The organism is Nostoc sp. KVJ20 (genome assembly GCF_001712795.1).
Classification (GTDB): Bacteria; Cyanobacteriota; Cyanobacteriia; order Cyanobacteriales; family Nostocaceae; genus Nostoc.
Genome location: NZ_KV757543.1, coordinates 1 through 52,737, shown reverse-complemented (window position 1 = coordinate 52,737; position 52,737 = coordinate 1). Strand labels below are relative to the sequence as shown.

General features: G+C 40.9%; 66 protein-coding genes, 25 tRNA genes and 1 pseudogene (1 of these 92 only partly in view). 56 read left to right on the top strand and 36 right to left on the bottom strand.

The window, feature by feature from the left end:
- The 11 genes from A4S05_RS01825 to A4S05_RS01775 all read right to left on the bottom strand — a co-directional run.
- Positions 1 to 438 carry the 5' portion of a hypothetical protein gene (locus A4S05_RS01825; RefSeq protein WP_069068107.1) on the bottom strand. It extends 66 nt beyond the left edge of the window, so the window shows 438 of its 504 coding nt (coding positions 1-438); the start codon lies at positions 436 to 438; the stop codon falls past the left edge of the window.
- Between the two features lie 40 nt (positions 439 to 478).
- Complete coding sequence (locus A4S05_RS01820) at positions 479 to 775, bottom strand: hypothetical protein (RefSeq protein WP_069068106.1); 297 nt, start codon at positions 773 to 775, stop codon at positions 479 to 481.
- Positions 741 to 1,250, bottom strand: a complete 510-nt coding sequence (locus A4S05_RS01815) for a hypothetical protein (RefSeq protein WP_069068105.1) — start codon at positions 1,248 to 1,250, stop codon at positions 741 to 743. Before A4S05_RS01815 ends, A4S05_RS01820 begins: the two co-directional genes overlap by 35 nt.
- Positions 1,251 to 1,261: 11 nt before the next feature.
- Positions 1,262 to 1,501, bottom strand: coding sequence for a hypothetical protein (locus A4S05_RS01810; protein ID WP_069068104.1), 240 nt, complete (start codon positions 1,499 to 1,501; stop codon positions 1,262 to 1,264).
- Between the two features lie 35 nt (positions 1,502 to 1,536).
- Positions 1,537 to 1,983: a hypothetical protein gene (locus A4S05_RS01805; RefSeq protein ID WP_069068103.1), complete on the bottom strand. Its 447-nt coding sequence runs from the start codon at positions 1,981 to 1,983 to the stop codon at positions 1,537 to 1,539.
- Positions 1,984 to 2,046: 63 nt separating this feature from the next.
- A complete protein-coding gene (locus tag A4S05_RS01800) occupies positions 2,047 to 2,277 on the bottom strand; it encodes a hypothetical protein (protein WP_069068102.1) in 231 nt (76 codons plus the stop codon).
- Positions 2,278 to 2,283: 6 nt separating this feature from the next.
- Positions 2,284 to 2,496 carry a hypothetical protein gene (locus tag A4S05_RS01795; RefSeq protein ID WP_069068101.1) on the bottom strand — a complete coding sequence of 71 codons (213 nt, stop codon included), beginning with the start codon at positions 2,494 to 2,496 and terminating at the stop codon, positions 2,284 to 2,286.
- Positions 2,497 to 2,574: 78 nt separating this feature from the next.
- Positions 2,575 to 2,955 (bottom strand): hypothetical protein, encoded by a 381-nt coding sequence (locus tag A4S05_RS01790; RefSeq protein WP_069068100.1) that lies wholly within the window; start codon positions 2,953 to 2,955, stop codon positions 2,575 to 2,577.
- Positions 2,956 to 3,135: 180 nt separating this feature from the next.
- Entirely contained in the window at positions 3,136 to 3,987 is an 852-nt protein-coding gene (locus A4S05_RS01785; protein WP_069068099.1) for an AcrVA2 family anti-CRISPR protein, read from the bottom strand.
- Complete coding sequence (locus tag A4S05_RS01780) at positions 3,984 to 4,934, bottom strand: HNH endonuclease (RefSeq protein ID WP_069068098.1); 951 nt, start codon at positions 4,932 to 4,934, stop codon at positions 3,984 to 3,986. Before A4S05_RS01780 ends, A4S05_RS01785 begins: the two co-directional genes overlap by 4 nt.
- 52 nt (positions 4,935 to 4,986) lie before the next feature.
- A complete protein-coding gene (locus A4S05_RS01775; protein WP_069068097.1) occupies positions 4,987 to 5,295 on the bottom strand; it encodes a hypothetical protein in 309 nt (102 codons plus the stop codon).
- A gap of 272 nt (positions 5,296 to 5,567) precedes the next feature.
- Between A4S05_RS01775 and A4S05_RS01770 the strand changes: the two genes are divergently transcribed.
- The 5 genes from A4S05_RS01770 to A4S05_RS01750 all read left to right on the top strand — a co-directional run bounded on the left by A4S05_RS01770 (position 5,568) and on the right by A4S05_RS01750 (position 8,671).
- The gene (locus A4S05_RS01770) at positions 5,568 to 6,608 is read left to right on the top strand and encodes an HNH endonuclease domain-containing protein (protein ID WP_069068096.1); all 1,041 of its coding nucleotides are present in this window, start codon (positions 5,568 to 5,570) and stop codon (positions 6,606 to 6,608) included.
- Positions 6,609 to 6,644: 36 nt separating this feature from the next.
- Positions 6,645 to 6,878, top strand: coding sequence for a hypothetical protein (locus A4S05_RS01765; RefSeq protein ID WP_069068095.1), 234 nt, complete (start codon positions 6,645 to 6,647; stop codon positions 6,876 to 6,878).
- Positions 6,871 to 7,125 (top strand): Nif11-like leader peptide family natural product precursor, encoded by a 255-nt coding sequence (locus tag A4S05_RS01760; RefSeq protein ID WP_069068094.1) that lies wholly within the window; start codon positions 6,871 to 6,873, stop codon positions 7,123 to 7,125. Before A4S05_RS01765 ends, A4S05_RS01760 begins: the two co-directional genes overlap by 8 nt.
- A gap of 120 nt (positions 7,126 to 7,245) precedes the next feature.
- The gene (locus tag A4S05_RS01755; protein WP_069068093.1) at positions 7,246 to 8,331 is read left to right on the top strand and encodes an AAA family ATPase; all 1,086 of its coding nucleotides are present in this window, start codon (positions 7,246 to 7,248) and stop codon (positions 8,329 to 8,331) included.
- Positions 8,332 to 8,335: 4 nt separating this feature from the next.
- Positions 8,336 to 8,671, top strand: a complete 336-nt coding sequence (locus A4S05_RS01750) for a hypothetical protein (RefSeq protein ID WP_069068092.1) — start codon at positions 8,336 to 8,338, stop codon at positions 8,669 to 8,671.
- Between the two features lie 106 nt (positions 8,672 to 8,777).
- Here the strand turns inward: A4S05_RS01750 and A4S05_RS01745 are convergent, their stop codons facing one another.
- Positions 8,778 to 9,257 (bottom strand): hypothetical protein, encoded by a 480-nt coding sequence (locus tag A4S05_RS01745; RefSeq protein WP_069068091.1) that lies wholly within the window; start codon positions 9,255 to 9,257, stop codon positions 8,778 to 8,780.
- 403 nt (positions 9,258 to 9,660) lie between these two features.
- Here A4S05_RS01745 and A4S05_RS01740 point away from each other — a divergent pair, with 403 nt between their 5' ends.
- Positions 9,661 to 10,272 carry a hypothetical protein gene (locus A4S05_RS01740; RefSeq protein WP_069068090.1) on the top strand — a complete coding sequence of 204 codons (612 nt, stop codon included), beginning with the start codon at positions 9,661 to 9,663 and terminating at the stop codon, positions 10,270 to 10,272.
- A 267-nt stretch (positions 10,273 to 10,539) separates the two neighbouring features.
- Positions 10,540 to 11,091: a hypothetical protein gene (locus A4S05_RS01735; RefSeq protein WP_069068089.1), complete on the top strand. Its 552-nt coding sequence runs from the start codon at positions 10,540 to 10,542 to the stop codon at positions 11,089 to 11,091.
- Here the strand turns inward: A4S05_RS01735 and A4S05_RS42915 are convergent.
- Positions 11,060 to 11,188, bottom strand: coding sequence for a hypothetical protein (locus A4S05_RS42915; protein WP_256090781.1), 129 nt, complete (start codon positions 11,186 to 11,188; stop codon positions 11,060 to 11,062). The two genes, A4S05_RS01735 and A4S05_RS42915, sit on opposite strands and share 32 nt — an antisense overlap.
- Positions 11,189 to 11,258: 70 nt before the next feature.
- On the opposite strand from A4S05_RS42915, the gene A4S05_RS01730 reads away from it, so the two are divergent.
- Complete coding sequence (locus tag A4S05_RS01730; RefSeq protein WP_069068123.1) at positions 11,259 to 12,143, top strand: pirin family protein; 885 nt, start codon at positions 11,259 to 11,261, stop codon at positions 12,141 to 12,143.
- Between the two features lie 161 nt (positions 12,144 to 12,304).
- Here A4S05_RS01730 and A4S05_RS01725 read toward each other — a convergent pair whose 3' ends face one another.
- From A4S05_RS01725 to A4S05_RS01690, 8 genes are all read right to left on the bottom strand, one after another.
- Complete coding sequence (locus tag A4S05_RS01725) at positions 12,305 to 13,075, bottom strand: endonuclease domain-containing protein (protein ID WP_069068088.1); 771 nt, start codon at positions 13,073 to 13,075, stop codon at positions 12,305 to 12,307.
- 95 nt (positions 13,076 to 13,170) lie between these two features.
- On the bottom strand, positions 13,171 to 13,878 hold the full coding sequence (locus tag A4S05_RS01720) for a hypothetical protein (RefSeq protein WP_069068087.1): 708 nt from the start codon (positions 13,876 to 13,878) through the stop codon (positions 13,171 to 13,173).
- A 92-nt stretch (positions 13,879 to 13,970) separates the two neighbouring features.
- On the bottom strand, positions 13,971 to 14,393 hold the full coding sequence (locus tag A4S05_RS01715; protein ID WP_069068086.1) for an EVE domain-containing protein: 423 nt from the start codon (positions 14,391 to 14,393) through the stop codon (positions 13,971 to 13,973).
- A gap of 68 nt (positions 14,394 to 14,461) precedes the next feature.
- A complete protein-coding gene (locus A4S05_RS01710; protein ID WP_069068085.1) occupies positions 14,462 to 14,812 on the bottom strand; it encodes a hypothetical protein in 351 nt (116 codons plus the stop codon).
- 60 nt (positions 14,813 to 14,872) lie between these two features.
- Positions 14,873 to 15,214 carry a hypothetical protein gene (locus A4S05_RS01705; protein ID WP_069068084.1) on the bottom strand — a complete coding sequence of 114 codons (342 nt, stop codon included), beginning with the start codon at positions 15,212 to 15,214 and terminating at the stop codon, positions 14,873 to 14,875.
- 207 nt (positions 15,215 to 15,421) lie between these two features.
- Positions 15,422 to 16,768, bottom strand: a complete 1,347-nt coding sequence (locus tag A4S05_RS01700) for a hypothetical protein (RefSeq protein WP_069068083.1) — start codon at positions 16,766 to 16,768, stop codon at positions 15,422 to 15,424.
- Positions 16,769 to 16,983: 215 nt separating this feature from the next.
- A complete protein-coding gene (locus tag A4S05_RS01695) occupies positions 16,984 to 17,472 on the bottom strand; it encodes a hypothetical protein (RefSeq protein ID WP_069068082.1) in 489 nt (162 codons plus the stop codon).
- Positions 17,473 to 17,596: 124 nt separating this feature from the next.
- On the bottom strand, positions 17,597 to 17,845 hold the full coding sequence (locus A4S05_RS01690; protein WP_069068081.1) for a helix-turn-helix domain-containing protein: 249 nt from the start codon (positions 17,843 to 17,845) through the stop codon (positions 17,597 to 17,599).
- A gap of 493 nt (positions 17,846 to 18,338) precedes the next feature.
- On the opposite strand from A4S05_RS01690, the gene A4S05_RS01685 reads away from it, so the two are divergent.
- Complete coding sequence (locus tag A4S05_RS01685) at positions 18,339 to 18,611, top strand: GlsB/YeaQ/YmgE family stress response membrane protein (protein ID WP_069068080.1); 273 nt, start codon at positions 18,339 to 18,341, stop codon at positions 18,609 to 18,611.
- A 266-nt stretch (positions 18,612 to 18,877) separates the two neighbouring features.
- On the opposite strand, the gene A4S05_RS01680 is transcribed toward A4S05_RS01685, so the two are convergent.
- Entirely contained in the window at positions 18,878 to 19,525 is a 648-nt protein-coding gene (locus A4S05_RS01680; protein WP_069068079.1) for a hypothetical protein, read from the bottom strand.
- Positions 19,526 to 19,762: 237 nt separating this feature from the next.
- Between A4S05_RS01680 and A4S05_RS01675 the strand changes: the two genes are divergently transcribed.
- Positions 19,763 to 20,113 carry a hypothetical protein gene (locus tag A4S05_RS01675; protein ID WP_069068078.1) on the top strand — a complete coding sequence of 117 codons (351 nt, stop codon included), beginning with the start codon at positions 19,763 to 19,765 and terminating at the stop codon, positions 20,111 to 20,113.
- A gap of 34 nt (positions 20,114 to 20,147) precedes the next feature.
- Here A4S05_RS01675 and A4S05_RS01670 read toward each other — a convergent pair whose 3' ends face one another.
- The gene (locus A4S05_RS01670; protein ID WP_069068077.1) at positions 20,148 to 20,552 is read right to left on the bottom strand and encodes a DUF4112 domain-containing protein; all 405 of its coding nucleotides are present in this window, start codon (positions 20,550 to 20,552) and stop codon (positions 20,148 to 20,150) included.
- A gap of 158 nt (positions 20,553 to 20,710) precedes the next feature.
- On the opposite strand from A4S05_RS01670, the gene A4S05_RS01665 reads away from it, so the two are divergent.
- Positions 20,711 to 21,115, top strand: coding sequence for a nuclease A inhibitor family protein (locus tag A4S05_RS01665; RefSeq protein WP_069068122.1), 405 nt, complete (start codon positions 20,711 to 20,713; stop codon positions 21,113 to 21,115).
- A 5-nt stretch (positions 21,116 to 21,120) separates the two neighbouring features.
- Here the strand turns inward: A4S05_RS01665 and A4S05_RS01660 are convergent, their stop codons facing one another.
- Positions 21,121 to 21,984 (bottom strand): DNA/RNA non-specific endonuclease, encoded by an 864-nt coding sequence (locus A4S05_RS01660; RefSeq protein WP_069068121.1) that lies wholly within the window; start codon positions 21,982 to 21,984, stop codon positions 21,121 to 21,123.
- A gap of 194 nt (positions 21,985 to 22,178) precedes the next feature.
- Here A4S05_RS01660 and A4S05_RS01655 point away from each other — a divergent pair, with 194 nt between their 5' ends.
- Positions 22,179 to 22,694: a hypothetical protein gene (locus A4S05_RS01655; protein ID WP_069068076.1), complete on the top strand. Its 516-nt coding sequence runs from the start codon at positions 22,179 to 22,181 to the stop codon at positions 22,692 to 22,694.
- A gap of 62 nt (positions 22,695 to 22,756) precedes the next feature.
- Complete coding sequence (locus A4S05_RS41275; protein WP_256090780.1) at positions 22,757 to 23,953, top strand: tyrosine-type recombinase/integrase; 1,197 nt, start codon at positions 22,757 to 22,759, stop codon at positions 23,951 to 23,953.
- 109 nt (positions 23,954 to 24,062) lie between these two features.
- On the opposite strand, the gene A4S05_RS01645 is transcribed toward A4S05_RS41275, so the two are convergent.
- Both A4S05_RS01645 and A4S05_RS01640 read right to left on the bottom strand, forming a co-directional pair.
- A complete protein-coding gene (locus A4S05_RS01645) occupies positions 24,063 to 24,425 on the bottom strand; it encodes a VHL beta domain-containing protein (RefSeq protein WP_069068075.1) in 363 nt (120 codons plus the stop codon).
- A gap of 937 nt (positions 24,426 to 25,362) precedes the next feature.
- Positions 25,363 to 25,542 (bottom strand): hypothetical protein, encoded by a 180-nt coding sequence (locus A4S05_RS01640; RefSeq protein ID WP_176726889.1) that lies wholly within the window; start codon positions 25,540 to 25,542, stop codon positions 25,363 to 25,365.
- 139 nt (positions 25,543 to 25,681) lie between these two features.
- Between A4S05_RS01640 and A4S05_RS01635 the strand changes: the two genes are divergently transcribed.
- From A4S05_RS01635 to A4S05_RS01500, 31 genes are all read left to right on the top strand, one after another.
- Positions 25,682 to 26,203 (top strand): GNAT family N-acetyltransferase, encoded by a 522-nt coding sequence (locus A4S05_RS01635; protein WP_069068074.1) that lies wholly within the window; start codon positions 25,682 to 25,684, stop codon positions 26,201 to 26,203.
- 296 nt (positions 26,204 to 26,499) lie between these two features.
- Entirely contained in the window at positions 26,500 to 26,928 is a 429-nt protein-coding gene (locus tag A4S05_RS01630; protein ID WP_069068119.1) for a COG3650 family protein, read from the top strand.
- 435 nt (positions 26,929 to 27,363) lie between these two features.
- Positions 27,364 to 27,885: an HNH endonuclease gene (locus tag A4S05_RS01625; RefSeq protein WP_069068073.1), complete on the top strand. Its 522-nt coding sequence runs from the start codon at positions 27,364 to 27,366 to the stop codon at positions 27,883 to 27,885.
- Positions 27,886 to 28,087: 202 nt separating this feature from the next.
- Positions 28,088 to 28,163 (top strand) — tRNA-Asp (locus tag A4S05_RS01620).
- Positions 28,164 to 28,246: 83 nt separating this feature from the next.
- A tRNA-Arg gene (locus tag A4S05_RS01615) sits at positions 28,247 to 28,320 on the top strand.
- 6 nt (positions 28,321 to 28,326) lie between these two features.
- Positions 28,327 to 28,400 (top strand) — tRNA-Cys (locus A4S05_RS01610).
- Between the two features lie 5 nt (positions 28,401 to 28,405).
- Positions 28,406 to 28,482, top strand: a tRNA-Ile gene (locus A4S05_RS01605).
- A gap of 3 nt (positions 28,483 to 28,485) precedes the next feature.
- A tRNA-Trp gene (locus tag A4S05_RS01600) sits at positions 28,486 to 28,556 on the top strand.
- 5 nt (positions 28,557 to 28,561) lie between these two features.
- A tRNA-Glu gene (locus A4S05_RS01595) sits at positions 28,562 to 28,635 on the top strand.
- 6 nt (positions 28,636 to 28,641) lie between these two features.
- Positions 28,642 to 28,723: transfer RNA gene (locus A4S05_RS41270), tRNA-Tyr, on the top strand.
- A gap of 4 nt (positions 28,724 to 28,727) precedes the next feature.
- Positions 28,728 to 28,812, top strand: a tRNA-Ser gene (locus A4S05_RS01590).
- Between the two features lie 6 nt (positions 28,813 to 28,818).
- Positions 28,819 to 28,892 (top strand) — tRNA-Arg (locus tag A4S05_RS01585).
- Positions 28,893 to 28,898: 6 nt separating this feature from the next.
- A tRNA-Phe gene (locus A4S05_RS01580) sits at positions 28,899 to 28,972 on the top strand.
- A 9-nt stretch (positions 28,973 to 28,981) separates the two neighbouring features.
- A tRNA-Asn gene (locus tag A4S05_RS01575) sits at positions 28,982 to 29,056 on the top strand.
- A gap of 5 nt (positions 29,057 to 29,061) precedes the next feature.
- Positions 29,062 to 29,135: transfer RNA gene (locus tag A4S05_RS01570), tRNA-Gln, on the top strand.
- A 9-nt stretch (positions 29,136 to 29,144) separates the two neighbouring features.
- Positions 29,145 to 29,222, top strand: a tRNA-Leu gene (locus A4S05_RS01565).
- 4 nt (positions 29,223 to 29,226) lie between these two features.
- Positions 29,227 to 29,301, top strand: a tRNA-Leu gene (locus A4S05_RS01560).
- Between the two features lie 4 nt (positions 29,302 to 29,305).
- Positions 29,306 to 29,379: transfer RNA gene (locus A4S05_RS01555), tRNA-Pro, on the top strand.
- Between the two features lie 5 nt (positions 29,380 to 29,384).
- A tRNA-Lys gene (locus A4S05_RS01550) sits at positions 29,385 to 29,460 on the top strand.
- A gap of 394 nt (positions 29,461 to 29,854) precedes the next feature.
- The gene (locus tag A4S05_RS42900) at positions 29,855 to 29,983 is read left to right on the top strand and encodes a hypothetical protein (protein ID WP_256090779.1); all 129 of its coding nucleotides are present in this window, start codon (positions 29,855 to 29,857) and stop codon (positions 29,981 to 29,983) included.
- 22 nt (positions 29,984 to 30,005) lie between these two features.
- Positions 30,006 to 30,078: transfer RNA gene (locus A4S05_RS01540), tRNA-Lys, on the top strand.
- Between the two features lie 50 nt (positions 30,079 to 30,128).
- A tRNA-Leu gene (locus tag A4S05_RS01535) sits at positions 30,129 to 30,202 on the top strand.
- 2 nt (positions 30,203 to 30,204) lie between these two features.
- Positions 30,205 to 30,282 (top strand) — tRNA-Met (locus A4S05_RS41265).
- 3 nt (positions 30,283 to 30,285) lie between these two features.
- Positions 30,286 to 30,359 (top strand) — tRNA-Thr (locus A4S05_RS01530).
- A gap of 7 nt (positions 30,360 to 30,366) precedes the next feature.
- A tRNA-Gly gene (locus A4S05_RS01525) sits at positions 30,367 to 30,437 on the top strand.
- Between the two features lie 5 nt (positions 30,438 to 30,442).
- Positions 30,443 to 30,518: transfer RNA gene (locus tag A4S05_RS01520), tRNA-Val, on the top strand.
- 6 nt (positions 30,519 to 30,524) lie between these two features.
- Positions 30,525 to 30,597, top strand: a tRNA-Arg gene (locus tag A4S05_RS01515).
- 5 nt (positions 30,598 to 30,602) lie between these two features.
- Positions 30,603 to 30,676 (top strand) — tRNA-Ala (locus tag A4S05_RS01510).
- 93 nt (positions 30,677 to 30,769) lie between these two features.
- Positions 30,770 to 30,852 (top strand) — tRNA-Ser (locus tag A4S05_RS41260).
- 373 nt (positions 30,853 to 31,225) lie between these two features.
- A complete protein-coding gene (locus tag A4S05_RS01505; RefSeq protein WP_069068071.1) occupies positions 31,226 to 31,993 on the top strand; it encodes a ParA family protein in 768 nt (255 codons plus the stop codon).
- Positions 31,990 to 32,952, top strand: coding sequence for a ParB/RepB/Spo0J family partition protein (locus A4S05_RS01500; RefSeq protein ID WP_069068070.1), 963 nt, complete (start codon positions 31,990 to 31,992; stop codon positions 32,950 to 32,952). Before A4S05_RS01505 ends, A4S05_RS01500 begins: the two co-directional genes overlap by 4 nt.
- 22 nt (positions 32,953 to 32,974) lie before the next feature.
- Here the strand turns inward: A4S05_RS01500 and A4S05_RS01495 are convergent, their stop codons facing one another.
- The 9 genes from A4S05_RS01495 to A4S05_RS01455 form a co-directional block, all read right to left on the bottom strand.
- Complete coding sequence (locus tag A4S05_RS01495; RefSeq protein ID WP_069068069.1) at positions 32,975 to 33,205, bottom strand: hypothetical protein; 231 nt, start codon at positions 33,203 to 33,205, stop codon at positions 32,975 to 32,977.
- 269 nt (positions 33,206 to 33,474) lie between these two features.
- Positions 33,475 to 34,263 carry a hypothetical protein gene (locus tag A4S05_RS01490; RefSeq protein WP_069068068.1) on the bottom strand — a complete coding sequence of 263 codons (789 nt, stop codon included), beginning with the start codon at positions 34,261 to 34,263 and terminating at the stop codon, positions 33,475 to 33,477.
- Between the two features lie 349 nt (positions 34,264 to 34,612).
- Entirely contained in the window at positions 34,613 to 35,791 is a 1,179-nt protein-coding gene (locus A4S05_RS01485; protein ID WP_069068067.1) for a glutathionylspermidine synthase family protein, read from the bottom strand.
- Positions 35,788 to 36,969 carry a hypothetical protein gene (locus A4S05_RS01480; RefSeq protein WP_069068066.1) on the bottom strand — a complete coding sequence of 394 codons (1,182 nt, stop codon included), beginning with the start codon at positions 36,967 to 36,969 and terminating at the stop codon, positions 35,788 to 35,790. The genes A4S05_RS01485 and A4S05_RS01480 overlap by 4 nt, the downstream gene beginning before the upstream one ends.
- Positions 36,970 to 37,587: 618 nt before the next feature.
- Complete coding sequence (locus A4S05_RS01475) at positions 37,588 to 41,436, bottom strand: plasmid replication protein, CyRepA1 family (RefSeq protein WP_069068065.1); 3,849 nt, start codon at positions 41,434 to 41,436, stop codon at positions 37,588 to 37,590.
- Positions 41,433 to 41,765, bottom strand: a complete 333-nt coding sequence (locus tag A4S05_RS01470; RefSeq protein WP_069068064.1) for a hypothetical protein — start codon at positions 41,763 to 41,765, stop codon at positions 41,433 to 41,435. Before A4S05_RS01470 ends, A4S05_RS01475 begins: the two co-directional genes overlap by 4 nt.
- A gap of 376 nt (positions 41,766 to 42,141) precedes the next feature.
- On the bottom strand, positions 42,142 to 42,450 hold the full coding sequence (locus tag A4S05_RS01465) for a hypothetical protein (protein WP_069068063.1): 309 nt from the start codon (positions 42,448 to 42,450) through the stop codon (positions 42,142 to 42,144).
- A complete protein-coding gene (locus A4S05_RS01460; protein ID WP_084226940.1) occupies positions 42,447 to 42,701 on the bottom strand; it encodes a hypothetical protein in 255 nt (84 codons plus the stop codon). The genes A4S05_RS01465 and A4S05_RS01460 overlap by 4 nt, the downstream gene beginning before the upstream one ends.
- On the bottom strand, positions 42,698 to 42,895 hold the full coding sequence (locus A4S05_RS01455) for a ribbon-helix-helix domain-containing protein (protein WP_084226939.1): 198 nt from the start codon (positions 42,893 to 42,895) through the stop codon (positions 42,698 to 42,700). Before A4S05_RS01455 ends, A4S05_RS01460 begins: the two co-directional genes overlap by 4 nt.
- Before the next feature lie 247 nt (positions 42,896 to 43,142).
- On the opposite strand from A4S05_RS01455, the gene A4S05_RS01450 reads away from it, so the two are divergent.
- From A4S05_RS01450 to A4S05_RS01410, 9 genes and pseudogenes are all read left to right on the top strand, one after another.
- The gene (locus A4S05_RS01450; protein WP_069068061.1) at positions 43,143 to 43,511 is read left to right on the top strand and encodes a hypothetical protein; all 369 of its coding nucleotides are present in this window, start codon (positions 43,143 to 43,145) and stop codon (positions 43,509 to 43,511) included.
- 3 nt (positions 43,512 to 43,514) lie between these two features.
- Complete coding sequence (locus A4S05_RS01445; RefSeq protein ID WP_069068060.1) at positions 43,515 to 44,195, top strand: hypothetical protein; 681 nt, start codon at positions 43,515 to 43,517, stop codon at positions 44,193 to 44,195.
- A 67-nt stretch (positions 44,196 to 44,262) separates the two neighbouring features.
- On the top strand, positions 44,263 to 44,499 hold the full coding sequence (locus tag A4S05_RS01440) for a hypothetical protein (protein WP_242064953.1): 237 nt from the start codon (positions 44,263 to 44,265) through the stop codon (positions 44,497 to 44,499).
- A 53-nt stretch (positions 44,500 to 44,552) separates the two neighbouring features.
- Positions 44,553 to 44,798 carry a hypothetical protein gene (locus A4S05_RS01435; RefSeq protein WP_069068059.1) on the top strand — a complete coding sequence of 82 codons (246 nt, stop codon included), beginning with the start codon at positions 44,553 to 44,555 and terminating at the stop codon, positions 44,796 to 44,798.
- Complete coding sequence (locus A4S05_RS01430) at positions 44,791 to 45,459, top strand: hypothetical protein (protein ID WP_069068058.1); 669 nt, start codon at positions 44,791 to 44,793, stop codon at positions 45,457 to 45,459. The genes A4S05_RS01435 and A4S05_RS01430 overlap by 8 nt, the downstream gene beginning before the upstream one ends.
- Positions 45,456 to 46,601: a hypothetical protein gene (locus A4S05_RS01425; RefSeq protein WP_069068057.1), complete on the top strand. Its 1,146-nt coding sequence runs from the start codon at positions 45,456 to 45,458 to the stop codon at positions 46,599 to 46,601. The genes A4S05_RS01430 and A4S05_RS01425 overlap by 4 nt, the downstream gene beginning before the upstream one ends.
- A 30-nt stretch (positions 46,602 to 46,631) precedes the next feature.
- Positions 46,632 to 47,942 (top strand): annotated as a pseudogene (locus A4S05_RS38455) (IS701 family transposase).
- A gap of 23 nt (positions 47,943 to 47,965) precedes the next feature.
- Positions 47,966 to 49,021, top strand: coding sequence for a hypothetical protein (locus A4S05_RS01415; protein WP_069068055.1), 1,056 nt, complete (start codon positions 47,966 to 47,968; stop codon positions 49,019 to 49,021).
- Positions 49,022 to 49,025: 4 nt separating this feature from the next.
- Positions 49,026 to 49,532, top strand: a complete 507-nt coding sequence (locus A4S05_RS01410) for a GIY-YIG nuclease family protein (protein ID WP_256090778.1) — start codon at positions 49,026 to 49,028, stop codon at positions 49,530 to 49,532.
- A gap of 37 nt (positions 49,533 to 49,569) precedes the next feature.
- Here the strand turns inward: A4S05_RS01410 and A4S05_RS41255 are convergent, their stop codons facing one another.
- Positions 49,570 to 49,731: a hypothetical protein gene (locus tag A4S05_RS41255; protein ID WP_176726887.1), complete on the bottom strand. Its 162-nt coding sequence runs from the start codon at positions 49,729 to 49,731 to the stop codon at positions 49,570 to 49,572.
- Positions 49,732 to 49,922: 191 nt separating this feature from the next.
- Here A4S05_RS41255 and A4S05_RS01405 point away from each other — a divergent pair, with 191 nt between their 5' ends.
- The 3 genes from A4S05_RS01405 to A4S05_RS41250 all read left to right on the top strand — a co-directional run bounded on the left by A4S05_RS01405 (position 49,923) and on the right by A4S05_RS41250 (position 52,551).
- Complete coding sequence (locus tag A4S05_RS01405; RefSeq protein ID WP_069068054.1) at positions 49,923 to 51,773, top strand: protelomerase family protein; 1,851 nt, start codon at positions 49,923 to 49,925, stop codon at positions 51,771 to 51,773.
- A 326-nt stretch (positions 51,774 to 52,099) separates the two neighbouring features.
- Entirely contained in the window at positions 52,100 to 52,330 is a 231-nt protein-coding gene (locus A4S05_RS38450; RefSeq protein WP_370684381.1) for a DUF1816 domain-containing protein, read from the top strand.
- Positions 52,331 to 52,395: 65 nt separating this feature from the next.
- Positions 52,396 to 52,551, top strand: coding sequence for a hypothetical protein (locus A4S05_RS41250; RefSeq protein WP_176726886.1), 156 nt, complete (start codon positions 52,396 to 52,398; stop codon positions 52,549 to 52,551).
- Positions 52,552 to 52,737: the final 186 nt, after the last annotated feature.

The following is a 52,737-nucleotide window of genomic DNA, read 5'->3' as shown; positions in this document are numbered from 1 at the left end:
GTGTTCATTCATATAGTCACTATCAAGGATTCCATAACTTCTAGTTTTTTCCGCCATTTCCATAACAAATTCTCTATTGAAGATTATCCCCAAATAAGTACTATCTTTAAACCTCTCTCCAATCCATGTAGGGTCAATTACTTCAAGAGAATCATTAGCTAACCAAGCATGAGATATTACTAAATCTACGTCTTCATCATAACCAAAACCCTCACAATAACTTAGTTTTGGGTATTTCCACAAAGCTTGAAAACAGTTCTTAAAGCATAATTTAGGCTCACCTTTAAATGGTGACTTTACCTTGGTTACAAAAGGTTTACCATAATCCAAAACTAGCCTTTGTGTACTTTTATAACGGTAGTTAGAACGGGTGTTAAGTTTATCAATCAAGTCTGCTTGTTCTTTTAATATTGCTAGCAGACGGTCTAGATTATTCATTATTACATTCTTTATTTAATATTAATTAAATTAATTTAAACTAAATATTAAACCACCAATACTTATGAACCCCTGTCAGTTTTGACCCAGCTACTGCGTGTTCATCAGCCCATGTTAGTGTACTACCATCCCCACACTCGTAACCATCCCCACCAAATTTACTTACCCCGTCTTCTACGACTTGCATCATCACTTTAATAATCATTTTCTCAGTTACAGAAATATTATAATGTTCTAGTAGCAGAGCTTTGATATCTTTAGTACAAACATGGTCAAAAAATCTAGGCTTTTCTTGAATAATACTAATAATTAAATTTTTTAATTCTTCTGCTTTCATTGTCTGAAAATCCCTGTTGTTCTAAATTCTTTAGTTTTTCTAACTTCCGATTTAGAAGTGCTGCATCACTTTCTGGTTCACCATCTTCATCTGACCTGCGCTCCTCTTCTAGCCATTCCAACAGTTCAGTTTTTGGACGAAATGACATTATAGGGCGCTTCTGGTTGTAATTTTCTTGAGCTTGGTAAAGTACATCACGATTAGCTTCATTCCATCGCTGCTGATTAGACTTAGCAGAAGACTTGGATTCAGAAAACTCTGGCATCACTTCAATTTTGAGATAGCCTCCTTGACTTTTGAATTGCCATCGGTTGTTGTAATGTTCAAAATGTTTTTTTGCCCCCCGTTCAGTTTTCCAGCGCTTGCACAAATGTAAATCTTTATTAGTCCAAGCATATTCAGTATCACAACTAAATGTATATAGCCAACCTAAAGGTTTATCTTCTTTGGTATAACAACGATATCCGTAGTACATATAAGGTTAAATCACAGACCTAAGCTTTTTTTCAGCCACTTTGATAAAAGTACTTCTCTCACAGCTAACTTAATTTCATCTGCTGTCTTATCAATTGGGTTATAGTCTGGTGGTAGTTTAAAAAACTCAGATGCCCAATAGCTGTTTTTGGTTTCTCGCTCGTACTTTTCTACTTCTTTGTAGGAACCAATGCAAATTTTCTCTTCTGTAAAGTACAGTCTGACTTTTCCCTCTTCATTTGGCTCAAACATAAAACTTAACCTCAATTGATTAAATAACTGAACTTTTAGCTTGTAGGTTCGTGTTCGCTGACATATTTTTTGATAATTTGCTCAATTTCTGATTCTATAGCATCCATGTGACCATCAACATCAGCATACCAGCCATATTGATTGAGTACTTTAATAGCAGCATTTACTGCTGAGGCCGCAGCTTTATCACGTCTACCTTCAGGTGATGCTATGTATGCCTTATATTCTTCTTCTTTTTGTTGTTTACGTTGTTCTGCTTTCTTTATGACAGCTTGAGCTTTTTCTGTGGTACATAAATAAGTTCCCTCGCCCAAAGCACCTACTTCTCTTCCATTTCGGTTGTAGCGAGTGCCATTTTTGAGAGTAATTGTACCACTAGATGAAATATGTGTAACTTCCTCAATTACGGCTTTAGTGCCACGCTTGTCATCGTAAAAAAATACTCCAATTTTATCCCCTGGTTTTAGTTCTAGTGTGTTCATTTTTATTCTACTAAATTGGATGAAGTGATTTAAAAATTAATCTATCGGTAAACTTATCACTTATTAATAATTAATATTGGCTTTTTTTTGAAGGTAGTATGCAAATTCTATTGCCTCGTCAATATCGTCAAATTCTTTCTCCCCAATGAAAGTTTTCCAGTCCAGCATAAAGTTAATGACTCCACCTTTAACGCCAGGATAGAAAGTTACACTTACCGAATGCTCTCCTTGGGTTTTGTTAAGTGGTTCAAGAAGCTTAAAAAGTTCATCTATTTTGGATTGTGCATTAGTCATTTCATGTTAAATATAGTTTTTAGATTCAGATTCATAGCCAGCAATAAATGCTGCTTGTAGTTCTTGACGTAAATCTTCTGGTATATCACCCCAATTTGATACGCCAAGAGTATATATTAAATCTTCTCTATCATCTTTGGTCAGAATCATAGCTCGATTGTTAGCCCTAGCTTCTGCTCCAAAATTCTGAGCATAATTTAAGAGTTTTTGTCTATCCATTGTCTTTTAACTTGATTCAAGTAATGTTGAGAAATTCAATATACTCATCAATTTCGCTGTAAATCGTAAGATTATTGTTCATGACGACATCAAACTTAATTCCAGTAGTGCTTCACTTCTAGTTAACAACTTGCCAGTATAGGGAGATAGCCAACAAACTCCCGGCTGTTGTGGGTTGTCTTCCTTACACCATCCGGCACTGAGTAATGTCTTCTCCTTGCGATCGCACTCTATAACCAGAGTGATAATTTCTCTCGCTTCTGTCAGCGTATCTACTCGCCGCAGGTTACTTTTATGATGGTTTCTTTGAAACGGAGTTGCCCCGCTTTTATCTTCAATTAACCACCCCGAACTTGTGTTACTCCGTCCGGGTATACCGTTGGAATAGTAAGTATTGCGGACATAAAACCTACCATCAGGAGTAAGATATTCACCTGCCTCGATACGTTGCAGTTTCATAATGGTTTTAATGGGGATAGTCAGAATGTGCGATCGCTTACTCTTAATATTCTACATAGTAAACTATGTATTTACAATCTCTGTGTTGAGTTCACTAACATCTGCAAATATATTTTTACGATGTCAGCGCAAGGCTTTCATTGCTCTTTGAATGCGATCGCTTTTGTGAGTCTGACATAATTATGATTCTTTCCCACCCATTACTAGAACTGGCTCAATCCAGACTAATTTTCTTTGCTGTCTGCCTTCCCCGTAAGCTTGATTACGTAAGAATCCGCGTCTCCAATGAACGCTCTTAGTACCATGTGTACCGCCACTGCTTTCACTAGTTTGCGTCTCTTCACGTTTGAGTCGATATCCAAGTCCAAGCCAAAGTGGTTGATAAAAATCTTGCGCTTGCGCTTTGCCAAAACCTTTATTCACCCTGACTAGTTCGCTTTCTTTGTCTACAAGTTCCGGGCGGCACTCCATTATCAAAATTAATCGCAATAAAATTGAGTGCAGATATTCATTAAATCCTTTGACTACCTTGGGGTCAATATCTTCAGAATCGGTATAAGTAAGTTTTTGTGCATCAAGTTTAAATCGACGGCAAAAGGAACTAGAACCATCGGTTGCTGCCCAATAAAGGATATTAGCTTCACTATCGTAATGCCAAAAAATAGCATCAACGCTCCTATTTTCAGGAGAAAGAATCACACCTTTGGGCAACATAAACATTCCCGTTTTCATTGCCCAGTTTAAACTGTCAATTTCAACAGTTAAAACCGATTGCATGAGTGCTTCGAGCAAGTCTTTGTTCACCCAATATGCCGGACATTTGGCAATACCTACTTTAAACAAGGTGTATAGGGTGATGTAAATCGATTCTGCGGGATTAGTTCTTAATTGGTGGAGTAGTTTTTGTTCCTCCTGAGAGTAATAAATATCTGCAACAAAACCGCAAATTTTCTCATAGCTTTCGTAACCATCCACAGGTAAGGTAGGACGAATAACAATTTGATTAAACCAACCTTTAGGTTTTTTGCTCATGCGCTGCGCTTTAAGAACTCCTGGCGATGCCATCTCATTGCATCAACTCTAGGATAATACTGTTGTTGGCTTGGTAAGATAATGCGATCGCCCCTAAATTCTCGCATCGGCTTGGCGTTGGGTGAATCTTCCCGCAGGTTGTCAGAGACGATGATAGTGTAATCGTCGTTGATGGTGAACCAGAAGCGGTCAAAAGCCCAGTGATGATTTTTGCACAGTGACAGCCCGTTATCAATGCGGTCGTCGTAGAACTGGGAGAATGGTTTGATGTGTGAGCCATCAACGATGTTCTGACTAAGTGAATCGAGTATTTGTAACCCGCAAAACGCGCAGCGTTGGTTGTAAGTTGAAACTACAATTTTGCGGAACGCCCCATCTCGGACAATTACAGCTTGCTCATCTTCTAATTCCTCTGGCTGATAGACCTTGCCACCACTGCGCTGCAACTGGTCTTGTAGTTCAGCAAAGGCGTTGACTTGTAATAATGACTCGATATCTTGTGTACGCTCGTTAAACCACGAATTAATGAGTGTGTGGGTTAGTACAGTGCGTTCGCTCTCGTTTTGCAGCAGTGACCAGAGTTCATCATCAAGGTAGGCGTACTCAACTGCCTGCCGAATAGCCCCAGGAGTAACAATTTTTGCTTTAGATGTAACCGTTAATTCAAATCCGAGATTGGGTTGGAAATGCCAAAAGCCATCGCTTCTAAGGTAAAAAAACGGTTGCCCAATATCTGGTTTGCGTACTGGTTCTAAGTGGCTCCAAAGTTTAAGAAATGTGGCGATGAGTTCAGCAGATAAAGGAACTTGATTTTGCCTAATCTCCCCTTGGCTGATCAGTTCGATAATTGATAGCAGCAAAATAGGTTTATTCGGTGCAACCCCACTAGAACGCGATACCCTGAGATTGGCAAACTTATTGACGTAGTAGGCGAGGTTTTTCGTCATTATTCAAATAACTGTATAGGTCGTTTGCCATCTGCCACAAATTCTTACTGATTTACTCAACTAGAGCTAGAGCAATTTTATTGTTTAAAATAACCGCTTTAGCAGTAGTTATTGGTGTATAAGGCATTACATCTTTGCAATAAAACAGTGGGTGGTCGGGATGCAAGTTATATGTCACTCGCTGGTAGCCTAATCCTATGAGCGATCGCACAGCCTCATTAGTCAGCTGCTCCCACTGTAAAAACTGCAAAATACCCACAACATAGGCGTGGACATTTTTGCGCCCTTGAGCGATCGCACGTTCTCGTCCCTTGCGCTCAACCTCAAACACCGCATTGGTTAGTTTGACACACCCCAGCATGAGTTAGCAGCGACCCGCTTTTTCCCCCTGACTTGAGTGAAAAGACGTGGTAATGCAGGTTGAAGTAAACCGCTACACGCTGTCCGTAATATGCGGCTGGGTGAATTGTGCTGAATGGATACCGATGAGTCATGATGAGCGTGCAGCTACAACCTGCATAGTTTACAACAAACCATTAGCTAACTAACACCGATAACCGTAATGCGACCGAGGTGTTTTTAGTCACTCGGAAGCTAGGCTGTAGCCGAAGGTAACGAGTATCTAAAAATACAATGAGCGAGTCAAAGTTTCTGGCGATTGACCCGAAGTTAGAGGATTACTGGCGGGCAATTATATTGTTTGGTAAAAACGTTGCGTGTTATAAATTTGCGTTGGCAAAGTCATTGTTAGAATTAGCACCGCAGGGTAAAACTACCATCACCTTAGAAGAGTTAGCAGAACCGTATTCACGTTATGTAGTTGAACACATACAGAGGTGTGATACGCAACATCAAAAAACTGACCGCCCGTATCCTTTTATTGAGGCGTGCCGACAGTTTAAGGCGGGTGCGATCGCACGGAACGAATTGCTTGAGATAACAAGGAACAAAGGATTTGATGTGGTGTTGGGTGCGTTCCACAATGTTGGTTCTGGACAAGTACCCGTAAGCTTTTACCACAAGCCCAGGAATCGCAAAGAGATTATTGTTAAGGATGAATTATTTAAGTTATTAGAAACTGAGCAATTTCATAACTTATTGCCGGAAGTAGATGCGAGGTGGCAACTTGTAGAAACTGCTTGGGATTTAGATATTTCACGCAATCTCCTAACTGTAAACTACGACTCAGCCCAACAGTTGCTATTTACATTTGGCGAAGGCAAGCGGCGGGTAGATATTACCTCATGCCGGGATGCCCTCAACGGCTACCAAAAAGGTAAGTGCTTTTACTCATTTGCAGATATTTCGATTGAGGCAGGTTCCAAAAACCTAACCGATGTAGACCATTTCTTTCCTCACTCTTTGAACGAATTTATACCAAACATCGATGGTGTATGGAATTTGGTGCTGTCATCTACAGAATGTAACCGAGGCGAAGGGGGAAAATTTGATAGGCTCCCTGACACCAAATATTTAGAACGCCTGCACAATCGCAACGAATTTTTGATTACCAGCAACCATCCTCTACGCGAAACGCTTATTCAACAAACGGGTAACACGGAAGAAAAACGGCACGATTTTTTGCAGTCCATATACAATACAGCACAAACACTTTCAGGAACTGGAAGCAATAATGGCTGGAAATCAAAGTTTGAATATCCAGTAACGTTCTAAAATAGCAGGTGCAACGTCTGGTTTCCAAAAAAAAATATGCGCGAATATCGCTGCACCCGTAATGCTCTCTATGCTCATGACTGCACTGGGCGCGATGACATTAGAGAACGACAGGGGCATTACATCTGGGCAATCAACGAAGAAGCTGCATGGCAAGAAATGGCACGGCGGTATCCAGAGGAAACCGCAGAGGGGTTTACTGTCCAGGAGTGGGAAGGGTTTGATGTTATTGTGGTAGAGGTTCGGCAAGAGGAGTCTAAAAATGAATGAGTCACTAAATGCTGCTCAAAGCGAACTACAAGTTATGGAGTTTTTGGCAGCAGCCCTCCAAGATAAAGTGTTATTAGACCAACTGATGGAAGCAATGGGTGCAAAAGATAACGCTGCAATCATAACTATGGCTGTTGAACATGGCTATAACTTCTCTCAAGAATCATTGCACCAGGGGCTAACGAAGATATTCCATTTGATGACACCAATCATGCAAGAGCAAAACTTAGCTGTGTCCGAAGAGTAGGTGATATTGAAATGGAAAGCAGCGTAGACAATAGGCATCGCCCCCCGCTTTTAATGGAAGCATTGGCTGAGGTTAGGGCTAGCAGCTTGTGCAATATGTTCATCTATATTTTAACTATTAATGATTAGCTCATTACGGCTACTAAATTTTAAAGCATTTGAGAATCAATTAGTTGAATTCAAATCGCTTACCCTACTCTCTGGTTATAATAGCACTGGGAAATCTTCTGTATTGCAAGCACTATCATTGCTGCATCAATCTTACCAGCAAAATTTACTACAAAACACAGGTTTATTGCTCAATGGGAACTTGGTAAATATTGGCACAGCAAAGGACGCTTTGTATGAAAATGCCACACAAGACTATGTAGGATTTGAGCTTAGTTTAAAAAACGGAACTAAAGGAATTTGGCACTTTAACTACAACTCCTTAGAGAGAGAAGCAAATTTTTTAGAGAGTGGATTCAACTCTGTTGATGCCGATATTTATCAGTCAAGCATTTTCAACGGGCAACTTTATCACCTTCAATCAGAACGTGCAAAAGTTGCATCAGGAATCTTAAATTACCAAGCGCGAGAACTTAAACAAATTGGGGCTGAAGGCGAATATACAGCACATTTTCTATATACATACGGTAGTCAACCAATCCCCATCGCCCAACTCAGTCACCCGCAAGCAAAATCAATAAATTTGATAGAACAAGTTGAAGCATGGATGGGAGAAATAAGTTCTGGTCTACGCATCCAAGTTAATGCACATCTAGATATAGATTGGGTTAACTTGAAATTTAGTGACCCTATTGGATACGGCATTACCTACGTTTTACCAATTATCGTGGCAATCCTTGCCTCCAGTCCGGGTGCGTTAATTCTGATTGAACACCCAGAAACCGGACTCCACTCCCAAGCACAAACAAAGCTGGGTAATTTGTTAGCATTGGCTGCTAATTGTGGCGTTCAAGTTGTGGTAGAAACTCATAGCGACCAGATTTTAAACGGTATTCGTCTTGCGGTGCATGGTGGTAAAATTGAGTCGGAAGATGTGCAATTACATTACTTTCAACGTCAAGAAAACCAAGGTCAAGCTTTTATTAAAGTTTTCTCACCACGCATTGATAAAGACGGCAGAATTGACCGATGGCCTGATGGGTTCTTTGATGAATGGGAAAACAGTTTAATGGTTTTGCTAGAACCTGCTAAAATATAACTTTATGAACGATTTTACACAAACCTTTTTACTTAGACAAGAAGCTCAAGCGAATTTAGATAATTTAGTTAGCAATTTACAAACAATACAAACTTTATTACAAGAAGGTCAAAGCCCAACAATAGAGAATATCATTAAAGAATCAATATATCTTATTGAAAAAATAATGCCAAATCTAGCATTTGATAATGCTTTAAAATTGACTTATTTAGTTAGATTTTTAGTGAATTGTCTATTGGATTTAGAAACAATCAGCAGTGATACAGATAAAATCAATCAGACTATTCAAGAAATTACTATTTGGCATGATACCGTTATCACAATATTCCAATCCAACTAATATATTTAATAAATAGAGATGCACATTAACGCCTAATATCAATAAACACGTAAATCTGTGTAGCGATGCCTACCCTCATCCGGCAGTTATACTATGTCATTATTTACTACACTTCCAACTCACGTAGCAATGCCTCATTTATCCTTTGTGCCTCTTCTCCACTAGTTTCTACCACATCAAAGGCTTCTTTGACTGCTGCTTGCACTCTAGGCGGTAGTGCTTCAAATTTATCGTTGTTGAGTATGGAAATGCGGCAACCAATGTAGGGCATAAAATCAACGAATGGCTGCATTCCCGATTTAATCAAAAGTTTTGATAACAAGGTAATGGGATGGTAGGGTTTATCGTTGTCTGAAGTGCTGTTAATTTCGGATGCAAAGTAACCACACAGCCAACTGAGACTATCAATGTCTTTTTTTAAAGCTGCAACCGTACCATCTAACACTTGCTGGTTGAGCTTAACAGGCAGATTGTCAAAAATTTGGTCTAATGATTCTGGGTGTCGCTTGTGGCAATAACGCACCGCAGATTCAACAAGTTTATCGATTTTGGTGGGTTGGGGTTGTCCAAATCCTTTGCCAGACATGATAGTTGCTGTATTGAATACAGGGATTTTAGCAGGATTTGGGGTTGTGAGGTGGCGATGTTTACTTTAAGGGGCTGCGCTTACGCTTTCCTCTAAGAAAAAGTTGAAGTTACACCGCCATGTTTCAAGGTTCTGGCAATTTGGCATAACTTATCTCTGAATTGCAGTTTAAATGAGATATCAACAGAACAGTCACAAATCGCCAGTTGTTGACCCAACGCTGTAGAAGAACTCAGCAGCCAACTCACAGCGCTCGGTCATCGCTTCGCCACAACTGGCTAGTAATGTACTAGAAAATAAATAGTAAATGTGCGATCGCTTTCGGGTTTATACAAAGTAAGTAACTCAAAGCCAAATATATACATACTACAGTAGTAGATTAGTTAGCTCCTGTAGAATTGCCATGTCAAACCCGTACAGTAATAAAAAAAAGATTCGAGGTTGGAAAAAACAGATTAGAAAAATTAACTATTGGAAGAATTACAATCTCACCCTAGATGTAACCAAATTACACAAGTCTCAACGAGATTATGTCAAGGTCACTATTGACCCCTGGTATCGCTTAGTAAGAAGAAATCCTCCCATTTGGTACAACCGATTAATACTAGAGGCTTTAATAGAGATTTATTTAAATTGGCATAAAACACTTCAGGAGTCGGGAGAGCCTTTTTACTTAAAAATATGGTTGTTTGAGCATCATTTTATTAACTCTCAAGTTGTAGCAGCAACTGGAGATTGGATTGTTGGATATAACAATACTTTTACAAAGAGCAACGAAAAGAGAGCGTTTCCATTTGAGAAATATAAAATTCACAACTTCAGTCTCGAAAATTTTCAGTGGGAACTCCACGTTGAAGAGAATTATTTTTATGAAAAGATTGACCAGCTAAGTGAAGCAGAAATTAACAAAATCAAACAAAAAGCTTACAGGTCAGGTTTTCTTCAGAATGGTGATAGGTACTTTGCTATTAAAACAGGAGATGTTTGGATTGGAACGTTACACACGCTATATTAGGGCAACCATCAAAACTGTTTATGGTAGACGCTCTGCGCCATCGCTTGACTACCTATTAAATTACTTTGGCTGCCACTTTACCTAATGCTGTCTGCAAACGAGTGGTAAATTCAACAGGAGCGATGTCTGCGTCAGGTTACTCCTGGGTTTTCCTCACTTGATTGGGGCGATCGCTCTTTTCCGTTTCTTAGAGGAAACCCTTAACACCTAAAATACTGCTATGGTCAATCACTACCAGATTCCCTTATAGGAAAAGTTAGATTGAATATGAATGAGACTTTAGCAGCCACACTAGGGGAATTACAAGCCCAAATTTATTGGTTACATGATGCTGAGGAGTTTGCCCAATTGGCATCAGCAGCAGCTACTATATATATGAAACTTGGTTATACTCAACAGCAGGCAGAAACGGCAGGTAATTTAATTAGTCAGGCTTATCAATTATCTGATGATGCTGTTTTAGCTCAGAAAGCAGGTAATTTTGACAAAGAAATGCAGTTTTATCATCAAGTTAAAGATAAATTAACACAAGTAGAAACTACATTAGTTTATCAAACCAGTATCGCCATACATCAAATGAAATGGTGGATGTATTTTCGTCATAAACAAAAATTACAAACTATTATTCACTTGTTTTTACAACATTTTAAAGCGGTGGGATGGATTAACCTACTTACTGCTATTAAATTGACATATTGTTTGATGGAAATAGGCAGAGTCCATAAATCACGTGATTTTAAAACCACCAAAGATAATGCTATAAAATACTGGACAGAATTATTGAAAATCAAACCGCCACAATACTCTTATCTTGGTTGAATTGCTGATTTTTAGGCTTGAGTGCGATTGGTAAACTACGCATCCTTAACTTTTCCTCTGTTGATGGAGAGAGCGATCGCATAAACAGATAACTCATAAAGGTTAGCTTTTTGCTGGTGGATCTACTTATAATGATTCCAGCATTCACCAATCACCCCCCATCACTTATGGCAATACTGCAATTGATTGAACCTGAAGTTAAAGATTTGGGTGGGTTTATTGCCCGTCGCAGTTTGCCATATTCTAATCGCCAAATGGTTGGGCCGTTTATCTTCTTTGATCATGTTGGCCCGTCTGTTTTGCCACCCAACAAAGGCATCGATGTCAGGCCACATCCGCATATCAATCTCGCCACCGTAACTTACTTGTTTAATGGTGCTTTGATGCACCGCGATAGTTTAGGCACTGTGCAGGAAATTCAACAGGGTGCTGTGAATTGGATGACGGCGGGAAAGGGGATTGTACATTCAGAACGATCGCCCGACATTGATCGTCAAAATGAAGCTACCATTCATGGCATTCAAACCTGGGTCGCCTTGCCTGTGGAATACGAAGAAACCGAGCCAAGCTTTGCTCACTATCCTGCCCAAACTCTTCCTATCTGGGAAAAGAATGGTGCCATCATCAAACTCATTGCAGGAGTTGCAGATGGCTACACCTCACCTGTCAAAGTTTTCTCGCCTATTCTTTACTTAGATGTGGTGCTGTCTGCCAATGCTCACTTTACTATCCCCACTGATTATTCAGAGAGAGCAGTATACAGCGTCACAGAAGGTTTAAGCATTAATGGGCAACCGCTAGAGCCATATCGCCTCGCTATCCTAGAACCAGTGGGTGAAATCAAGGTTTCTGCTGCTGCTGCTGCTCGGTGTATTGTTATTGGTGGTGAACCATTGGGTACACGCTACAAATGGTGGAATTTTGTTTCTAGCCGACAAGAGCGAATAGAGCAAGCAAAAGCCGATTGGCGAGACTGCCGCTTTGCTAACGTGCCAGATGAAACAGAGTTGATTCCACTACCAGAAGTAGTGACAGAGGCCAATCCCTTTTAGTATCAGTCATGAGGGTGGGCGTGGGCGATCGCTCTGCTACCAATTAAAGTACTTTTGCTGCCACTTTACCTAATGCTGTCTCAACACGGCTGGGAAATTCTGATGGGCGATGCCTGCGGTGCAAGAAGCCTATGCAGGTGTGAGTGTCAAAATTACCTATTTTAAAAAAGATTTAAAAATTCGGTAATGACTTCTAAAGGATGGTTATAACATTCATTTGCATTAAATCTAACAGTCCGAATCCCATCACGTAATAAAACTCTATCTCTCCTATAGTCTCTGGTTTTTTGTGATGCTTGCTGATGATGTTCTCCATCAACTTCCAAAATCATACACTTTTGTTTATAGAAAACTAAAAAATCTATTTCTATTCTTTCTTTTAATTGATTATTATCAATGTTAGAAATAGGTAAATCAGTTAAATCCATATAAGCCCGGCTGTTAGCAAAAAATAAAAGTCGTTGACTATGTAAGGCGTGTGCTATTCTGACTTCTGTTCTTGACCTAAAATTTAAGCCACCCCATTGATGCTGGGCATTAGTATCATCTTTTGAATATTTACTTTTAACGGAAGATATTTCAATTTTTATATTATTCAATATATCTTCTTTATAATGCTCATTAAAAAATAATGTCCACCAATGTTTTGAATTATGTCCATCACGTTGGTCAGCGTATGCTAAATGTAAATTAGGAGCTAATTCTTTATAAAATCCTGACTTACTTCTTATAGCTAACCAGTCATTAATACTTTTTCTAGTAAAGCTACTTTTTGAGTAAATTTTTAAAATATAATCAATTAAAGAAGAAGTTCGTAATTCTATAAAATAGGGTAAACTAGAACTTTTTAATACAATTGCGCTTTCATCAAGGTTCTGCTCGTCTCCTGATGGGTTAAATTTAGTCTTTACCTCTTGAGTTACAACATTCATATTTTTTACTATCATCTATTGCTTGTGTACTTTTCCCTTAAAAATGGGAGGAAGCTATGCCTATGACGAGCGAAGTGATGGCTAAATATTGAAAATCAAATATTACTTATTATTTCTATACATTGTTTTTGTAAATTTATTAACTCCAATGATTTTGATTCTAAACTTGTAAATATAACGCTTGGTTGATTAGTTATTGTTACCATAATAATCATTTGTTGTTCAGCATTTATTTTTCTCAAAATATGGTGAATCAAATCACTTTTGGATTTATTATATTTTTGAATTTCTGTTTTTTGTGCTAAAAGCAATGGATATGCAAATATACCTTTTATGAGATTTAACATATTTCCAGGATTATAACTATTTATAATGGAATTAATGCCATACTTATTAAAGCCAAGAGATAAATCTCTTTCTTGTTGATAAATGTCTTTGTATATACTAATTTTTGCAGCTTCTATTAAAGCTGTTTTAACATTATTCATATCATCAAGTAAATAATCACAAATTGCTAATCCTAAGTAAGTATAAAAAAGCCGCTCACCTTTTTCAAGACAAGTAGCTTTAGTAAAACCAATCCTGGCATTGTTAATCAGAACGGACTTTTGTTCATCAGAAGAGCTAGAATTACACGCATGAAAAAGTGTTTTCCAAGCAGCATTAAATTCTACCTGCGTCAAAAGGTCAAGTTTACTTTCAATAGATTCTATTAGCTTTAAAGCTTTAGCTAGTCTTATGGAAATGTCAATAAATCCTTTAGAAGCTCCGAAAAGTACCGTTAATGAAATAGGTTCACTCATATAAATAATTATCTAGTTTGTTGCAATGTTTACTTAATTATCTGGGGTGCGATCGCCTCTACTGTTAGTTTTTCCTTACGAATGAGCGATCGCTATCCTCTTAATTCATGTACACGTTGCCATTCCTGTTGTGTAACCTTGTAGTTTGTAGCGTTTGGCTGACGAATCACCATCAAGGTCTTTAGCACAGAGTCAAGCTTGAGGTCTTCGCGTAGCAGTGGCTTGTCTAACAACTTGCTGGTAAAGCGGATTTTGGAGTAGGTTTTATTCATGGCGCGACTAGTGTCAATCCAATAGCCGATATCAGTAGGGTTTTCGATATTCTTAGAGGATTCGATAATCTCTGCGATCGCATAAATCCCTGCTTTATCTCCAGATTTCCAAATCAGTACTCCATCACCAGGAGCCATGTCTTTGGCATAACGCGTTGCAAGCCAGGGCATCTGCTCAAAGTCGCGGATGCCGTCTATGATGCGGTAATACTTGGGGTTGCCTTGAAACAGCCAGTATGCCACTGTTGTTTGGTAGATTTCCTCTAAGAATTTGGTGGGCTGGGCGATCGCTTTTGGTACGTGATTCTTATTTATCTTTTAGCTATACCATCGGCAATTAATGCTTCTCTATATAACCAAGCTTCTCTAGCTGTTTTAAAACCATCCATCCACTTTTTTTCTTTCGTATCTTTAATTCGATATCCTACTCCCCAAGTGTCATTTTCAAAGCAATAGTATATTTTATAAAGCATTACAGGTTGAGCAAAATCATTTCCACAATCACCGTCATGTTCTATCAAGTTACCATCTTCTCGAATACCGTAAAATCGACGTTTTTCTTGGTTGATGCTAACCTCTACAACATCACCTAAATGGTTGGAATGTAAAATAATAATTCCATTTCCTTTGACCGTATGAAAGTTTTTGTTATGCTTAAACATTGCACTTTCCTTGTAATATCAATACCCTTAAGTTTCTGAACGGATGCTAATTTACCCCGATTAACGAGAGCAACCAATATGGTTCCTTATAACTAATTTGAGTTCATTAGTAATTGGTAAACCATCAATTTCTCTACATAGGTTTTGTAATGATTCACCTCTTCTCCTTCTCTCTTCGTAAATTCCCTGGAGTAGTGCTGTCAATCCATATTTGGTTAGTGCATCTGATGCTAAACCTATTATTCCCAGTAATACAATACCGCCCACCATTCCGCCTGGCCCTAACATGGCTAATGCCGCAGTAATTGCAGCAGCACCAGCTAACCCAGTTGATGCCATTGTGATGAGAAGTACAACGGCTGGTAATCCAACGCCTGCTAATTTACTAACAATTTCATCCATAATTATGCTCTCTTATATTTAAACGAATGCTTGGTATTTACTCTAAGAAGGAAGGAGCGATCGCATTTCTCAATAAAGTATAATTAGGACTGCCATCTACACCAGCGATATAGCTTTTAATACCTTTTTTTAAGCTTGATTATTGTCAAATGCTTCATAGGAAAATAATTTCATAATATTAGTCCTTGGTGTCAGTGGTATATCTAGTTAATAACTTCTTCTTATCCCTATTAAATTTTCATAACTAACTCTAACTGCATCAGGTACGCTAGAAGCATCAATTAATTTGAGAGCTTGTATAAACTTGATACGACATGAGGATTCGCTATTTATTCGACGTGCGACTATAGAAGAATTTTTACGTGTAATTTCAACCATGTGTTGAATTTCTTTTGGTGAAAATTCACGTATCATTTCCTCATAAAAAGGCTTTGCCATTTCAGATACTCCATGTCCGTTTCCAATGTAGCAACCAACTACCTTTTCAACAAATTCCTCCTGTATATTTTTTGGTAATAAACCTTTTTTAGATAGTTCTGCTAATCGCTCTGCAAATGGTGGTTCATTATAGAAGTTGTTCCATGCTTGATGAACGTTCCACAGTTGATTAAGTACTTTTGATATAATAGTGTGCTTTTCACAATCATCAAGAAGAGTAAACAGACCTATTTTGTCAAAAAATTGTTGAGATATTGCAGATCGTTGTATGTCACCCTTGGCTCGATATTCTGAATGTTGAATAATTAGCTTAGACCGAATAGATGATGTGAATTTTTCGCTATAAGGAAGGCATAAATCTATTATATTTAAACGCACAGGCTCTAATGTAGTTGGATCACAATAAATGCCATGAATCATACTAAACAGCAAATCTCTCTGAGCATCATGAGTTGCATCTATGCGTTCCAACCATAATGAACATTGTCCTTCTGTAAACCTAGATGTTTTGACAGCAGAAATGAAAGTACCAATATGGATACCCCTTGGTGAAGTAGATTCAGCTAGAGCGTACTTTACGCACCTCTTTAGAAATACGATAAACTCACGATCATCTAATTGTCCAATTGTTGGGTGCGCTGCCGAGAAATTATTACGAGTACTTCTACATTGATCTAAGAAAAAATAACCATCTTCAGTTGCAAGATTGAGTTTCAAACAAATATCTAAAAGTTCAGAGTCCTGAAGCTCTAATAGATGTTTTTCTTCAAAATTTTTGGAAAGAATTTGAGAAACTATTTCCAATCCGAAATTTTTCACTTTTTCTCTTAACTGCAAGATAGCAGCATTCCAAGCATAGTTAATTGCGCTATCAAAAAGACCTACGCTTACTGCAATACACATTTTAATAATTAGCTCACCTTTTAAATTAATATTAGGAATACTACGCAACTCTCTAGGTAAATCTCTCCAAGCACATTCAATTTCTTCCTCGCTTGCTAATACCTCTCTTGGAATTCCCAAAGCCGTAATAAATTGACTGATAGCTGGTAGTATACTTTGTGGTAGCGGTGCCAGTTGAATTGTTGTAGGATTTACAGGTATAATTTCTGTCATATTTTCCTTTCCTTAACGGTTATATTTACATTGTGTCACGTGAATTTATACTGAATTTCCCTTAAGAATTGGGTAAGAGAGATTGATCGCATCTTTCATTTGTCCTCTAAGAACAGAGAGCGATGGCCATATTAAAGTGGATCGCGATTACTCAAGTTCAATAGTTCAATATCTAGAGAAAAAGACTCTTCAATACTTTGTATGAGGTCGCCAGTTTAAAACATTTTTTTAAAAGCACCTCTATTTTTGGAATTTTCATCTGAAATGTCTTGCATAGACACTAGCTTACCTACTTCAAAAGCGAATTCTAAAAGTGTTTCATAAGCAGTAGGTTTTTGATAACCCATGTGAACATATAGCTCTTGAATAAAATCTTTGCCTAGCCTAATTCTTCCGGCAAAAGGTGTAATAAGCCTTAATCCTTTATAAGTCGGATAACCATGACTATTCTGAGAAGGCAATTTTGGCATGATGCCTTGTATTGATTTGTGTCCTTCTTCGACTTCACCAATGACCATTTCTGTAAGGAATAAGCCATCGTTGGTAATCTCATAAGTGGAGTAAAAGCCGCGATAGCAAGCTGTGTGAAGCATTTGCGGCTTCATACCGTAATCTTGAGGGGTTATTAGTCTTTCCCCATCTAAAGCAACTAATTCGTATTTTTCGCCCTGATATAGAAATGTATCTGGAATTTGAGATGTCATATATATCCTAAATTTGTCAGTTTGATAGCTTATTTCTATTTCACATCTACAGTTGCACTCGCATCATTGCCGAAGACATCGACCAGACGAACTGCGATCGCTCACACCAAAACTGAGCAAACAACTAATTCGGTAAATACTTAGCCAACAAATCCTGACCTTGAGCGCCCATCTCATCAAGCTTCTGCTCAATAAGCTTCATCGCCATCGGCGACGGCGTTGAGCGTCCATTTTCCCAACGGTTAATCGTGGTATAAGTAACGCCTACAGTGGCTGCAAATTGTTCTTGCGTAAGCGCAGCTAAAAGCCGCAAATCATGAATGATCTGCCCTACCTCTGGCTGTTTGATAGCCAAGGGTTTTTTGATAGTCATTTAACTTTCAAACTTGATTCACTTGCTTAAGTAGCAGATGCTATATGATTTGTTACATAGTAGCGATGCTTAAGCAAAGCATCCATCCGTATATACGCGCAATTTGTGTTTTTATAGTAAAATTTCTTGCTTTAATGAAGGCAAGTTTTTTAAGTGATGTTGAACTGAAATTCTTAGAGGAAAAGTTGTACCTCAACAGCGATCGCATTTAGTATCTGCTTTCAACTGGAGCTTAATTCTTAAAGTAGATGAGATAAATCATTAAAAATATATATACTGCAATTATCAAGCAATGAATAAACGAAGCTCCTAGTTTTAGACCTACTAGGAGCTTTTTTATTGATTATCCATTGGATTTAGTGGGTATATCACCAGAAGTAACAGCATTCATCCTCAAGGCTATTAATAATTGGTTCTGTTGATAGATTGAATGTCAATGTTTGGATTGCTATTGTGTATTTGTCGCATAAAAAACGTTTATCAAATAAAAACAATGAATATTCTTGCTTGGATTGTTTTAGGTCTAATTGCTGGTGCTATTGCAAAGGCTATCTACCCCGGTCATCAAGGTGGCGGAATTCTCGGAACAATCTTATTAGGAATTATCGGTGCTTTTGTTGGTGGTAGTTTGGGTGTATTCTTCAGTACAGGAACCTTGACATTAGCCGCCCCCACACTCAGCATTCCTGGTATTGCAGTAGCGGTTCTTGGCGCAATTGTCGCTGTTTTCTTGTGGAACTTGCTAAATCGTCGCAGTGCTGTGTAATCAATTAAATTGGAATCAATTAATAGTAAAAATCAGGGAACTCATTTCACTATATTTTCTCCCTGAATTTAAATTAAAAGAGTAGCGCTTACCTATAGTTAGGTGGGCGCTATTCTTTTGTTAGAGTGCGATGCCGTCCAAGTGATGCCTACGGCGCTTGTAGAGAGGAAATTGAGAAGTAAATACCTTGGGGCGATGCCTGCGGCGGTAAACTACGATACTGAAAAGAGCTTTTTTAACTAATCCTGCCTTTGTGCGTTAGGAGTTTACTTTTTACTCAAATATAATTTCTCATGAATAATCTCATTCGCTGCTGTCATCTCTCTTCGATAATCTTTATCCTGAATAAAGGCTGCAATTGTTGATAGCAAAGACAAGGTTAAACAAAGACCTGTTGGGATTAAAGCAGTTACTCGTTGATTAAGACAAGTAAACAACCAAATAGAAAAACTAATGCCAAATAATGGTGTAATTATAGCTACACCCTTAAATAACCTCAATAAACTTTGCGTATACTTAAGTCTTTCTATAAGGTTAATTGAACCATTCTCGAAAATGAAAAAACGTATTTTGTCCAATTTAAATTGTCCATCGTCTAGCCAGAACTGCCCATCTTCCAACAAATAATTAACAATTTTCAAATTCGCTAAAAACATTAACATTTTATTTTTATTTGTTGATTTAAGTGATTTTATTATGAATAAATATGTCGGAAAACTTAGGTGATTTAATAATGCACCAAAGAAGTACGAAACTAGAGTTAATATTACAATCAGTGCAGATGACAAGTCTTGGATTTTTAATAAAAAGCCGAGATTACTAATTTTCAGAAGTGTAAGAATAATAAATATAACTGTACTAAGTGCTAGTGAACCAATTACTAAAAACTCAACAATAATTGCTGTTGTACTCACTATCTTTCCTCAGTCATTCATAATCAAAGTATTTTGCGTACTTTATCATGTCATCCACTTCTTGATTTGCTCATGCACAACCTTTGGTAAATAGGCTGGCGCAATCAAGCAAAAAGTATTACTGGCTAAGATCACCGTTGGTTCTGATAACAATCCCGACATATCCAAAACACGCTGCGACCACGCGCTAACTTCAGTTTGAACCTGAGTTAAAGCTGTAGCAATTAAACTAGTACTATGCCGAAAATCCCAGAGTGCGATCGCTGTCTCCTCTACTCACACAATCCCCACCTCGTCTGTGCCGTTCACCCAGCAGGGCCACAGGGGGATAGCTGCTTGGACTTTCGACTTGACTCCAACGCTGAAGTAGAGGAGCTATGGCAACCGGAAGGGGCAACCTACTACAACGGCGAACTAATTTTGCAACCACAGCAGCGATTGACGCAACAGCAACAGCTAGAACTGCTAGATACCCATCCTATGTTTACTGGCAAATGCCCTCAATGCGGATATGAGTTTGACCGCAACTACACCTCAAGGGTGCATTGGGATTGCCCGGAATGTGGGTGGATGGATGATACTGTGTAGGGCAATTTCTGGAAAACTCTATCTACTTTCTTACTTAAACTTGGCTTAACTCACGAGAGTAAAGTTCATCAGACACTTCTTGAAGTTTTGGTTCAACCACTGTCAAATGTTGCTCTAAAATTGCTAAATTCCGAATGTTGGACTTATAGAAAGCATCAAATAAATCACCTACTAAAGGCACAGTACCCACTACTGTTTCTAAACCAACATTAAAAATCATTTTGGCTAAATCTTGGCGTGGGATACCGAAGCGGGTAGCTAAAAATATGATGTAAGCTGAAAACGCTGTACTGATTAAATCACCAGCACCGGGAATCAAACCGATAATTGGGTCTATTCCAATGCGAAAACCCGTTAGCGGGATACGTATTGATGTATCCATCAATCGGCTGAGTTTGCGAATTCGATTTAGAGTAGCAAGGCGTTTGGCAGCGTCCATAATTTACGATATTTACACTACTTTTAAAATGCACCATTTTTAGTTATTTGTCTTGTACCTTCAGAAAGAACAGGTATGAATAAAAATCTCACCAATACTGCCTAAAAAGCAGATAGATGGATGATATAGTTTATTGCGTTCGCTGTATTATTCTCTATATGACTAAAACTAATTCAGAAATTATTGACCAGCTTCGTACAGCAGCCAATGGTTTACTCATGATCAGCGAATCCGAGTATCCGTTTGAAGTTTTTCTTTGGGAAGATATCACACCTGCAACACCCCAAAAAGTTATACAACAAACAAATCATTCTCAAGACACACCCATTAAAATTGTGGGGATTGACGATTTTTTTCAAGTGTCCACAACTCCTGAAGATTGGCACGGCGAAGAAGAGAAAGCAACCGTCAAACGCTTTCAAACTCTTGTGCAGACACTTAAAGAAAACCTGAGTAATTTGCAGGTGTATCGCCTCGGCACCAAAGAGATTGATGCTTATATTGTTGGTGAAACCCCAACAGGTGATTTAGCGGGGATTTCCACTCAAGTTGTAGAAACTTGACTTGCTTAAGGACTATCTACCTTGCTTTCAATAACTTCTTGAATATTTGGCGAAACATTAGAGAGAAAATCATAGCTTGTGAGTTTTTCTAATTCATCAACACTTACTTTATAAGCTCTCCAATCATTATTTAATTCTTCCTGGTTAGGGATGTTCACCGCGATGACACGGGTGCTTGCAGTAATACCATCAAGCCCAGCGCCGGGGTTGTCTAGTACGACAACAATTTTCCAAGTTGTCTGAGGAACCGTCACCTTACCTTTTAGGGGTTCGCCTTGACTGCCAAAAGGGCCTGCAACAATGTAAAGTTCTTTTCCCTGGCTTACCAAATATCGGCAATAGTCTTCTAGATTCCCCCACGTATTTCTATTGTTATCGGGTGTCTGCGGCATCATGTTGGTCATCAGGAAAGTTGAGGAATTATCCTCTACCGTTTTGGTGCGATCGCCCGATGGTGCAATATGGCCTCGGTCGTAACCTGAGCCTGTGTAAGCACTGGGAGTTATCCGCACCCAAGCAGCAGGTAGTGTGCTGTCAGGGCGAAAGTTATTTTGGCGTTCAGCATCGCCAAGCCAGGTTTTATTTAACTGCCAAGCTACCCAGTTGGCAGTTCCTTTAGTATTACTGTAAGAGAGCGCATACTGATTTTTTACCATGAGGTAATTATCAGGCGTAAGCTTTGTGGGAGTTGCACTGCTGGGATTTCCCAAAAGCAGGTGAGGGCTTATTGAGGTAGGTAAAATCGGTGTTGGCTGTAATGGTTTTTCTATTGTCGGTGTTGGCACCTGGGTTTGCGCTGGCGAACATCCCAACAGAGCAATTAACGCAGTGGCAACAGCTAAACCCTGAAAACGTTTGATTAAACGCATAAATTTTAGAAAAAGATTGCAGATTAAATTAATCATCACCATTTTTAAGGGGATGTCCAGTTTTTGTCTACAAGCGTAGCTTGCTGCCGTAGGCATCACGTTTCCTCTAAGAAAATTCTTGTGGGCGATGCCTAACGGCGGCAAGCAACGCTTTGGCTCTACAATTATTTCATTGCTATCAAAATTGATATCAAATGACTCAACAAAAGTTCCCACCAAGCGAAATGATTCGCGTTCCTACTGCCCTAATTCCAGTAGTCAGAGAACTATCGCGGCTGCATCGCCAAGGGCATACAATTGCCTTGCTGCAAGGCTTAGAAGAATTGATATCCACGTTTGATAGCAATATTGATATCGATGTTACCCCAAGCAGTAAATTAGTTTTGCAGCTGGAGTTGAAGCTAGAAAGCAAGCTCGACGCAATGACCAAAAAGCTGGAACTCATCGAACGGGCTATTTCATCAAATAGATACAACAGTCAACCCAAACAAAGAAGACAAGCTAACCCATACCAACAAACCCTAGTTGAACTGCAAGCATTGCCTCCTGAAAATCTAGCACCGCGACTAGGTTTAAGTCCGTCGAGCCTCGCACCGGAACGAGAAAAACTCACTACCAAAGAATTTATCAGTTGGACTCGTAACCGCGACCCCAGGGGCATCGGTTGGGAATGGAATCCAAAAGATGGGCTGTACCATCCAGTGAAATAATTTCAAGTGCCTAAATGCTACAGCTTGAACACAAAAAACGGGGTGTTGCTTGACCACAAATAATGGAGCAAGCAGTTAAGCACATCCACTGCGTTGTCGTAGAATATAAAAGCTTCCTGAAACAGCACTTCCAGGAAGCTATATTTTTATGGTCGCGTAACCCTAAAGACCAGATGGATGTTACTAATATTGAGATTGGCTCTGTAGAAATTCTGCCTGCTACTCCCCAACCAAGTGTAATTAAAAACACTAATGCTCAAGTAACTCCAGAATTGGTAGAGGAGGTAATTCGGCAATATTATTACCGCACGCCTGCGGTTGCTAATGATGAGGAGTTAATTTTGGCTTGGGCTGGAAGCCAAAACCGCGAACAAACTAAACGAAAATACTACCGATTTGGTCAAAAATTGCTTGATTGGGTACGGAATCAAGGTATACCTGATTTAAGATTGCTACAGCAACCATTGTTACTAGAATTTATTGCTTCCTGGGGTGAGGTTTCCCCTTATACTAAAAGTAACCGAGTGCTGATATTGCGATCGCTGTGGAGCTATGGGAGCGGGGAGAGTATTGGCTATTTTTTGCGGAATATAGCAAGTAGTATAAATTACGACAATTTCAGTAATTTACCGAAGGCAGAGCGATATCTAGAAGATTTCGAGATGAAGAAGCTAGCTGATGCAGCCAAGCAGTTGGGGGGTAAGTATTGGCTAGTTTTTAGTTTGATTTTTTACAGTGGGATGCGGGTTGGTGAAGTGGGTCGCGTGACGGTTCCAGGTGATGAACCGGGCCAACCCAAGGAAGATTATCCGGGGTTATATTGGCATAATTTCCAGTGGTATCCCGACCCGACACCAGAGGATAGAAACCGGGGATACTATACGATTAAGTTCCGAGGCAAAGGTGGCAAGTACCGCGAGATTGGCTTAGACCATCAGACTTCGCTCGTTCTCAAAAAGTACCGGGGGATGGCTAGTGATAAGATGCCCGTGTTTGCCAATATCTCACCTGACCCAGCAAAAAGGGGGTTGCCGTTGAGCGATCGGGCAATTAAAAAGTTGATTCAGGATATATCTGAGGTGGCGAAGGTGAAGTTTTCGTGTCACTGGCTAAGGCATTCTCATGCAACGAGGGCGGTGGAGAGTAAACCGCTTTTTCAGGTGCAAGACCAGTTGGGACATAGCAAGAGCGATACTACCAAGGGGTATGTAAGAGTGAAGAAGGATGCGGGAACCGGTACAGTGCTGCCGAGATTTTGAGGAAATGTATCTCCATGCTAGACCAACTGATAGCAGCGCTTTGTATTTGCCAGATGATGATGAGTAGAGGGAGTGCGTAGCTTGCTGCCTTTTGCATCGCTTTGGGGCGTTAGAGAATTTCTACTATGCGCGGTTGTCCATCAGGATAATAAACACCCAGACAGTTGTTTTTAGTACCAGTAATTACCCAAGGATGAGTTACATAGGTGCTTTGAGTAATTCTCTTATTTGGAGCAATTAAGGCGTAAAACTTCCGTTGACCAGAGTAATCAAGCCAATATAATCTTACTGGTGTGCTTCGCTGGTTGACAAATGTAATTTCCGTGGCTATTTTTCCACTGCGGGAAATTGAAACGGATTCAGCTTCACATTGTTGGGATTGGGCATTGGCAGCAGGTACACCAGCACTTATTGTAAATGAAAGCAACGCACTGCTAATAATGGCGAAGTGAAAGCGTGTAAATTTGAGCATTGATAAGTAGGATGAAGAGATGAAGAGTTTCACACTATTGTTTCACCTTGTTGCTTTCTCTTGGTTAACTTTTTTGGAGAGTTCGATTAATGAGGGCGATAAGCTTGCTCCACCAGACGATTGCCCAACGCTATATATTAAGTTATGCTGCAAATTTCAAATATTATCATCATCTCCGATAGCGAACTCATTCCTTAGCTGATGTCCGACTCAATCGACTGTCAACCATTGCCATTTAAAACTATTTGCAATGACTGTGCTTTTCATATCAATGTAGAAGGAGCCATACAGTGCATTCACCCTGACGAGTTTGGGGTTAATTGTTCAACCGCCATTTTCTGTAATTCATTCCAAAGTGCAATTGTAATTGATAGTCCTTGTGTGTCCTTCGATAAGGATGAAGAATAGGCTTTTGCACTGCTATTCGCATTACAATTGGTCAAGCCTTAGTTGAATTACACTGATGACGTTTACCCATTCTCTGTACCCAGACAATTGGTCAGAACTTGCCACTTCAGTTAAGCAACAAGCCCAGTGGCGTTGTCAAAAGTGCGGGTTACAGTGCATCCCCCCAGGAGAAAACACAGCAAAACTTACACGCTCAAAACGTAGAGTGTACACGCTACAGGTACACCATTGGGACAGAAATCCAGCAAATAATCACAGAGGCAACCTTATAGCTCTGTGTAGTGCTTGTCACCTTTTATACCATAGAGGCGGTAAGTCTAATGTTTCACCGGGGCAGTTATCGTTGTGGTAAATGCGATACCTGCTTTAACTCTTCGGGTAACAGACTCAAACTCAAAAGCCTAGTCATAACGACTAGGCTTGAGTTGGGTATATTCCCAAAGGTTAATTATAGAAAGTGCGTTATATTTGCTTGTCTGTGTGTTACTACCACAGTAAAGTTAGCGATTCCGGAAAATTAAAAACGATATTACTCGATTCCAAACCAACCGCCAGTATCACCACCAGCCCAGCCGCCATTGCGTGCAGCAGCAAATGTTTGATTGCAAAGGGTTTTGAACTCAACAGCAGCACTAATATCTTTACCCTCATAACCCAAGGGGTGAAATATCCGCCCAATGTATCGACCTTGTAATCGGATTTGACCCATTACATAAATTCCACCACCAACAGAATAAATACTTCCTTCTTCATTGCGAGAATAACAAGCAATATAACTGGTTTATATCGATTAATTAGACTTGGTACTATAGTTTTGAAAAATAAATTGTGATTAAAGGGGAATATGAATGGCGATTGCTATTCGACAAGCTCGTGACGACGAACTTGAAGCGCTGATTCCGATACTACTGTTGGCAGAACAATCGGAGCGTGCGCTGCGATGGGGACTTGCTAACCTCGTCGATGTTGTATATCGCATGGACGACAGCGAACACTTGGTTGGTGCAGCAACCATGAAATGGCGCAGCGACCCCTGCGAAATTATGGAACTTGGTATAGCCCCTGAGTTTCAAAGGCAAGGTTTAGGTAAAGAGTTCGTTGCTTGGTTGATTCAAGAGGCGAGGCAACGCGGCAAGAGACAGATACTCGTCGGCACGTCTAATTCAAGTATCGCCAACATTGCTTTTTATCAAAAGTGCGGATTTCGGATGGATCATGTGCGTCAGGACTACTTTTGGTATTTACCTGAGCCAAGCTACGAAAACAGCATTCAGATTCAGGACTTGCTCGTATTTCGTTTCGATTTGGTGCCATCCTCAACTAGGAAAAACAAACTGAAAGAGGAAAAGCAAATTAGGTATGAAAACTAAGGTTAGAATTAGTTCTTCGGGATGAAGAGGGAGAATGGCAGCAATAATGGTTCCCACTTAAATCTGCCTGCTCACCGAAAAATTTACAGTTAATTGAGATAGTAGCCTAGATATAGATATGGTTACTTTAAGCTTGAGTGACTAGTGTTATGTACATTGAATCATTATCGATAGCAACCCTGGAGCAAGCAATTCACCTAAGAGAGGAAGTTTTCCCAGGCGTGAGTAATAGTAGTGATAGTCCATTGTCCAATAACATACAAGAATATTGCAAATTAGTAGCTATACCTCGATACATGAAAAGTTTCATCTGTTATGTTACTCTGCTCTTATTTGGCGCTAGCTTACTAGCTAACAGTCGCAGTACTGCCAATGAATCATCTATTACTAGCAATAGTCTCGTTGTTGCAGAAACTATAAGTAGTGAAGAATTCATCGCTAGGGGTACAGAACCCTTTTGGAGTGTTACTGTGAGCAAGAAGAGAATTGTCTACTCTTCGCCAGACACAAAACAGCAAACCTTCTCCTACGTTGCACCTCTAAAAGCAGAGGCGCGTCCCGCAGACTTGGTGCGAGTTTACCGACTTCAAGGCAAAGGCAACAATATCTTAATCATAAAAAAAGTCGATGCCTGTAGCGATGGTATGTCAGATAAAGAGTATCCATACTCGGCAATTTTTATCCTGGGGAATAAGGTTTTAGAAGGTTGTGCTGATAAAAAATGATGCCCCATCTGCAAATTTAGCCTTTACCGCCAAGGCATTCACGCAGCGTTCGCCCGTCCCCAGAATTGTGAGTAGACAAACGCATACTACAACTGTATTATTAATATAAGTCTCAATTACAAATACTACAAACCTTCAATGATAAGCAGATTCTCCTCAACCATTAATAGCGCGATGCATTGCCGACCCAGCAAGGGTTTAGGCAGAGTAATCGTGCTATTTGCGTTTGAGGGAATGTATTGTTTTGGCGGCAGTAAATTGCAGCATGAAAGTATTTTTGAAGCGATTGCTGGATGGCTGAATCTAGATCAACTTATCCAAAGCGGGAGGTGCAAATGTCTTACAGCACCAACATAGGGCAAAAAGTATCAACTACCTGACCCCCGCTCCTGAATCTCAGAGGCGGGGGTTATTTTTTGAGGAGTGAATTCAGTGATGCAAGCTCAACCACATATATTACAAAATTCGGTGGTGGTGTTCTCTAAGAACTACCTACCACTGGCACGTATCAACATCAAACGAGCAATCGTGCTGTTAGTTACTGGTCAGGCTGAGTCGTTGGATTTTGGCAGTACAAAGCAGTGGGAAGTTCGTTCACCCAGCGTCGTACTACAAGTTCCTGAACATATTCGCTTGACCGTTGGTAATCCCGAACGCCACTGGAAAGTACCACCTGTAAATCGGCGTGAAGTACTCAAGCGAGACAACCACACCTGCCAATACTGCGGTAGCACCAAGCATTTAACACTTGACCATGTGATTCCCCGCTCTAAGGGTGGACAGCATACCTGGGACAACGTTGTAACGGCGTGTGAGAAGTGTAATTCAATCAAGAGCGATCGCTTACCTCATGAAGCTGGAATGGTTCTCAAAAGTAAGCCTAAAGCCCCAATTCACCCAGCAGTAGGATTTGCTGAACAGTTTTGGAACGCACAACGCCTGAGTGAGAACGAGTAATTAACTTCAAACCTAGTCAGAGAGGGCAATAAGCTCGATTACGTAACACTGCCCTCTCAGTTCTTTCAAAAAGTTTGTAGTATGCCCTTGACATCTTGTAATACATTATGTAGTATAAATGTAGTGAAGCACTACAGCCTCTCAAAAAGGCATAGCGCAAACACTTCTGAACCATGAAAACTAAATAATTGCCATCCAACGTGGGGGTGTAGCTTAGTCTGGTTTAAAGCAGTCGCCTGTCGAGCGAAAGACCGTGAGTTCAAATCTCATCATCCCCGTGTAGCCTTGTGGACAAATAGACAAGTCGTTCTGATTCTCAGTCAGAGAGAAGCGGGTGCAACTCCCGTCAAGGCTTCCAAATGAGGATGTAGCTCAGTCGGAAAGAGCGCTTGTTTCCGAGGCAAGTGGTCACAGGTTCGATTCCTGTCGTCCTCGTAGTATGTCCAGGTCGCCTAATGGTAGGGTGTTGGTCTGCAAAACCGACTGTGCGAGTTCAATTCTCGCCCTGGACTCCAAACGTTGCAGTGTAGCGATTTACGGCAAAGCCCCAAGCTCATAACTTGGTATATGCGAGTTCGACTCTCGCCACTGCTACCAAATGCAGGGATGGTGTAACGGCAACATCACAGTCTCCAAAACTGTTGTTCTAGGTTCAAATCCTAGTCTCTGCGTTTGTGGTGCCGTAGGCAAATTGGTAAAGCCACAGGTCTTTCAATCCTGGGTTTGCGGGTTCAACTCCCGTCGGCACTGCCTCATGGGTCGGCTCACCTATTGGTGTAGGTAACGGTCTGTAAAACCGCCGCGTTCAGTGTTGCTGGTTCAATTCCAGCCCGGCCCATTATGGAGAGATTGCTATTGGCAGGGCAAGCTGTTTGCTAAACAGTCGTGGATGTAAGTCCACTGTGGGTTCAACTCCCTCTCTCTCCGCTGCGTGAGAACGTGGTGTAACTGGATAACATCTCAGATTACGAAACTGAAGATTGAGAGTTCAAGTCTCTCCGTTCTCGCCTTATCCCCCGGTAGCTCAGTTGGTAGTAGCGCCTGTCTGAAGAACAGGAGGTCATCCGTTCAATCCGGATCTGGGGGACTGGCACATTGCCTCATAGCTCAATGGCAGAGCAAGCGGCTGTTAACCGCGAGGTTGCAAGTTCGACTCTTGCTGAGGCAGCCATTTATTGGGAAGTAGGCAAACAGGCAAAGCCGTCGCACTTTGAATGCGAAGTTTGAGGGTTCGATTCCTTCCTTCCCAGCCTATGTATACTCCTGTAGCCCAATTGGAAGAGGCGGCTGTCTCAAAAACAGTCTGTGTGTGGGTTCAAATCCCATCAGGAGTACCAATATGCTGCTGTAGCCCAACTGGAAGCAGGCGCTGGTCTTAGAAACCAGAGGTTGTGGGTTCGACTCCCACCAGCAGTATTATCCGGGTGTGGTGTAGCTTGGCAGCACTCCTGTTTTGGGAACAGGCGGTCGTGGGTTCAAATCCTACCACTCGGATTCGTGGGTCGTTAGCTCAATGGCTAGAGTTCCCGCCTTTTAAGCGGAGTGATCAGAGTTCGAGTCTCTGGCGACCCACCAAATCCTGGGCGTTTGGCAGAACGGTTATGCTCCTGACTCTTAATCAAATTTAGATTAAGAGTTAAACTGGGGTTGAGATGTAACAAATTGAAGAGGTTGCATTCGGTGAAGGTTTGTCCAAAGTGCAAAGAGGAAAAACTCCTTAGCGAATTTAGTAGAAACTCTTTGAAAAAAGATGGTCTACAAGTCTATTGCAAAGCATGTGTAAAAGGCATTAACTTCTCCTATTACCAAAGAACTCCAGATAGAAACCCGCAGAGGAGAAAGTTCAAAGAGAAAGCCTGTGAGCTTGCTAAGTTATTCGTTTTAAGCTATCTGAAAACGCATCCGTGTGTTGACTGTGGCGAGGCAGATCCCATCGTTCTTGAATTCGATCACATTCAACAAAAGAAATATGGCATATCAAGAATGGTTTATGCAGGAATGGGTGTTGACAGCATTTCAAAAGAAATTGAAAAGTGTGAAGTTCGATGCGCTAACTGTCATCGAAGAGCAACTGCAAAGCGTAGTGGATGGAGTATAAGAACTTTTGAGTCTGATGCCTTGGGCTATTAGCTAAGTGGTAAAGCAGTCGCCTCTTAAGCGAAAGATGCGTAGGTTCGATCCCTACATAGCCTACTTAATCAGGCGCTCCACAGGTTCAACTCCTGTAGCGCCCACCAAATTTTACCCCTGTGACGCAATTGGCAGACGTAGCCCGCTTAAACCGGGTTTGTTGCAGGTTCGATTCCTGTCAGGGGTACTCGCGGAGATGGAGCTATGGTGCGCTCTGGGGTCTCATAAGCCTTCACATACCGGGTTCAAATCCCGGCTCCGCTACCAAATGCTGGTGTAGCTCAATGTGGCAGAGCAATTGCCTTGTAAGCGATGAGTTGCAGGTTCAACTCCTGTCACCAGCCCCCAAATGCGATTGTGGTGTAATGGCAGCATCAGAGTCTTCCAAACTCACGGTACGAGTTCGAGTCTCGTCAATCGCTCTTTTAGCCCTGTAACTCAGTTGGGAGAGTGCCTCTCTTACAAAGAGGAAGTCGTAGGTTCAATCCCTGCCAGGGCTACCAATTTATGGGAGTGTTGCCTAATGGATAAGGCATCGATCTTCTAAATCGAGCAATGTAGGTTCGACCCCTACCACTCCTGCTCATGGGTCTGTAGCTTAACTGGGAAAGCGTCTGCCTTGCAAGCAGAAAGATGTCGGTTCAAATCCGACCAGTATCCACTCTTGGTATCTGAAGCCAAAGCGGTCGCGGCGCTGGTTTGTGGAACCAGTCATTAGGGAGTTCAAGTCTCCTCAGATACCCCTTGTTTATATGGAAGATGCTGCTCAAGGGAGGGCAACTAGTCTTGAAAACTAGAGCAGGGTAACACCTGGGGGTTCAATTCCTCCATCTTCCGCCTTCCACCTGAAGCCGAAAAGTGAGGCGCTGTGCTGATAACACAGACATAGGAGGGGCAGTACCTCCTTGGTGGATTTTTTTGTGTAGGCGTAGGCCGCCGCAGGCATCGCTCAGGCTTTCAACTAACGATTTTTCTTAGAGGAAAGGCGATCTAGTGTTTCCTGCTGCGATCGCCTTTTTGTTTGAGTCAAGCATCGCACAAAACAAAAGAAGTGCGATCGTCTTCTGACCAAGAAGCTTGACAACTACCTTACAGCTCTTACAACCTTAATTTGTGATAAATGTACTGTTTCCAGTTGTATTACCTTTATTCCAGAGCTACAATCTGCCTGTATTAGAGGCATTTTAATTACAACTGTAATTTATCACTCGTGAGCAAAACCCGTATTATTGCGCTATTTAATCAATCAGGGGGAGTAGGAAAGACAAGTTTAACAATGAACTTGGGCTATCACCTCGCTCAAAAAAAGAAAAACCGCGTTCTTCTGATAGACCTTGACCCCCAAGCGTCACTCACAACATTTATGGGGTTAGAACCGGAAAGTACCACCAAAACTGTCTATGAAGCAGTGGTGGGTGAAGAACCGTTAGCAATTCATCCTGAACTGATTCACAGCATGGGTTTAGTGCCAGCTAACATCAACTTAAGTGCTGCTGAACTTGAACTGGTTGCCGCCTTGATGCGGGAAATGCGCCTCAAAAATGCACTTGCCCCTATCTTGGACAACTATGATTTTATTTTGATAGATTGTCCTCCATCTTTAGGCATCCTCAGCGTTATTAGCTTAGTAGCAGCCACCCATGTCTTAGTACCTATTCAATGCCAGTTCAAATCCTTTCAAGGAACTGATTTACTATTAAGAACTGTAGCCACACTCCGCAAAAGTGCTAATAAAACACTTGCAATTGCTGGCTTCATCCCCACAATGTATGATGCACGTACTGCCCAAGAAAGCAGAACCATGAAAGCTATCACAGAACAACTTTCACCCCTGGCCACGGTTTACGAACCCATTCCTAAATCTATTGCCTTTGCTGATGCAAGTGAGGCACGCATACCCTTAGCAGTATATAATCCCAAACATCCTGCCGTCGCTGTACTAAAAAAAATCGCCCTCAGTTTAGAAAAACTACAGTGAGCAAAAAAGACCAACCCTATACCAGCCAGTTAAAAGGTGTAGCTGCCCTACTAGGCGAAAGCTTTAACCAAACCCAAAGTACTGCTAATTCACCAACTACTGTTGCCATCAGCTTAATTAAACTACCTCCCTCACAGCCCCGCCGCTACTTTGACCCTAAAAAACTAGAGGAACTATCACGCTCAATTAAAGAGCTAGGTATCCTCGAACCTTTGTTGGTGCGACCCCTCTCTGGAAGTGATTATGAATTGGTTGCAGGTGAACGACGCTATAGAGCCGCATCAATGGCAGGACTAACGGAAGTCCCTGTGGTTATCCGCGAAATGGATGATATCACCACCTCTAAGGTGCAGCTTGTTGAAAATCTCCAGCGCGAAGACCTAAATCCTGTAGAAGAAACTGAGGGAATACTTGAACTTTTGAGCATTGAACTCGGTGTTAGCACAAACGAGGTTATCTCCGTCCTCAACTCTGCTGCCAATGCCAAAAAGCGAAACTTGGATTTGACGGAAAACGTTTTCCGTCAGATGGAAACTATTGAATCTATCCTCTTAGCCATCGGTAAATTCAGCGCTGAAAGTTTTCGCGTCAGCCGCATTCCTTTGCTCAATCTCCCTGCTGATGTGCTAGAGGTACTGCGTTCTGGTCAAATCGAATACACTAAAGCACGAGCGATCGCACGGGTTGAAGATAAAGAAACAAGAAAACAACTCTTAGAAGATGCGATTGCCTACAACCTCTCACTGACTGAAATCAAGCGTAAGATTCAAGAAATTGAGCAGCAGTCTAAATCAGAGTCATCAAAGCAAACAGAATCAGCATCCATAAAAGGCCGCGTTGATGATACTTTTCAACGCTTCAAAAAAGCGAAAGTGTGGGATGACCCGAAGAAAAAATCCAAAGTAGAGAAGTTGTTAGCTCAGTTGGATGCACTGATGCAAGGCGACAATCCAAAGTAAACCAATGTGGTAATTCTCGAAACTATTCAATTTGCTCTCTTAAGGATGGCGACATAATCATTAGCCCTCGGACAACCTCTTCAGGAGTAGCCGTGCCATCAATTACCTTTGGCATAATCGCCATCACTTCTAAAGCTAGGTTTGTGGGAATTCCCCTTGCTTCTAACCGCTTCAATTCCAAAACATCAATCCCTGCTGCCAATCCATCCAAATATTCCTCTACACTCACTCCTAAGTTTTCAATTTCTGACATGGGTATAATTGGTTTTTGTTAACTTCTATATTCAAGCATCTATTACGTGGCTATCTCACAGTGCGATCGCTCCCCTCAACCATTCCACCTTTCAAACCCATTGAGTATCAAACGCATCTTGCCCAGTTCTTGTAGTGTTGATAATTCCACGGTCAACTACCCGACTTCTTACTTTGAGTGTATTACGCCAATAGGGTGCTAGTGAGGACATCATCAATGAATGTTAATTTTTGGGCGTGAGCCTACAGTGGGCGGGTACGCCATCGCACTTAAATATGTTCTTGTTGGGGGCGTAAGCTGTTAATCGTAGCGGTCAAAACTAGGACAATTGCCAAAACCAACGCAGCATTTCTGAGCATTGAGTTATCAAAGTGTTTGAGTGCGATCGCTACCAATGCCCAGAGTATTACTCCTGTATAAGCGATGTCTCGACGCTGGATGACAATAAATGCTGCAACTGCTGTTGCTATCAATAACATTATGAGAGTCCAGATTACAGCAGAAATCCCCCAACCATTCCACCCGTGAAAATACAAGGCACACGCTACGTTGACAATGGTTGCCACGCTAATCCAGCCTAGATAAATGCTAATCGGAAACTGAATACACCATTTCTTGAGCCGAGGTACACGCTTATTGCCAATTTCTAACTGCACATAGACAGCAATCAGGGGCAACAGAATCAAAAGCATTGCAATTACAGAAAGAGCAAACAGCCGAGACAAAAACAGATAAACCCAGATACTTTGAGCAACACAGGCAATCACCAACAGATAACCTGTCTTACGTAAATCAGGGTCATCTCGTTGGTCAGGTAGAGCTTGGTATACCCCAAAAGCAAACAACCCAAGGTAAATCAGCCCCCAAATAGCAAAGGCGTAATTAGCAGGGATAATCAGGACATTTTTAAACAAAGTATTGGAAATTTCCCCTATGCTGAGTCCATTGAGCGGAAAAATGTTCGATACTACGTTGATAACGAAAGCACCAAAGATTGCAGCCAAAGTAACAAGCTGCCGCCAAAGATCCCGGTAATTGCCTTTTGTGGACTGCTGCATAGGATGTTAACTCATATCTTTTGTGCTTTTAGCTTACATCCCAAAAAGAGCGACGCATATAAACCACAGTCATATTGAGCAAGTCAATGAGGAAAAAGAGCGATCCCTGCATGACCAGACCGAAGTGGAATCTACAACGAAACTTCCAGATTCCCAAATTGGGAATCCCAGTAAGTTGCAAGTATGGTCTGATTCAATCTTAATTGTCTACAATTATGACTTTTCAGAATTTTATCAAGTCTTTAGAGCGTGTTCATGATTCAATCCCAAAGTTAAGCGTTCGCCTTCTTGCCTTGCCTGCTGGGTGGTAAATTCTAAATTCGACTTTCCCGTTTCTTCCCTTCTCCCCCTAAAACCCAATTGGCAGAAATTTCGAGTTATTATTAATCACATCTTTACCAATTCTTGCTGCCACTCCTTCAGCAACGCCATTGATCAAAAAGCAAGATAACTGCAATCTATACTCTTCTCCTTCTACTTTGATAATTGGTAAATCAGCATATTTTTGGTAAATTTTAGCAAAATAAGCGTACTCTGGGTCTGGGTTACAAGCTATTTCTTGATTACTTTTAATAACTTTAACTTCTCTCCCTTCTCTCCCCCAAGTGGGTTTTGACACTAAGGGAGGATTGATTTTATCTTGTTCCATAAATGTAGGTAGAAAATGTTCAAATCCTGCCAAATTATTCTGACTAAAAAAATCAACTCCTAATTCTGTAATTAAAGCCATTAACGCTTTATTTTGCATTACAAAAGCACTGACAGGATTAATTAAAGCTAGCTTCCTTGAATAGACTAATGGTTCAAAATAATCCCAGAGACTTACTCCAAATTCGGGGTCTTTATCTTCTACCATCCATTCTGTTGGGTATATGCGGTAGATTATATCGACTGCTTCACCTCTATGGTCGTAGCAGCCATCCTCATCCATTGCAATACTTTCGATTGGACAAAAAGCAGATTGATAATGGCACAAAGACATTAAATATTCAACAGTACCAATATCTTCGAGAGCTTCAGATAGGGCTGCAAAGATAATATTGCAGTCTTCAGGAGATTTATTGAGATATTTGGCAGATTCTTCAATATATTGATTAAGCCCTATTTGAAGAACTGCTTCAGCGTTAATATTCGGGTCTACTTTCCCAAAATGTTTAGCGACTATCCCATTTATTTTGAATGTTTCGACTATAAAAGTCGCCACTTCCGCATTACATTCAAGCAGGTAGATATTATCACCAACAACTGCAAAATCGCATCGGGCAATAAAAGGCACTTGCTTATTATTTTTGATTAATCGTAGGGTTGATTGAGGATAATCAAATTCAATTAGAGTCCGTTCATCAAACTGTTTCATAACCAGAGCCGCATGGTTTAAAACCTGCCAAACTCTTGTTGCTGCTTGCTTGATTTTTTCTATGGTTTCCGGTGCAACCATTAACACCTCATAGCAAGCATATTCATCGGCATCGTACCAGCTAAATATATCTTGATGCTGTTGGTAAAACTTATGCCTAACATCGTTCATGAACTCGCTCCTCCAGAACGAAAACTACCAAAACCACTTACACGAGAACCTGGAGCGCTGCGGGTGTGACTATTGACGTAAGTTCCATCTCTACGAGTGTATCCATTTACGGAAACTGAACCGGAATGGCTACGATAACCACTACTGTAACCACCACTATAGCCGCTATAGTTACTACTGCTAGATTCATCTGAAGTATCTGAGGAAGTACCAGATGTACTGTTAAATTCAGAAGAAGCAATTTGATTATTAGCATCTTCTTCTTTTTTGATATCTTCGAGCAATGCGGTTAGGGTTTCAGGAGGACTAATATATAATGAGACGCTTGCTGTACATTCACTCTCAAAACTATTTTTTTGTGTTAGACATTTTTTAATTTCATCAATTGCATTACTAACTTGGCGATAATTATTGCGATAAATGCTAAGTTGGGATTGTGCTTTCAAAGATAGATTAGTTGCCGAAGAAACATTTACAAGTAAATTAATTGCCTGCTGCCATTGCAACTTTGCATTCAATAATTCAGGTAATGTGATTAATGTAGTATCTTTAGTAAGGTTAGTAGCTTTTTGAGCTAATTCAACTGCTGATGAAAAGTTTTGAAGTGATTTTTGTTCACTTGTAATCACCTTATCTACATCATTAAAGTTGCGTTTTACAGATAATATTCCAAGCTTTGCTGTATCGGAAACATATGTAGCTGTAGGAATTTTCTCTAAAATGCTAATTGCCTGCTGCCATTTACCTTTCGCTTCTTGCCAATTATTGGAGTAAGCTTTCTCTTGGACTAGTATTGCTGCTTCTTCATCTAATTTAAGTGCAGCTTGTAAATTATTGAAAGCTGCTTCTTCAACCTGGATTTTTGAGTCAATTTTAGCAAGTAATTGATTTAACTGTGATATTTGATTTTGGGCATTCTGATATGGATATCCTGGTAGATTTGGAACGAGTTTTAGCTTTTCAATGGTTTGCTGTATCTTGGTTTGGTTTGCTTTTAAAGCATCCAAATTGGGAATACTATTAATATTACTATTTTCATTAACGATTGCCTGTACATCGGTAATTGCTTGTTGGTGTGCTGAATAATCTTTCGTAATTTGCAGGATTTTACTAACGCCAAACCAACTTAAAAGTGCTGCGATAACTATAGGCAGCCAGGGTTTCTTTTTTCCACTCATTGTTATTTTATATATTTATACATCTACATAATTATTGTTCCCGTTATTTATCAAGTTTGAACACGAAATTAGCGAGTGGTGGATTATTGAACAGGGAAACTGAAGCGATACTCATTCATAGAGAATGGTTGCCACCAGAAGTGTAAAAATTTAGAAGCAGAAGTTACTCTACCAGATCCGGGTAATCCTGCCCACACAACCACGCTTCAAATTTGAGAACCCTTTGCCCCATTTGTCATGCCCTTAGACTTGATCAAAAACACGAGGGGATGAAAAGTAGGTTAGTCACCAAGGGCTTAATCCCAGTAAACTAGAAAAATTTTGTTCGGGATTAATTGCGTATGATTGAACACAGGTACAGTATCACAACTATATAATGCATAGTGCGGATTATTTCGATACCACACAGCGACGGCGATCGCACTGACTAATCACTCCTCAACCGCTCTGGTTACATCTGTGATGGATTTCAACTGTTTTTTATCTGGTCTAATCCATCAGAAAGTCTGCAAAAGGACTTGCCAATACTCCGCTACCTCTTCAGGGGTTGCTAAATATGATATTTTTGTTTTTGTCATGATTGTTTGGTGTTCTGAAAATTGACCAGGTACACAAACTCTAACCAGTGGCTAGCAATAGTTGATTTAAAGGTATTGAGCATTCTTGCTTGTCGCCCCAGCATTTCCGAGCGATCGCTATTCCCCCTCTAACAGCTTTCAAAACATAGCTTCGGAAGTGGGAACCAAAACCCGTTTCCTTAATTTCAGCTTGTGTAGCGATGGCCTGCTGTGCCAATTCCTCTAAAGACAATTGCTGCTGATATTTTTGATGAAGTTCCCACAGATGCGAACGCTGGTTTTCTGAAAGTAGGGGCCAAACTTCATTAATCTCGGCTTGGCTCACCGCAACTTCTCCCCAGTTAGAAATTTTTAGTAGTTTTTCAATTACCGCTTCTCTTGGTTGCTGATTTTCAACTGGTAACTCAACCGAGATGCCTGCTCTGGGCGTAGCCATCGCCTGATTTCCTGAGTTATGAGTGATGACCATTGACTCGACTTCTTCTGTTAGCGTCTGTGTTTTCTGCTTTGCGTACTGCTCTTGTAATGTAGTCAGCGTATTAATTTCGGTTTCTGTAACTGCTGACAATTGGCAATTGGGAATTGTTGCAAGTGCAAGGGCCTCTAGTTTTGCTTTGGCGGCTTTTTCTCTGGCTAGGATATCGCGCTCTACCCATGCCGTGAAAACTTCCTCTCGGCGATCGCTAACGGGAACAGCGCGACCATCGACCAAAACCAGATTCCCCTCATCATCTTTTTGGAAGTCTGGCGCGGCGACACCGTAAATCCAGACTTGGTTGCCTCGTGTTCCCTCTCGCCGCAATCGGGGGAATTTATACCCAGTAAGAGATGCTAGTTTTTGACAGACTTGCATGGGAGTATTTAGCTTTGCAAACATATTACTCTTAGCGCCAAGAATTAAGCTCAAATCGGACTGATGAGTTTTTGCTTTCTCAAATACTGCTTGTGCTAATGGGTGATTGTTGCTCAATCCGTCCGTTTCTCGAAGCTCTTTGTACCCAATCCAGTCTAAAGCATCAATTTTTTTCCCAATAAAGCTTTTATTAGTATCGGGAATAAAATAATCTCCACCGCCATTTTTTAAAGCGGTAGACATGACGTTTATTTCTCTATCCGGTATAAATTCCCTACCCACGCCAAGGTAGTAATCTAGTCGAATTATAGAATACCAGTTTTGATCATCTTTCTCTATTAATTCGGGAGTAACGGTCACGTTATAACGCCTTTCAATCTCACCTTTTCTGTGTTTTAACTGTTCGGACTCAGTTTTGCAATTTTGTTTATCTAGTTTCAAAAACTGTTCATCTGTAATGCTTTCAGATGCAGTTACATTCTCACAGTGTCCTGCATATTCTGATTTGCAGTTGTTGTAAATTTCTTGCTTAGTAGTCTCTACTTCTGCGGGTTCGGGTAATTCATCTGCGCTGACTACACAGATGATATGTCCCTCAGATTTCAAATCACTAATAATTTGCGATTCATAGCTATTCATCCCATCATTGATGATTGCCCCTAACTTCGCCCAAGTATTAATGCAAATGCTCTCAAAATTGCCTTCTATCGATTCCTCAAATCCTAAATCAACGAGCTTTTTAATATTGGCTTTATTCTTGATGTACTCACCTGCTAGTAATGCCTTGACACTATTGGAGCCATTGCCTACCCTATTGATGCCTACTGGATTAAGCCAGATATAACGGGGGACTGGAGGGCGATAACGTGATAAATGCTGTCTAACACCATCGGTAGTTTGTACGCCTTGAAAAATCCCAAAAACATAATCAAAATGCTTTTCTTCAATTGATACCCCAGTCTCAATGGTCGAGGTAGTTAGAACGAGGTCATAGTTTTTAATTACTTCATTTAAATCATCTGTACAGCCAAAAGCCGGATGACCAAGAGTAGTTGTACTTTTAGAATCAATTCGTAAAATTCTCAGGTGTGGTAGCAGTTTTTTATAGTACGCCTCCAAATTGCGAGAACCCCATTTAGAACTAGCCCGTTGTCCAGACAAAGCAACAAAGCACTTATCCCCATTCTCTAGTTTTTGGGTAAGGATTTTTACTAATTGTGCTGGATTATTACCCTGTACTAAATTTACCTGCCAAGGCTCTACAAACTGAAATGTATTTTCCACGAGAAAAGTGTCAATCTCTTGCCCGATCAGCCCTTTGATAAAGTCAATACCAATATCGTTTAAGTCAGCATCGGCAATGAAGATTTTCCCACCATAATTAACAACATTTTGTAGCAGGCGTTTGAAATTTTTGATGATGGCTACGCGATCGGTCTGACAAGTCGAACTGCTCAACAAATGCCAGATTAGCTGCATGATTTCATCCAAAATCAACCAGCACCCTTTCCACTCATCAGGGTTAAATTTGGCTTGGCTTTTTGGATGTAAGCTATCAATTACTAACCCCATTCCGAAATGTGAGCCTTGCTCAGTCTGCTTCACTTCGGTAATGAAAGGTAATCCCAGTTTTTTTACAAGCTGGGTTGCCAGTTGCACCCGATGGGTAATTACTAACACTCTCCTCTCACCAGCGCGAATTATCGGGTCAGTTAGCCACTGGAGTAAGTGAGTTTTTCCCGTGTTCTTTGGCGATTTCAAACCTATTAGCTGCTTACCCAAAGGAATAGCCAACTCACCCAAGTAACGCTGATTTAAGCTCAAATCTGGGGTGTATGTGAGCCGTCTTAGTTGCTTGGTATTCCATTCATCCAATTTCAGGGCATCGCAGTAAATAGTATCAAATTGGTCGCGGCCGTAAGCGGCTAGTACATCATCAATCCCTTTGCCTAATGCCAGATGCCACCCCATTACTCGGACTTCACAGCCACGCAAAGATAAAAGCTTGGCAGTTTTAGCGATCGCACCATTCACGCTTCTAACCGTGGTGCGCTTCACATCGGCATCGAAACAGAAATAAATTCGCCTGCCTGATTGAGCATAAGCGGCTAACTGTGGGATCAGGTATGGTGCGCCGTTATTTTCGCCGTATTCATCCTTTGGTTGGCGACGGCCTCCCCACACCCCTGGTATGCCGATCGCAACGTAACCACAAGATAAGATTGCAGCTGCTTTTTTAGCACCCTCGCAGATGATAACGGGAATTTGGGTATTCTCTCTCACCCATCGCCAAAAATCACCAAAAGGTAAACTTTGGTAATTCTCTAGTAGTGCCACATCGTAGCGGCGACCGATTAATTCCCAGATCCGGGCGGGAATCCGTAAGGCAAAAATTTCTGTGTCAACTTTGGGGGGATGCTCATACTTAATTGCCCTGCTGTTACCCTCATCTATTCTTGGCGTGTTGGGCTTGAAGCATCCCCAAAGGGAATCTTCACCGGTGATAATATTTATTCCACTACACCACCACCCACCATTAGAGAGGTGAGCATATCGCCGCATATCCCCATCGCGTAACCGCCCATCGTTACGGCGGCTGATTTTATCGGAGTAGAGCAAGTAATCAAAAGCGGCATTCCCTGACAGCGATTTGAAGTTAAGTGCCGCTATCTCACTGTCAATTGCACTCTCCCCCCACTCTTGCCAGTGGCTTGCTTCAAAATCTTCTCTGGCTGGCAAAGTATAAGGTGCGGATGGCTCTTTGAATCCTTGATAATTACTCAGTGCTTGAATTTCACTATCATGGTGATGGCTACGCTCAGAGCAGGCATCGCCTTGCACTATGTCATTTTGGCTGGAGACTACAACAACTCGATGGACTTTTCCATCTCTGGACTCAAGTCTTGAGATTTCATGCAAAGCCCAAGGGGTACTTCTGAGCTTACCTCGCTTGTTGAATTTTCTGAAAACCTGCCTTAGTTCTTGATTTAGTGATTTTTGGGGTGAGGCTATCTTGCCGAATCCTTTGTGATTCATACTGCCACCCCTCCAACCTTGGCTTCAATTTGGAGAAGTACGGCGGCCACCTGACTACTAAACCAGCCAAGCTTGACTAATCGCTGTAAGTAAAAGGACTCCTCTAAGTTGAGGTTAGGCGATCGCAGTAACTCATCCGGGTCGGGGCATGGTCTTAGAGCAACGTCACAGCAACCCGCTTTTAAATATTTGGTGCTAGTTCGGCGATCGCTTATATGGTTTGATAATTCCGAAATTCGAGATTCTTGATTGTTGGGGAAAGTTTGCGTTAGAATACTAGGCTTTTCATTCGCAAACCCCTGTCTGTCAGAAGTGAGGGGTTTATTCATTGGGTTGTCCTTTGTTGGTTTGGACAGCCCCTTAACTTTTAAATTTGCAGATTGTAGGGATTAGTCGGTAAGCTAGAAGAATATATAAATTCGTTAGACTTGCTTGTTGCATTGTCTTGGGCTGAAACGTCTGATAAACGTTTCTTTGGGCGTGTGTGCTTGTGCTTACCGTTGGTTAATCCTTGCGATCGCACTCAAAAAGCTGAAGGCTGTGTAGCTAGCATTTTTTTTGCTATTTATTCTGTGAATTTTAGAGAAATTGATAAAAATTTTATATCTTTTGTGTAGTCCTCAAAAATACGAATTATTGATAAGGCGATCGCTTTCCTTAAGGAAATCTCTTCATAATCCACTCCCACCATTGCGATCGCCTGAGCTAGTTTTGTGGATCAATCCGTGTTAGCTGTAGCAATATTGCGCCAAGCTGATTTAATGCTGCGTTAGTAGTGCGCTGGTGTTCTTCAAAGTTACGCTGATGTTGTTCATGGCTATCACGTAACTCAAGTAACACATCATCCAAAATCGCGCTACGAGCAAGAACTCGGTCAACGTTGCTGGTTAACTCATTTACGTTATCAGTCAAGTTGTCAATCTTTACTGTGAGGTTAGCTATAGCTTCAGTATTTCTGATAGCTAGATTTTCTATACGGTCAAGTCGGCTTGGTTGTTCTGGTGTATCTGTCATTTCCCTGCCTCAATCATCTTGGCGATCGCCTCTTTATCAAAACAGTCCAGGTAGCTTACCAGTTCTCGAAATTGTTGGTATTTCTCCTCAGCATAGCTATCGGGTGTAAAGCCTAAAACTTCACAGAATTTCAAATAGTCAGCCCGCCAATTAAAGTTATTTAGCGCTGTCGTAAAATTTTCTGCTGTTTCTAGTGCTTCTGGCGATATCTCTGGCTTTTCTGTGTCATGGGTTGCTAATGTTTCGTTCATGCGGCCCCCTTACCTTTGTCAGTTAAGGAATTTTTTTGTAGTAGATTGCGTGCCTCTAAAGCTTCTTCAATCAAAATTGCTGCTGTCTGACTTTGAGAGCGTCGTTCTATCCCTGCAAGGTTTTTGACAAGTTCGTAGACCTCATCAGTTAGCACTACATTCACTCTTCCACTCATTGTGTTATCCGTGTTCATCACTCTACCTCATGATACGTCTTGTAATTTAGAAATGGAATAACACATGTTGCACAATCTGTGTCATTAGATGTATGATGACACAAGAAGCAATCGATCAACAACAAGCCACTAATTAGCGTCTTACGAGTACCCCAACGACTTATAGAGTAAGGGGTTTAGCGATTAAGAGCGACATTGTGATGTGTACTTATTCTGATTGCTAGCTAGTTACTATCTGATTCACATTGATTACTGTAGTAAACCCATGAAACCTAGACGGAGCAAACATTCTACAGACATAGACTCATTCCTTGATTTCCCATCTACCAAGACATATTTAGCTGAGGTCTTGGGTGTTAGCCGCTCGACTTTGGTCACTTGGGAGAATTTAGCCTTCTGGAGAATCCCCAGTTTCAGAGATGCCTACCCCAAAAAAGCCGATAACACTCATGATCGCGAGTCGCCCTTGTCGCCCTATCAAGCATGGGTTTTGGGGAGAGTAGGGCGATTAATGGCTCAACTCCGACGCAGCGATCGCGTCAAAGGCTATATCGCCAAAAACCCGAATGATTTTTCTAGATACCGCTATCAGCAAGCATTCCAGCAAATCCAAAAAATCCAAAAGGGAGCGTAAATCATGGCAACACGGAAGAGAACCACAGCACCAACAGCAGACACAGTAAGCATTCATGATGCTTGCTTAAGATATATGACCACGGAACAGAGCTTGAGACTGGCTTTAAGCCATGTTCGCCCTGATGATTTCGACACTGTAAAGGCAGTTTCGGAATTAGATTTAGAAGCGATCGCCTCATACTTTCAGCCAGAATTGCCAGTTGTGGCTAGCACCTCAGAGTTACCTGAAAATTCACAAAATTTTACACAACCGGAACAGTCCGAAAGTTCACAAAATTTAACACAGCAAGCATCTGAGCCAGCCACAGAACAGCCACAAAATGCCCTATCCCGACAAGGGCAACAGCAACATCTAACAGCCCCTACCCAATCCCCAAACCCTAACACCCAACTGACGCTGATTGACCAGCTAACTAGACAAGCATCAGAAGAAATTGCAGCAGTAGACGCTATAGCCCAAGTTAAGAACCAACTGATTCTAAATAACTTGGCTGTGCGAGATGCGGAACTAACAGAGGGTATCAATCAGCACTGGCAACACCAAAAGCAAGGATATTTGGGAGCGATTAGAGATTTGGCTGGACTTGCACAGCAAAAGCCAGAAGTTACCCCAGATGAAACTGACCTGACCCAAGAAATTGAAGGCATCATCACCGAACTGGGAAAAAAGCTAATCGCGTGAGAGCGATCAACATCCTGTTATCTCCCCTCGACTTTGTTAACTGGTTATTAGAAAGAGTACTAACGCCATGACTTTTACAATTTCCGGCATTGAATCAGAGGTAAATATGAGCGGTAATTCCTTACCAGAGCTAGTTGCTCAAGCTCAGGAATTACTTGGGCAAATCCGCCAGCATCCACAGTTTAAAGGTTTGCGTTTCGATTGTGATGTAGCTTTTGGTGATGTTAAGCAATATTTCAACTATCTGGAATGGGCTGCTTCTGGTGACTCAGAGGTAGCTAAGTTTGAAGGTTTTACAGAATAATTCTTGCTGCCAACTCCACAGAACACAGTCGGTAGCAGATAAAGCCAGAATTAATGCTCTCAATAGTTTTGAGAGCTTTTAAGCATCAGATACCCGTCAATACTACCATGCAAGATGACTTAAACAGCCAAATTCAGGATGCAAAGACGGATGAAACAGAGCTAAATCTTGTCCTCAAAAAATACGATTTAGATGAGGAATTAGCGCTTGAATTTAGCGAAATCGACAAAGCATTTAGGCAATTGGAAATTAAATATCAATCCCTAGTCAACACCAGAAAATTTTTGAACAATGGCTAAAATTAACACTACAAAAGCAGCTGCTATTGCTGTAGCAGAAAAGTTGGCAGGACGTAAACAGAACTCGACATTTAGCACTAATTCCACATCTACCACATCATCTGCCACTATTCCGATAGATAGTCGCATTCCTGGCTTACTAACTGTCACCCCTGACTTAGTACCGGGAATGATGCCACCATTCCAGCCCAATCAGTATCATATTTCAGATCCGCTAAATCCTCCTGAAACTCTTCCGCAGGCAAGCCAAAGCCAGCTAGATAAAGGTATGAAAATCTATGAAGGTTCTACACGGGCATTGAAACTTACCGGAGCAGCGCTTGACCTGACACGCGAGAAATTCACTGTAATTGGTAAACACTCAAAGGCTTTTGGTGCTGGCATCCAAGCCGCTACCGAGATTGAGAAAGTCAAAGGGAATTATTTAGATTACCTTAATCAAAAAGAAGTAACTACCCAAAAATCAGTTGTTTTAGATGTCAACCAAGTGAAGACGGTTGCCGATACAAGCATTTCCGTTCATAGCAAAGACGAACTAAATCAAAAACTGTTGCAAGCCTCCATTAAAGCTGAGGAATCACGGCTAAAAACTGTTGAGTCTCAAGGGAAATTATCAAGCTTTAAGGCACAGTTAGGCGATTATATAGAGGTGAAGCAATGAAAGCAATACACGGGTTAGGACTTGGTGTATTTGGCTTCTGTACTGGCTTGGCATTTGCTTCTGGAGGGTTTACCAACGATACAGCCAAACTAATCTCTATGCTTGGTATAGGGGCGTTGCCAGCAAGTTTTATTACTTATCTAGTCGCGGATACTAAATCACAAAGACTATTAACCCATGCCGAAAGTAAGAATGAACAAGCAGGTCAAACTCTGCATAAAATCATCAGGGATTTTGAAAGGAGCAAGTCAAGGTTAGCCACTGTTACTAGCCAGCTAGAATCTTTGAAAGATGAACTCAAAGAAGCGAGAAATACCATCAACTCGTTAGGTCATAACAAACTAGAAAGCACAGCTCTCATTGCTCAACTGCAAGCCAAGTTAAATCAATTATCTACACAGACTCAAAAAGATACCCAGCGTATTGAATATCTGGAAAGTGAGACTGAGCAATGGGAATTGAACTTTAAAACTCAAGTAGAAGCGGAGGCTAACAAACGCTTTCAACTTGCCAAGTCACAGGAATTAGAAAAGATTTATCATGAACACGATTCTATTACCTCTGAAGCTATGCAGCTATTCAGAAGGTTGCAAAACTGGGGTGAGAAAGTACACCACGGGCATCAAAGTAAAGCTGAAATTATCAAGAGTTTGGCAAGTAGCTACAACGAAAATTTAGATGAGGTTGGGGAAGCGATCACCAGTGAGCGCCAAAACTATATAGAGCAAATCGAGCTACTGAACGAGCGTGTAGGTCAGCTACAGCAACAATTGCAAGGTGATTTATTAGAACCCGTGTATGGTGAATTTGGCTTTGATATCAACGGGAAAATCGCCAACGAAATAGCGCGTACCTTGTTTAGTGATCTCAGGCTAGCTTTAAGCGTTAAAGGGTTCCAGGTGAAGCCTGACGGCGTTGTAGACATTGGTTATGGGTATTCGCGCTCTGTGCATACTTTAGCCATTGTAGAGGCTATCAGCAAGCATTCTGAAACCCTGGCTAAAAAGTTAGGGCTATTCAAAATAACAAGCGTTCGCAAGCTGGAAATAACCGATTGTATTGTGGTCAGTTACCGTATGGGCCCAGCCATCAAAACAGATGAAATTAACCCTCTTTTATCACTCTCGACAAAGTATAATTAGGAGCGATCGCAAAAATACCAGACAGAGAGTATGGTTGAGCCTCGCCCACCTGCACCCACAGTAAAATTTGTGGACGAATACTGCCAGTTGTATCAAAACCTCTTTCCAGAAGTTAGAAGCTTTGAAGCTTTTAAGTACCTACACATGGGATGTGTTTCTGATATAAAACGTAAAACTCACGCCTGTAATAGCGAAAATTGTAGGGTTAGATAATCATCAATCATTACATCATTTTTTAACAGCATCACCCTGGGATGTACAAGAATTAAGGAGGCAAAGGTTAGAATTAATATTATATATACTTCAAGGTCGCCCAATAATACTAATTATTGATGAGACAGGGGATAAGAAAAAAGGAAATACGACTGATTATGTAAAAAGACAGTACATTGGAAATTTAGGTAAAACAGATAACGGTATTGTGGCGGTTACAGCATATGCAGTCTTATCTGGAATGACATTTCCTCTAATATTTGAAGTATATAAACCGAGGGAAAGATTACAACCAGGAGATAAATATTTAACCAAACCTGAAATCGCTGGGATAATGATCAGAAAATTGCGAGCAATGGGGTTTAGATTCAATCTGGTGCTGGCGGATAGTTTGTATGGTGAAAGTAGTAAAAATTTTTTAAGCGTACTAAATGAATTAAATCTTAATTTTATTGTAGCGATTCGCTCAAACCATAGAGCATGGGGAATTACAGACTCAAAAGTAAAATACTCAGATTGGCAAAGATTCAAGCGTGTTTTCTCGGATTTAAGTTCAGAGAATAGATATATTAGAGAGATAATATGTGGCAAAAAATCGGATATCAGATATTGGCAAATAACAACTGATAAAGAAGAGCTTCCGAAAAACACGACTTGGTATGTAATGAGTAAATATCCAGAAATTACCCCAAGAGAAGTTGGTAATTTTTACGGTCTAAGGACTTGGGTAGAATATGGTTTAAAACAAAGTAAAAATGAATAAGTATTGCTGATTTTCGCCTCACTCATTATCCACAAATAGAGAAATGGTGGGAAATTGTTTTTAGTGCTTATCTGTTGGTTAGTCAACATTGAGAACAACTGCTAAAATTACCACCACAATCTGAATCTAGATTTTCATCACATCCTTGGTGGAATCAAGGCAATGGTTGGAATAGTATTCTGAATAACCTCCGTTTGATACTTCAGCCATTTACACTATTTAACTTGATTAAACCTTGGTTAGCGGTCTTTACAGTCCCTAAGCTATCTGAGGGATTTTTTCAACTTCAAATGATTGTTAATAATCTGACTTGCTCAATTTTTCAAAACTTAAATATTCCTTATTTCTATTTTTCTTCTGCCTAGAGTGACAAAAGAGGGTTAAGCTGATGGTTGGGACTCCTGACGAATTTATCAACTATGTAGTCAGTCACCCTATCCGCTATCGGCTGATTGCAGATCCGGGCGTTGGTAAAACCCCAACCACTGCGGTAATGATTAGCGAAATTGTCAAGGCTGGATGCACTCGCGGCAATACTGGCAAGGGTGAGAAAGTACCTCATACTCTGGTTACGGTATCTTACCCCGGTGCTGTTGCTTCACTCAAAGATAGTAATTATCCTTTAGAGCATTTCCTTAAGTATGGCGACACAACAGCCGCGATTAAATCCTTTGATGATTGCCTAGACGACGGAAATTTTCGAGTTCAAAACCCCACATTCGCTGCTAACTTCTTTCAAATTTGGGCATGGGATGAATTAGATAACACGCTGAATTCTTGCAGTGAGCCATACAAGGCAGGGGAAAACCTCAAGAAGATTCTGAAACAGTTTGGTCATAATAACATCGGCTGGATTGTGTCGGGTCAATCAGTGATGACCAAACAAATCCCAGGTTTTACCAATGATGATCGGTCACTTTTTACCGAAATCATCATTGGTATTTCCAAAATTAGACATTACCTAAATACCTACGGAAAGGGCAAAAACAGCGAGTCTAACCTAGCTAAATTGACTCGCAATTTAGACGCTATCGAAGAATACATCGAACATAAGAATGAGCTAGTTACCGACGATGCCAGATTATTGAGAGTAGCCTTAGTAGTCGATTCTCGTTCACCTAAGCTTTATTTTTTACCTAATCTCGATAAAGTTAGTTTCAACTATTCATTGATAGAAGAGACAAAGCGACTGGCAAGAGTTGCCAAGTCCCCTGACACGGGTTACACGAGATTGACACGCGATACTTTAAACTCAAGCATAGCAAGCACTGACATGGTGATGTCAGCCGCGTCATTTTCCACTATAGGGGGTAACCGCCTTCAGGACACAAAGCCTTATTGTCCCCACTGTGGCCACGCAAATTTAACCATAAGAAAGGATAAAAGATATTACTGTTTGAACTGCAAAAAAGTAACAGTTTCTAACAAGATAGTTTGGAAATAAATATATGGACTTGGATAATATTACGACACTTATCTATCAGCCTAAAAATGACCATGAGCCGGGATTTATCTATTTAATGGAAGCAGAGGGTTATCACGGGCTAATCCCTGGCTGTTACCTTCGTCGTTGCAAAATTGGGTTATCTCGCAATCCAGAAGCTAGGCTTGACAACTTTCACCGTCATCAACCACCTTGCAATGTGAAGATTCTCAAGACTATTTATGTAGAGGATATGGCAGATGTAGAAGGCGAATTACATCAACAATTTAGCCGATGCAATGTTGAGTTAATCAAAAGTCAAGAGTGGTTTGATTTTAATCCAGTGCAATTTATGATGGTTAATTGGGAATTTGAGAAGCGATCGCTACACGTCTTTAGCATTAGCGACTTGCCAATTAAGCTAATCATTTTCAGCATGATCGGGCTATTGTCCGTGGGTGCGATCGCTGGCAGATTTACAAATCAACCAGTTAACTCCGTGATACAGCCACAAGAGAAATTGACAAAGTAAGCAAAATTAAGGGAGGTTGTTAGCCTCCCTTTGGGTTTTAGAACGGTGTGTTACCAGTCTCGTTTACCTTGGCGAGATATCCCCGCCAGTAGTCTCCATCCTGGCTTTTGGGTGGTAATCCAATCGCCGCGTCGAATTCTCCGTCAAAGTAGTCGCTAGTAGGTTGGAATTGTTGAGGTTTAGCAATTGTGAGTAACATGAGAATACCTTTTATTTTTAAGCTGCGGGTTAGTAGCCCGCTTTTTCTGTGGTTTTTTCAACCTGTTATTAATTTAACTAACAAGTTATTTGATGTCAATAACCTGTTAAAAAATATCTTACAGGTTATTGACATCAAATAACTTGTTAGTTAAATTAATAACAGCTTAGAAATAAAGGGGAGTCAGTCAGATGTCTAAAGCAGTTCAGGAACAAGTAGATCAACTCTTTGTTACGGTCAAAGATTTGCAAAGCCTTGAAGAGATCAAGCCACACTGTGAGAAGTTCAACGAGTGGATAAATACCAACACTAACTACAGCATTAAAAGCTTAGGCACTGTGCTGAGTCGGGCTGGCTTCTATAAAAAATTCAAGTCACTCCCATTAGAGCAAGGGAAAAACGCTGATTCTGTACCCAAGCATGATGCCAACGGCAATGTAACAGGTTATGAGTTGAAGCACTATGTTTTATTGCTGTGTGGTCTGGATAAGAAAGACTGGGAAGAACGCAACGAAACCACACGGGTAAGCTTACGCCTAGACAATGGTCAGGAAATTAGCCCAGACGAATATTTAGAGGTAACGGGTAAATTGCTAGAATCCCAAGACCTCCATGAGGTAGCAGTAGGGTTAATTGCTGCCACTGGCCGCCGTCCCCATGAAATTCTCGCTCGTGCCAAGTTTGCGGCTGTTGAGGGTCAAAGCTATCAGGTAATGTTCACTGGCCAAGGGAAGAAACGGGGAGATCAGCCAGTATTTGCGATCGCTACCCTTTACCCTGCTAGTTACGTCATCGAGCGGTTGAACTGGCTAAGAAAAGAACCATCAACTAAAGCACTTTTAACAGAGGTGGCTAACGAAAATCCTACAGATGTAGCAGCACAAAACCGCGCCATTGACAGCCGCCGCAACGGTTCACTTAACCGGGTTGTGCGTGCGTACTTTGGGGATAAGGGAGATAAAGCACCGATTCTAAATTTCCGACACGGGGAAGAACAAGACAACTGCAAAGCGCTCCGGGCTGCATATTTAGCGCTGGCTACAGAGAGGGATTGCCAGGGTTCAACAGGTTCTAAAATGCTCCATGCTGCCCGGAGTGCTGGTCACTTTGTTAAAGAGTCACCCACCGACCGAGATTTACAAAATCTTGTAACCACCTTGGGCTATGCCGACTATTACACAACAAAGCCTGTAGGGTTTCCAGATGCACCAGAGAAAGAAAAATTATTTCAAATTCGCGCTATTCCTGCTGATTTTGAATATCTCAAGGAATTACAGGGTGAATGGCAATTACCCAACCAGCAATCAGTAGTTAGCCGCTTAATTGAACACCACAAAAATCGTGTTGACGTTGCAAAGCTTCTGCAAGAAGCACAGCGCGTAACTGCCCAACTAGAGGCGGAAGTTAAAGAGTTACGGCAAAGCAATAACCAGTTAGAGCAAGTCAATAACCAATTAGATATAGCCAACAAACAACTACAACAGGAGAAAGCAGTAATGGAAACCACAGCACAGCAGCCCCAAACAGTTACTCTCAATGTTACCGAGTTAGATTCTTGGCTAGAGAAAAAAGTTATTGAGGTAGTGAACAAGGTAACTCACGGGGGAGCAATAGCACCTGCTACTACTGCCACACCTGCCAAGGTTGCACCCATCAAAGAAGAGATTGACTGGCAAGCCAAAACCGATGCTGAGGTCTGGGGAAGTAAAGCAACGTTAGCAGCTGTAGAAAAAATTCGTAGGTCTTATCAGGCTATCTGTTTGTATAACGATACTGTGGCAACTGGGGACTCAGATCGCCTCGCAATTACTAACCAAGCACTTAGAGATTTATCAGGCTGTAACGGTTTGCTGGTACGCGATTGGATTGAGCAGCACAAAGATGAAGTAATTAGCCATAATGCTAAGTTCGGCATGGAAAACAAGAAAGACCCTAGTAACCCTGCCAGCTATGCCAACAAAGGCAAGGACACAGATAAAATTCTGTTGCTGATAAATGAAGAATTTCTTAGTGGAGAAGGCTTTAAGGCAGGGAGAAACTAAAACGGCGTTAGTCGGCTGAATACTTGACTGTAGATGCTTTTAAGTGGATGTCGGGAAATAAGATTATAGCGATATAGTCCTGCTACCCGACCACGGTGATACCGAGTAGGTTAAACCCGCTCACGAAATAATCAGCTGTACATTAGCGTTCGTAGAATCTAGAAATTTCTCAATTTATTCTTTGTTACTCGACTAGAAGTAAGTGGTGATTTGACTTTATATATCCTCATCCTTTCGGCAGAGGATAGCTATCACAGCAATAGTCATGCTGTTTAATAGCAACTATTCTTCTCACCTTTTCCTTTGTGTTTAACAGAATCAAATTTTTGCTTCGAAGATTTATCCAAGGACTGAAGAGTGATTACTGGGCAGAAGTTACCACCCAATGCCCTGACTGCATCTACTATTTTGGGCCTTTTCAAAGTTTTGTTGAAGCGAAAGCTGCCTGCCCCGGATACGTTGATGACCTTAAAAGCGAGGGAGCCTTGGGGATAAAAGTCGTCGTTAAACGCTGCCATCCTGATGTATTGACGATTTTTGATGAACAAGTGAGCTAAGTAACAATAGGGCCTTGAGGATTTTCGTCAGCCGAAAATGAACTGTAAACTGTATCAGAGTTATCATGAGTGAATTAATTTTTGAGCCAGATAAGATTTATGAGTTTGCACAGATCGACAATTTTCGAGTGTCCTGGCGATTGAAATACGTAGAAACAGTTTTCAACCCAGTCAATAAAGAAATACGTTTACATTTTTATAAGCTAGAAGGTATTGAGTGAGGTCGAGGGGAAGTATTATCTTCCCCTCGACCTCACTCAATACCTTCTAGCTTATAAAAATGTAAACGTATTTCTTTATTGACTGGGTTGAAAACTGTTTCTACGTATTTCAATCGCCAGGACACTCGAAAATTGTCGATCTGTGCAAACTCATAAATCTTATCTGGCTCAAAAATTAATTCACTC

Excerpts from the sequence above, each read along its gene's own strand:
- A4S05_RS01435 (WP_069068059.1), top strand. The coding sequence starts at position 44,553 with ATGCTCTCAATAGTTTTGAGAGCTTTTAAGCATCAGATACCCGTCAAT.
- A4S05_RS41250 (WP_176726886.1), top strand. The coding sequence starts at position 52,396 with ATGAGTGAATTAATTTTTGAGCCAGATAAGATTTATGAGTTTGCACAG.
- A4S05_RS01495 (WP_069068069.1), bottom strand. The coding sequence starts at position 33,205 with ATGTCAGAAATTGAAAACTTAGGAGTGAGTGTAGAGGAATATTTGGAT.
- A4S05_RS01415 (WP_069068055.1), top strand. The coding sequence starts at position 47,966 with ATGGTTGGGACTCCTGACGAATTTATCAACTATGTAGTCAGTCACCCT.
- A4S05_RS01490 (WP_069068068.1), bottom strand. The coding sequence starts at position 34,263 with ATGCAGCAGTCCACAAAAGGCAATTACCGGGATCTTTGGCGGCAGCTT.
- A4S05_RS01795 (WP_069068101.1), bottom strand. The coding sequence starts at position 2,496 with ATGGATAGACAAAAACTCTTAAATTATGCTCAGAATTTTGGAGCAGAA.
- A4S05_RS01450 (WP_069068061.1), top strand. The coding sequence starts at position 43,143 with ATGAAACCTAGACGGAGCAAACATTCTACAGACATAGACTCATTCCTT.
- A4S05_RS01655 (WP_069068076.1), top strand. The coding sequence starts at position 22,179 with ATGACTCAACAAAAGTTCCCACCAAGCGAAATGATTCGCGTTCCTACT.
- A4S05_RS01660 (WP_069068121.1), bottom strand. The coding sequence starts at position 21,984 with ATGCGTTTAATCAAACGTTTTCAGGGTTTAGCTGTTGCCACTGCGTTA.
- A4S05_RS01775 (WP_069068097.1), bottom strand. The coding sequence starts at position 5,295 with ATGCTGGGGTGTGTCAAACTAACCAATGCGGTGTTTGAGGTTGAGCGC.
- A4S05_RS41255 (WP_176726887.1), bottom strand. The coding sequence starts at position 49,731 with ATGTTACTCACAATTGCTAAACCTCAACAATTCCAACCTACTAGCGAC.
- A4S05_RS42915 (WP_256090781.1), bottom strand. The coding sequence starts at position 11,188 with ATGAGTTATCTGTTTATGCGATCGCTCTCTCCATCAACAGAGGAAAAG.
- A4S05_RS01635 (WP_069068074.1), top strand. The coding sequence starts at position 25,682 with ATGGCGATTGCTATTCGACAAGCTCGTGACGACGAACTTGAAGCGCTG.
- A4S05_RS01690 (WP_069068081.1), bottom strand. The coding sequence starts at position 17,845 with ATGACTATCAAAAAACCCTTGGCTATCAAACAGCCAGAGGTAGGGCAG.
- A4S05_RS01480 (WP_069068066.1), bottom strand. The coding sequence starts at position 36,969 with ATGAGTGGAAAAAAGAAACCCTGGCTGCCTATAGTTATCGCAGCACTT.
- A4S05_RS42900 (WP_256090779.1), top strand. The coding sequence starts at position 29,855 with ATGGCATATCAAGAATGGTTTATGCAGGAATGGGTGTTGACAGCATTT.
- A4S05_RS01820 (WP_069068106.1), bottom strand. The coding sequence starts at position 775 with ATGAAAGCAGAAGAATTAAAAAATTTAATTATTAGTATTATTCAAGAA.
- A4S05_RS01445 (WP_069068060.1), top strand. The coding sequence starts at position 43,515 with ATGGCAACACGGAAGAGAACCACAGCACCAACAGCAGACACAGTAAGC.
- A4S05_RS01780 (WP_069068098.1), bottom strand. The coding sequence starts at position 4,934 with ATGACGAAAAACCTCGCCTACTACGTCAATAAGTTTGCCAATCTCAGG.
- A4S05_RS01455 (WP_084226939.1), bottom strand. The coding sequence starts at position 42,895 with ATGAACACGGATAACACAATGAGTGGAAGAGTGAATGTAGTGCTAACT.
- A4S05_RS01695 (WP_069068082.1), bottom strand. The coding sequence starts at position 17,472 with ATGACATCTCAAATTCCAGATACATTTCTATATCAGGGCGAAAAATAC.
- A4S05_RS01800 (WP_069068102.1), bottom strand. The coding sequence starts at position 2,277 with ATGACTAATGCACAATCCAAAATAGATGAACTTTTTAAGCTTCTTGAA.
- A4S05_RS01630 (WP_069068119.1), top strand. The coding sequence starts at position 26,500 with ATGAAAAGTTTCATCTGTTATGTTACTCTGCTCTTATTTGGCGCTAGC.
- A4S05_RS01745 (WP_069068091.1), bottom strand. The coding sequence starts at position 9,257 with ATGTCTGGCAAAGGATTTGGACAACCCCAACCCACCAAAATCGATAAA.
- A4S05_RS01465 (WP_069068063.1), bottom strand. The coding sequence starts at position 42,450 with ATGACAGATACACCAGAACAACCAAGCCGACTTGACCGTATAGAAAAT.
- A4S05_RS01405 (WP_069068054.1), top strand. The coding sequence starts at position 49,923 with ATGTCTAAAGCAGTTCAGGAACAAGTAGATCAACTCTTTGTTACGGTC.
- A4S05_RS01640 (WP_176726889.1), bottom strand. The coding sequence starts at position 25,542 with ATGGGTCAAATCCGATTACAAGGTCGATACATTGGGCGGATATTTCAC.
- A4S05_RS01735 (WP_069068089.1), top strand. The coding sequence starts at position 10,540 with ATGAATGAGACTTTAGCAGCCACACTAGGGGAATTACAAGCCCAAATT.
- A4S05_RS01485 (WP_069068067.1), bottom strand. The coding sequence starts at position 35,791 with ATGAACGATGTTAGGCATAAGTTTTACCAACAGCATCAAGATATATTT.
- A4S05_RS01765 (WP_069068095.1), top strand. The coding sequence starts at position 6,645 with ATGCGCGAATATCGCTGCACCCGTAATGCTCTCTATGCTCATGACTGC.
- A4S05_RS41275 (WP_256090780.1), top strand. The coding sequence starts at position 22,757 with ATGGAGCAAGCAGTTAAGCACATCCACTGCGTTGTCGTAGAATATAAA.
- A4S05_RS01675 (WP_069068078.1), top strand. The coding sequence starts at position 19,763 with ATGCCGAAAATCCCAGAGTGCGATCGCTGTCTCCTCTACTCACACAAT.
- A4S05_RS01770 (WP_069068096.1), top strand. The coding sequence starts at position 5,568 with ATGAGCGAGTCAAAGTTTCTGGCGATTGACCCGAAGTTAGAGGATTAC.
- A4S05_RS01750 (WP_069068092.1), top strand. The coding sequence starts at position 8,336 with ATGAACGATTTTACACAAACCTTTTTACTTAGACAAGAAGCTCAAGCG.
- A4S05_RS01815 (WP_069068105.1), bottom strand. The coding sequence starts at position 1,250 with ATGTACTACGGATATCGTTGTTATACCAAAGAAGATAAACCTTTAGGT.
- A4S05_RS01785 (WP_069068099.1), bottom strand. The coding sequence starts at position 3,987 with ATGAGCAAAAAACCTAAAGGTTGGTTTAATCAAATTGTTATTCGTCCT.
- A4S05_RS01790 (WP_069068100.1), bottom strand. The coding sequence starts at position 2,955 with ATGAAACTGCAACGTATCGAGGCAGGTGAATATCTTACTCCTGATGGT.
- A4S05_RS01760 (WP_069068094.1), top strand. The coding sequence starts at position 6,871 with ATGAATGAGTCACTAAATGCTGCTCAAAGCGAACTACAAGTTATGGAG.
- A4S05_RS01440 (WP_242064953.1), top strand. The coding sequence starts at position 44,263 with ATGACTTTTACAATTTCCGGCATTGAATCAGAGGTAAATATGAGCGGT.
- A4S05_RS01645 (WP_069068075.1), bottom strand. The coding sequence starts at position 24,425 with ATGCTCAAATTTACACGCTTTCACTTCGCCATTATTAGCAGTGCGTTG.
- A4S05_RS01670 (WP_069068077.1), bottom strand. The coding sequence starts at position 20,552 with ATGGACGCTGCCAAACGCCTTGCTACTCTAAATCGAATTCGCAAACTC.
- A4S05_RS01755 (WP_069068093.1), top strand. The coding sequence starts at position 7,246 with ATGATTAGCTCATTACGGCTACTAAATTTTAAAGCATTTGAGAATCAA.
- A4S05_RS01730 (WP_069068123.1), top strand. The coding sequence starts at position 11,259 with ATGGCAATACTGCAATTGATTGAACCTGAAGTTAAAGATTTGGGTGGG.
- A4S05_RS01720 (WP_069068087.1), bottom strand. The coding sequence starts at position 13,878 with ATGAGTGAACCTATTTCATTAACGGTACTTTTCGGAGCTTCTAAAGGA.
- A4S05_RS01625 (WP_069068073.1), top strand. The coding sequence starts at position 27,364 with ATGCAAGCTCAACCACATATATTACAAAATTCGGTGGTGGTGTTCTCT.
- A4S05_RS01710 (WP_069068085.1), bottom strand. The coding sequence starts at position 14,812 with ATGTTTAAGCATAACAAAAACTTTCATACGGTCAAAGGAAATGGAATT.
- A4S05_RS01805 (WP_069068103.1), bottom strand. The coding sequence starts at position 1,983 with ATGAACACACTAGAACTAAAACCAGGGGATAAAATTGGAGTATTTTTT.
- A4S05_RS01430 (WP_069068058.1), top strand. The coding sequence starts at position 44,791 with ATGGCTAAAATTAACACTACAAAAGCAGCTGCTATTGCTGTAGCAGAA.
- A4S05_RS01725 (WP_069068088.1), bottom strand. The coding sequence starts at position 13,075 with ATGAATGTTGTAACTCAAGAGGTAAAGACTAAATTTAACCCATCAGGA.
- A4S05_RS01460 (WP_084226940.1), bottom strand. The coding sequence starts at position 42,701 with ATGAACGAAACATTAGCAACCCATGACACAGAAAAGCCAGAGATATCG.
- A4S05_RS01410 (WP_256090778.1), top strand. The coding sequence starts at position 49,026 with ATGGACTTGGATAATATTACGACACTTATCTATCAGCCTAAAAATGAC.
- A4S05_RS01810 (WP_069068104.1), bottom strand. The coding sequence starts at position 1,501 with ATGTTTGAGCCAAATGAAGAGGGAAAAGTCAGACTGTACTTTACAGAA.
- A4S05_RS01740 (WP_069068090.1), top strand. The coding sequence starts at position 9,661 with ATGTCAAACCCGTACAGTAATAAAAAAAAGATTCGAGGTTGGAAAAAA.
- A4S05_RS01475 (WP_069068065.1), bottom strand. The coding sequence starts at position 41,436 with ATGAATCACAAAGGATTCGGCAAGATAGCCTCACCCCAAAAATCACTA.
- A4S05_RS01425 (WP_069068057.1), top strand. The coding sequence starts at position 45,456 with ATGAAAGCAATACACGGGTTAGGACTTGGTGTATTTGGCTTCTGTACT.
- A4S05_RS01470 (WP_069068064.1), bottom strand. The coding sequence starts at position 41,765 with ATGAATAAACCCCTCACTTCTGACAGACAGGGGTTTGCGAATGAAAAG.
- A4S05_RS01685 (WP_069068080.1), top strand. The coding sequence starts at position 18,339 with ATGAATATTCTTGCTTGGATTGTTTTAGGTCTAATTGCTGGTGCTATT.
- A4S05_RS01705 (WP_069068084.1), bottom strand. The coding sequence starts at position 15,214 with ATGGATGAAATTGTTAGTAAATTAGCAGGCGTTGGATTACCAGCCGTT.
- A4S05_RS01665 (WP_069068122.1), top strand. The coding sequence starts at position 20,711 with ATGACTAAAACTAATTCAGAAATTATTGACCAGCTTCGTACAGCAGCC.
- A4S05_RS01700 (WP_069068083.1), bottom strand. The coding sequence starts at position 16,768 with ATGACAGAAATTATACCTGTAAATCCTACAACAATTCAACTGGCACCG.